A 43290-nucleotide genomic window follows, 5' to 3' on the forward strand; every position below is an offset into this window, starting at 1 on the left:
GGGCTCATGAAGCTCGTCGCGCTGCGTGGCGGTGCTGCCGACGAGGTGCTGAGGACTGCCCAGGATTCCGAGGACTTCGAACAGGAGATCGTTGACGAGCACGCGATCGCGATGGCTGCAGCCGGGCTCAGCGATGGCCATATCCGCGGAACCCGCAGGACGATCATCAAGTTCGCCCGGTCGCTGACCGGCCCGCTGGGGAAGCGACGTGCGCGGACGCGTTCCTGGCCGAGCAGCGGCGCAGGGGCCACACGGTGAGCACGCGGGCGGGTAAGGCTGGAGCGCTGGCTCAGTTCTACCTCTATCTCAGGATGCCGGTGTCGCGGGCGGTGGCGACGGCGGCGGTGCGGGAAGAGACGCCGAGCTTCGTGTAGATATGCACGAGATGCGATTTCACGGTCGCATCGCTGATGTGCAGGCGCGTGGCGATGTCGCTGTTCGTCGCGCCGTCAGCGACGAGACGCAGCACTTCAGTCTCGCGGGTGCTGAGGCTCGGCTGCGGGGAACGCATCCGGGCAAGCAGGCGACCCGCAATCGCGGGTGCGAGGGCGGTCTCGCCCGCGGCTGCGGCGCGGATCGCGGCGATCAGTTCCTCGGGTGGTGCGTCTTTGAGGAGGTAGCCGCTGGCTCCGGCCTCGACCGCGCCGAGGATATCGCCGTCGGTGTCGTAGTTGGTGAGCACCAGCACCGCCGGCGGTGCGGGGAGGGCACGGATGCGTCGGGTCGCGTCGGCCCCGGTCTGGTCGGTGCCGAACTGCAAATCCATGAGCATCACGTCCGGTCTCAGATCGGTGGCGAGGGCGAGGGCGTCGTTCGGAGTTGTGGCTTCGCCGATCACATCGAGATCGGGGTTACCGGCGAGCATGGCGCGCAAGCCTGTGCGGACGACGGGGTGGTCGTCGGCGAGCACGATCCGGATCATGATCCCGCCCCGCTTCCCGACGGCAGCGGTAGCCGGGCGGTGACCGTGGTGCCGTTGCCGGGTGTCGAGGTGATGGTGAGGGTGCCGTCGAGCTGTTCGACGCGCTCGCGCATGGCGTGCAGCCCGAACGAGTCGGCCTCGTGCGAGTCAGCGACTGCCGAAGACACGTCGAAGCCGTGCCCATCATCACGCGCCACCAGGGACACAGTGGCGTCGTCGCGAGCGAGCTCGATGACGATCCTGGTTGCGTTCGCGTGGCGGATCGCGTTGGAGAGCGCGCCCTGGGCGATGCGCAGTAAGGCGGTCTGAGTTCCCATCGGCAGGTCGAGATCCTCAGCGGCCACTTCGACGAGGACCGGCGCACGGTCGGATTGCTCCTGGCCGAGCCTGCGGAGCGCGGCGGCGAGGCCGTCGTCGAGGCGGGCCGGGGTGAGCTCGCGGATGATCTGCCGGGTGTCGGCGAGGCTGTCGGCCGCGGTCTCACGGGCAAGTTCCAGGTATCCGGCGCCGGGTTCGGGAGTGTCGCGTTCGGCGGCGCGCAGCAGCATCTGGATCGAGGAGAGCCCTTGGGCGACGGTGTCGTGGATCTCACGAGCCAGGCGTGCCCGCTCTGCGAGGGCGCCCTGTTCGCGTTCGGTATCCGCGAGCTGCTGCCGAGTACGGATCAGCTCCGCGAGGAGCCGTTCGCGTTCTTCGGCGTCACGGGTGAGGGCGCGATAGGCGAGCCCGATCAGTAGAGCGACACCGGCGCCGATCAGCGGGCCGATCACCCCGCCGACGCTGAAGCCGAGGTGTAGGCCGAGCGCGAGGATCGCGAACGCAGTGGTGACCACGATCGCCGCGACCCCACCGGGGCCGGGCAGGACGTGGAGGTAGAGGAAGAACAAGGGGAAAACGAGATAGGCCCCCTCGGGGCTCAGCCATGTCAGGACTGCCCACAGCAGTGTGAGCGCGATGACCCAGGCGAGTGCGAAGCCGCGCCGTGAGACCCCCGCTCCTGTATGTGCGCGGGCTGCCCATGCGCCGACGAGATAGACCGCGACGAACGCGACCCCGACAATCAGCGTCCATACCGCGGCCGGTGAGGAGACGACGAATGCGCGTGCGACTGCGAAGCCGGCGAGCCCGGTGAGGAGGGCGTGCAGGCCGAGGCGGAGTCCGGTGAACACCGGGGCGAGGGTCGAGTGCGGCATGACTCTCCCAGCCTATGCGCGCCGACTTTTCCGGCCATCAACCAAAAGTTTGACCGCGAATCCCGCGGTTTTGGCGATGCCCGCCCCTGCTTCCTAGAAGGAGGGTTAAAGGGTGGCTCGGGCAAAGTGTGCGAGCGGAAAGGCATTCATCATGTTCGTCGCGTGGAGAGAGCTGCGGTTCGCCCGCGGCCGGTTCCTGCTCATCGGGGCCGTCGTCGCTCTGATCACCCTGCTCGTCGGCTTTCTCTCCGGACTCACCGGAGGGCTCGCCGCCCAGAACATCTCCTCCGTGCTCCAGCTGCCCGGCGACCGCCTGGTGCTGCAGCAGTCCGAAGACAGCGACGCCAGTTTCGCGACCTCCTCCCTCGACGACGACACCCTCCAGGCGTGGGAACAGGCCGACGGTGTCGAGTCGGTGACGCCGGTCGGGATCGCCCAGTCACGCGCCGCAGCCAGCGGCACCGACGACCGCATCGGAGTCGCCCTGTACGGGCTGCCACAGGATGCTTCTGGCATCGGATCGAACCCGCTGTTCGACCTCACTCCAACACACGATGGCGAGGTCGGCCTCTCATCTGGCGCGGCCGAGGACCTCGGTGTCGCAGTCGGTGACACGATCTCGATCACGGGCAACGACTTCACCGTCACCATGGTCGGCGAGGACCTCTGGTACAGCCACACTCCGGTCATCGTCATGACCCCGGACGCCTGGAGCGAGGCGAGCACGCGTGTCGGCGGCACCGGCGAAGCCACCGTACTTGCCATCACCGGCGACGCAGACTGGGAAGCCATTGGCCCCGGTACAGGCACAGTCGCTGAGACACCGCTTTCGAGTCTGACCGCGCTGGAGGCGTTCCAGTCCGAGATCGGGTCGCTCGGGCTGATGATCGTCATGCTCTTCGGCATCTCCGCGCTCGTCGTGGGAGCGTTCTTCACCGTCTGGACGATGCAACGCGCAGGTGACATCGCCGTCCTCAAAGCCCTCGGCGCCACGACCGGGTCGCTCGTGCGCGACTCCCTCGGCCAAGCCCTCATTGTCCTCACCGCCGGGATCAGCGTCGGCCTCGCCGCCGTCGCCGGGCTGGGCTCGCTCGCGGGTCAGGCGCTGCCGTTCGTCGTGAGCCCTCTGACTACGCTCGCCCCGGCCGTCGTGATGGCGGTGCTGGGGCTTGCAGGAGCGGCATTCGCGCTGCGCTCCGTCACCAAAGCCGACCCCCTCACCGCCCTTGGGAGCAACCGATGATCGAACTACAGAACATCACCCTCACCTTCCCCGACGGGGACAATCGCATCACCGCCGTCGACCACATCACCCTCCGCGGCGGCAACGGCACCGTCACCGGCATCACCGGCCCCTCCGGGTCGGGCAAGTCCAGCATCCTCGCCGTCGCCGCGACCTTGATCCGTCCCGACTCCGGCGGCGTCCTCATCGGCAACGACTCGGACACGATCGATGCCGCCCAGTTATCGAAGTCCGACGCGACCGCCCTGCGCCGAGAGCGCATAGGCATCGTGTTCCAGCAGTCCAATCTGCTCCCCGCGCTCACGGCTCGTGAGCAGTTGCAGGTCATGGCCCGGCTCGGCGGCGGCACCAAACGAACCAGAAAGGCGAAGATCGATGCCCGTGTCGAGGAGCTGCTCGATGCGGTCGGCCTCACCGAGCACGCCGGCAAGCGCCCCCACCAGCTCTCCGGCGGGCAACGCCAGAGGATCGCGATCGCCCGCGGCCTCGTCCACGAACCCGAAGTCCTCCTCGTGGACGAACCCACCAGCGCTCTAGACCAGGAGCGCGGTGCCGAGATCATGCAGCTCATCGCCCGCCTCACCCGCGAACGCGGCACCGCCACCCTGCTCGTGACGCATGATCTCGTTCATCGTGACGTCCTGGATGACCTCGTCACCGTCATCGACGGCCGTATCACTGCCCCAGATGCCGCCGTACCCGCACACACGCACTGAGCCCAACAGTGGAGAGATGAGACATATAAGCGAACCGGGAAGTTGCGGGAACTTCAAGCACCAAGCGCCCCACAGAGCCCGCGCACCTTGAAGTTCCCGCCCAAACCGTCAATATTCACGCGAACATCTAGGTTTTGTAGGGCGCTCTCTGCGTTCGGCAGAAGAAGCAACCTCACAGCGGAGGTATGGCGATGCCGGGAAGTCTCGCGAGATCGGCGGAGCCGAGGATCGCATCAAGAGTGACAGGGTGTCTCGGGGGATTGTTCATGGCAGTCACTACGGCGAGTGCGGTGATGTGTCCTGTAGCCTCGGACTGGCCGGTGCCAGTGACTTGACGAGTCTCACCGGTACGCCTGTTGATGACGGTGACTGCCCAGTCCTGGTTCCCGATCGCAGGTACCTTGCTGACCAATCCCCGCAGTTGCGGAAGGCGGCTGATAAGCGAGAGCGCACGGGTGGCAGTCTGATCGCTCAATGTCAGCCAGCTGCGGATATGTAGTCCACGCCTCTGGCCGATAAGAGTCTGGTCGGGGAACCCGGCGCGCAGGTAGAGATGTCGTTTCCCTGAGGTTCCGGTGAACCAACGGTGTTCGCGGAAGTTGTACACGACGCCTTCGTCGACCGAGTCTGTGATCTCGCTCCCGATGAGTCCGGCTGTCCAGGCTATGGCCGCTCTACCGTGTTTTTCTCCTGAACCGAGCATGACTGCTACGTCGATAGCATCACCAACAGAGGAGCGCAGCTCCGAGGCCAGAACTGTGCTCAGACCCGGTGCTAATCCAGCACCGAGCACGATAGCGGCGTTGGGCGCGTTCTCGACCAGTCCGGCCAGATATGCACCAGAGGCACTAATATCGATCAGCACTGCTTCACCGATGGCCCGTGCCAGGAACTGGTTCTCAACGCCTGAGGCATTGATGATCACGTCATGGCGGTTCGCGGCGGTGGCAAGCGGTCGGAGATCACTTGCCGTCAGATCGAGGATGACACCACCATCGTGGGCTTGCCGCCGGCAGGCCGGGGTTACTTGGTGCCCCCAACCGCGCAATGTGGAAACGACAGTCGCGCCCACCGCACCCTGAGCACCGATCACCAAGACTTTCATAACACCCAATATATGGCTCTGACGCAGTGGAACAGTGAGCGTGGCGCGGTGAAGCTTCAGAGAAATCGTGCCTGGACCAGAGCGATAGTCGCTGAGCCTTGCTTTACGATCGAGGCATGACGTCTCCAGCTCCGGCCGAACAGTCCACGGTCCTCGTGGTCGACGATGCGAAACCTCTGGCGGATCTGGTGGGCAGTTATCTTGAACGAGATGGATTCTGCGTGGTCATCAGCGATAACGGCCAGGACGCGGTGTACCAGGCCAAGGAGCAGAACCCCGCGGTGGTGGTCCTTGATCTGGGGCTGCCCGGGATCGACGGCATTGAGGTCTGCCGGCAGATACGGACGTTCTCGGACTGCTATGTCGTGATGTTGACGGCGCGAGCGGAAGAGGTCGACAGGCTTATCGGGCTGGCAGTGGGGGCAGACGACTACGTGTCGAAACCGTTCAGCCCCAGGGAGCTGGTCGCGCGGATCCGGGCCATGCTTCGCAGGCCCCGGCAGTTGCCGATAAGCCATCCTGCTGTCATCACTGTGGGGGAGCTGAGGGTTGACGTTCCCGGCCGGGAGGCACATCTTGGTACCTCCCCTGTCGACCTGACCCCTATCGAGTTCTATCTGCTGACGGTGCTTGCCTCTGATGCTCACATGGCTTTCTCCCGACGTGAGCTGATCAACGAAGTGTGGGGTCAGGATTGGGTAGGCGACGAGCATCTGGTGGACGTGCACATCGGTCATCTCCGGCGAAAATTGCAGGATGACCCGGCCAGTCCCCGGTTCATCCGGACAGTGCGCGGCGTCGGGTACAAAATGGGGACCGGCTGATGCCAGCTGAGCTGAGATGGGGCTGGAAGCTGGGCACGCGTCTGCTAGCATCCAGTGTCCTGGTTCTTGCTGTGGGGACCGGCACAGCCTGGGTGGTCGCCTTCATCACCGGACAGGTCATCTTCCATGACCATATGATCATGGCAGAAGCCACAGACCCGCCTGTGGTGGCCCATGCACGGGAAGCGTTTGAAGCCGCGTGGACGTTGTCTCTTTCGTTGGCATTGCTCGCGGCGTTTCTCGCCTCGATCGTGATCAGCTTTTTTCTTTCCCGACGAATGGTCGGCGCGTTGAACAAGGTCCGGCAGGCCGCGGCGCACGTCGCACAAGGAGACTACAGTGCTCGCGTTCCCGAGGGCAGTATGGGCGCGGAGTTCGCCGAACTGACGTCTGCGTTCAACCGGATGGCAGGAGAGCTGGACCATGTTGAGCAGACCAGAAAACGCCTTCTCTCTGATCTTGCCCACGAGATGCGGACCCCTATCGCGACTGTGGACGGTTATCTCGAAGCGATCAGCGACGGAGTCGCTGAACCCGACGAGACCACCTTGGGGCTGCTTCGCGAGCAAGTACAGCGTCTAACCCGGCTGGCTCAGGATATTTCCCTGGTCAGTACCGCCGAGGAGGGCAGACTGAGTATGCGCCGATCGCTGGTGATGGTAGGTGAGATTCTGGACAACCCCATGACGCAAGCGCGCAACAAGTACGTTGTCCGCGGCGTCACCCTCCATTGCGAAGTGGATGAGTCCACCCGGTACGTGATGCTCAGCGGGGACTGGGACCGGATGGGTCAAGTGCTCACCAATCTGCTGGACAACGCACTCCGGCACACCCCAGCGGACGGGCAGGTGATACTGCGTGCAGCCCAAGCCGGCGCATGTGTGAGAATACAGGTCAGTGATACCGGCGATGGGATTGCCGCCGAACATCTTCCCCATATCTTCGAACGCTTCTACCGGGTCGACACAGCGCGCGACCGTGAACACGGCGGTTCGGGCATAGGTCTTGCCATTGTCCGCTCTATCGTCGAAGCCCACGGGGGAACCGTCACCGCACAGAGCGAGGGGCAAGGCAAGGGGACGCTGATGACCATCGAACTCCCCATCGCCAGGTGAAGCTCACAGGGCTCTGTGCTGATGCTTTCTCCTCTGGTCCAGCCGGGGTCCTCTGAAGACTCAGTGAACGGGGAGTCCGGCGGTGTGTCTGCTTGCGGCCTGTAGCAGAGGTTGAGTTTTGATGAAGGATCTCTGAAGATGCCTCGTTCTGGACCGCCGGAAGAAACGTTCTCGGGTTGACTGGTACTACGACACCGGAATGGAAGAACAGGAGGCCCTCAGGTGATGCGAATTTCCCAGGCTGCTCTGGCGGGGGCGATCGTCATGACGATCACCCTGACAGGCTGCGGCGGCGACTCCGATACTAGCCAGGAGCAGGATAACGACGCGTCGGCCACGCAGGCTGCCGACCAGACAGCATCCGATGATTTCAACGACGCCGACCTCGACTACGTGGCAGGGATGATCGTCCATCACGAACAGGCCGTGGAGATGGCTGACATCGTGCTCGCTACGCCCGACGTGGACCCCGAGGTGGCAGCGCTGGCTGAACAGATCCAACAGGCTCAAGGGCCGGAGATCGAGCGGATGAACGCTTGGCTCGAGGCGTGGGGCCAGGACGGGAACGGACACGGCGGCCATTCCGATATGGACCACGGTGGGATGGCTGATGAGGGAATGATGATGATGAGTGAGGAGCACCTCGCCGAGCTGGAGGCCGCCGAGGGGCCGGAGGCCTCCAGGCTGTTCTTAGAACAGATGGTGATGCACCACCAAGGCGCGGTGACCATGGCCGAGCAGCATCTCGAAGAGGGGGAGAACCCCGAGGCCCTGGAGCTCTCGGAAGAGGTCATCACCGACCAGAGTGCTGAAATCGACCACATGGAACAGATGCTCGACGAGCTCTGATGTCTGCTCCGGATGCGGTACAGCATGTGAGCTGGGTCTCTCGGCGGCCTCATGATCCAGTGGCTGTGCGATGGTACAGATAGTAAGCAGATATTCCAGGTCCTCCCGCAAACACGCTGACAGATAACGGCGCTTCCGGCCCTGGCAACAGAAGACGGCAACAGAGAAGACTAGGAATTGAACTATGCCTCGACCTGACGCAAATACGCACCCGACCGGCCACAATCCTCCCGTTCAGACGCACTCTCATTCCGAGCATCATCAGGACCACACCGTGGATGGAGACCATGTGGTGCACGGTCCAGAGGCCCATGCCGGTCATGACGCCGGCCAGGGGCATGGTGATCATGAGGGGCACAGCAATCATGGGGGACACGGCGGCCATGACCATGTGGGCCAGTTCCGGCGTTTGTTCTGGGTCATGCTGGTACTGGCTGTGCCGGTGGTGGGGTTCAATGAGATGTTCGCTGATGTCATCGGGTACTCCTTGCCGGAGGCCGCCTGGGTGTGGTGGGTCTCTCCGGTGCTGGGCACGGTGGTCTACGCCTGGGGCGGCTGGCCGTTTTTGACCGGTGCTGTCTCCGAGGTCCGCTCGCGTAAGCCGGGGATGATGCTGCTGATCGGACTGGCGATCACGGTGGCCTTCGTCGCTTCTTGGGGCGCGACTCTGGGCCTACTGGACCATGAGCTGAACTTCTGGTGGGAGATGGCGCTGCTGCTGGTGATTTTCCTCCTCGGTCACTGGATTGAGATGCGCTCGCTGGCCCAGACCACCTCGGCCCTGGACTCCCTTGCGGCGCTGCTGCCGGATGAGGCAGAGAAGGTCGACGGCGTTGAGGTGGTCACGGTGGCCCCGGCCGACCTGATGGTCGGCGATGTCGTCATCGTCCGGCCTGGCGCTTCGGTGCCGGCCGATGGGCGGATCGTCGATGGCAGCGCGAGTATGGACGAGTCCATGGTCACCGGTGAGTCCAAGACGGTGCGCCGCCAGCCCGGTGAGCAGGTCGTCGCAGGCACTGTCGCCACCGACTCCGGACTGCGGGTCGAGGTCACCGCGACCGGCGGGGACACGGCCCTGGCCGGTATTCAGAAGCTGGTGGCCGATGCCCAGGCCTCATCCTCGCGTGCCCAGCGGATCGCCGATACTGCCGCTGGCTGGCTGTTCTGGTTCGCCCTGGGCGCGGCGGCGATCACCGCCGTCGTCTGGTCCGTGCTGGGGCTGCCCGACAGTGCTGTGGTGCGGAGCATCACCGTGCTGGTCATCGCCTGCCCGCATGCCCTGGGTTTGGCGATTCCGCTGGTGGTCTCCATCGCGACCGAGCGGGCGGCCCAGGGCGGTGTGCTCATCAAGGACCGCCTCGCGCTGGAGTCGATGCGCACCGTGGACGCGGTGCTCTTCGATAAGACCGGGACGCTGACCAAGGGCGAGCCCACTGTCACCGGCGTCGTACCGGTCGGTGGCCGAACGGGCGACGAGGTGCTGAGCCTGGCCGCTGCCGCGGAGGCCGACAGCGAGCACCCCCTCGCGAAAGCCGTCGTCGGCGCATCCCGGACCCGCGAACTGGAGGTGCCGAAGGCCAGTGACTTCTCCTCCTCCCCAGCGGTCGGCGTCAAGGCCACCGTCGAGGGTGACACGGTGATTGAGGTCGGCGGCCCCTATCTGCTCGACCAGCACGAGGCCGCCGAGCTGTCTGTGGCTGATCAGTGGCGGGCTGAGGGTGCGATCATCCTCCATGTGCTGTCCGGCGGCGAGGTGATCGGGGCGCTGCGGCTGGCCGATGAGATCCGCCCGGAGTCCCGCCAGGCGGTGGAGGCTCTCCATGCGGTCGGTGCGCAGGTGGTGATGATCACCGGGGATGCCCAGGCGGTGGCCGAGACCGTGGGCAAGGAGCTTGGCATCGACCGGGTCTTCGCCGGGGTCCGGCCCGAGGACAAGTCCGCCAAGGTCGCCGAGCTCCAGGCGGAGGGCAGGAAGGTCGCGATGGTCGGAGACGGTGTCAACGACGCCCCCGCCCTGGCCCAGGCCGATGTCGGCATCGCCATCGGGGCTGGTACCGATGTGGCCATCGGCTCGGCCGGAGTGATCCTGGCCTCCTCGGACCCGCGCTCGGTGCTCTCGGTCATTGATCTCTCCCGTGCCAGTTATCGGAAGATGAAGCAGAACCTTGGCTGGGCCGCGGGGTATAACCTCTTCTCGGTGCCACTGGCCGCCGGTGTGCTGGCGCCGGTCGGGTTCGTGCTGCCGATGAGTGTGGGCGCGATTCTGATGTCGGTCTCCACCGTGGTGGTCGCTCTCAACGCCCAGCTGCTGCGCCGCCTCGACCTGGCCCCGGCCACCAGCGCAGCCAAGCTCGCCGGCCGCAGCACCAGCCGATGACCGCCGGCACCCGTATCAGCAGTACCCACACCTCAAGTCAGATCTGGTTCTGCCCACCGTCACGTAGAGGTTCGAGCCGGTGATCGCGCTGCTCTGGGACCTGGACAGGAAGAGGGCTGTGTCTGCGATCTCCGCAGCTTCGAGGATCCGTCCTATCGGGATGTTTGCGGATACAATGTCGATCACGTCTTAGGCCTGGGAATCATCCGGAATCGTCCTAGTCAGCCCAGGTGACCTAACGGTGCCCGGAGCTGCCGTCTTGGGTCACCTGAAAGACGAACCCACATCGGCTCTCGAAAATGCTGACCAGAGATACGCCGCTGCGTCAAGCTCTATCTCGCCCGATGGGTCTACCGAACACTTACCGCAGCAACTCCAGCCCCGAGCACCGCTTAACAACTTATAGAAGAGTCCCACGGGGTGCTCACTTCAGCCCCTCCGCATTGAAACCCGGTGGAATCCGCCGTAGAAGTGATGAGACTTGGTGTCCACGATGTCCCGAGATCACACACCCGAAACCCGGAGCACCGCTACCACCTACGCAGACTGACGCTTCCAACTAGGCTATCCGCCAGACCAGCCGAAGACTCTCAAGCTTCTGGCGCCCCGCCCTGTGATGGAGCAGACGATCCCAAGGCCACACCGATATCTCAGTCGAGTGCGAGTGATGAGCTGTCAGGCCCGTCCGACGAGGGAAGCGGGGATTCCGAGATCATCGTCCCCGATGAGCCTGTCCGCGACGGCGACCAGGTCACCATTCCCACCAGGACGGTGTCAACTGCACCGTGGACTGCCTGGCAGTGGTGGCCCACCCCGAAGAGTGCTGTGCCTTCACCGAGCACGCGGAGACATCGTGGTTCTTACACCTGGACGACGAGACAGAGGCATCCGCCGACGGAGCGCTGGCTCAGACCGGCTTCGGGCTGCTGATCCTCGTTGCGGTGGCACTGGCGATGCTGGGCGTGGGTGCCATAATCGCTGCTCGCCGTGAAGATCTAGTGAAGCCACTGATGCTTGGCGGTGGGGCTCCTTAGTCCAGGAATGAGTTCTTGGGGGAGGGGCGCCCTCCGGTGGCGAAGCTGATCCGAGGCACGCCCCCATCCTCTGAGGCGTAGCCTAGTCCGACTGCGAGGTCGCGTTTCAGCGCGCGTGAGAGCCCAACGATGTCATGGATCTGCATCCATGCCTCTCCGTGCAGAAGCCGGTAGAGCTGGCGGGGTTTAATGCCCGAGCTCTCGCTTAGCCCGGCCATCTTCATGTGCTTGGCCCTCATCGTGGTGAGCGCGGTGTGGGCCAATGAAGACTGAAGCCTGGCGGCGGAGGCTCTGGCGAACTCCGGGTCGCCGTAGTCATGGAGATCGTCGCGCAGTGGAGCATCAGGGGTTTCACCGAAGATCTGCGGGGTCTTCAGGTAGTCACGCGGCTTCAGAGGCTTCTCGCTCACTTCTCCGACTCTAGGCGTCGAAAGTACCTGCTCCCAGTAGCGGCTCGCACGCGATACCTCAAATGCACACTGAGACCGAAAAAGCGGACTCAGTTGACCGATTCAGTCATTCGAAAGTATATTCGACCGCGTGACGTCAGAACACAGGAAGCCCCGCCGCTCACTGATTATGCATGGATACGACCATGCCGATCAGGGAGCAAACCAAGCATCTTCGAGCGGGACTGCCCGGACCCTGGCGGGACCTGTTGCCCTCGATGTTGGGCGCAGTCGCCGAGCATTACGTCCAGACCACCGTGGGGCCGAAGCCTTCACCGCCCTATACCGGGCAGCCCTCGGGGCTTGCACCGCATCCCGGAGCACGTCGCGACACTGGGATTCGCCGGCGAGCGGCCACCACTATCAACCCTGCCTGGTCTACGCAGAAGAGGCGGGAGGCGCACTTCTACGCGAAGCCGCGCACCGTCCCGTACCGGCGCTATGGGTTGCCGATGTCTACGGATCGGTGGTCTGCGATGGGTGAGACACCACGGGCGCTCCCCGCTGCAGAGCGTCAGTCCATCCACAGCTACCAGCCCCGCACAGCGGTTGCTTCAGAACACTGGCTGGTCATCCGCGAGTTCGTCATCGAGGTGATGGAGGAGACTATCGTCGACTCGATCTCCACCCCGGATACTTATATGGCCTCGGTGGCCAGGTATGTGGACTGGTGCCACCGAGTGATGGGCCTGGAGCTGGACCGGCAGGAGATCTTCGATCGTGAGCTCATCGCCTATTACGCGATGAGCGCGACAGACCATCTCAACCGCAATGCGAAAGGTGCGGTGCGCTCACGTCTGCTGTGGGTCGGTGACCACCTCATCGAAGGCGGCATCCGTCCGCGCACCATGGAACGGTTGTGCCGGGTTCCGGCTACTGCGCCGTATCGTCCGGATGAGGTCTCGCGTCTGAAGATGTGGGCCTCATCCCAGAGCACTGTATATATGCGTCATGCCTGCTGGACGGCCCTGGCCTATGGCCTCGGGGCCGGCCTGACTGCTGCGGAACTTGCTCAGCTCCGGCGTGAGGATGTGCAGGAGACTGAGCACGGTGTCATCGTTACCGTCGCCGGGGGACGGATGCCTCGCGAAGTGGTCATGCTCGCCGAATGGGAAGACCACGCGCTGGTGCTGGCCGACTCCGTGGCCCCCGGTGCTTATATCTTTAAGCCCGATGCGAAGAATCGCCACGGTGGCATGGCCGGCTATGCCTTGCATAAGTCCAAGGCGCGCACCGAAGGGCTGAGCATCAACCTGGCGCGGATGCGGATCACCTGGATGGTCCGCGTGCTCGAAGCAGGTTGCCCGATGCCGGTCTTCCTCAACATCGCGGGGCTGAAGACGCTGACCGGGCTGGAGAAGATCATCCCTTATTTGGATGATGCCACCGCCGAAGAGTCGGCCGCGCTGCTGCGTGACTATGACGCCACGCGCAAGGCACGGTACCGGAAGGAGAACGCCGAGCACTGCAAGAGGATGCGCCGGGAGCGCAAGCAGGTCCGGGCCAGCTTCGCTGAGCAGGTGAGACAACGGTGAGTGGCCACGACTTCGAGGTTGAGAAACGCGGACGCTACGACGACCCAGCACATGTCACCTACGGCGATCTTCTCACCGTCCGCGAGATCACCCGGAACTCACTGGCTGCGGTGAAACTGGAACGGTGGGACGCCGCCGACCGTAGCCACAAACGGGGTGCGCGTGGACCTTTCGCAAGCTTCGAGCAGATGCTGACCATCTGGTTCCTGTTGGCGCGCAAGCGCAGGCCCCTGACGATGTTCGCCGCAGTCGCCTTGCTGGTCTACGGCATCGATGAACGCACCCGAGAGGAGCTGGGTCTCGACATCACCGGCCTGAGTCCCGACCAGCTCTGTCACCGGCTGCGCCGCTCCAACGCTCGGATGCTGGAGGTCATCGACCCCTACCCCTGCCGACGAAACCGGTTGATGACCAAGGAAGAGTTCATCGAACTGGAGGCCGCAGTGGACTGGGACGCTCGGATGATCAAGGAGGAGCGGCTGCGCACCGTGGTCAACGCTATGGTCCTGGCCACTATCCCCAAATGGGTGCGTGAGCGTCACAGCGGAGACATCGTCCAGGACGCCACACTGGTTGCCGCCTATGGCAAGCAGGGAACCAAGGACAGCTCCGAGTTCATGGCGATCGAGCCCTACGGCGGCAGTTACGCCCGTCACGGTGACCACGCGCCGGAGCGTGCCCCAGGCCCAGGGCAGCGCACCGCGGAGCTGAAAGGCTATGGATGGGAGGGCACTTTCTCCCTGTTGTCCAGTAACGATCCTGACCGTGAGCGGACCTTCCCCTCCCTGGTCGCTGGGGTCAACCTCTCCACCCCGGGAGGATCGCCGGGCCGCAGTGGAATCCATGCCCTGCGGCACATCCCTGAGGCCGGGTTCAACATCGGAAAGCTCATTGGTGATCGGGCCTACGGTAACTCCCCGAAGTCCCAGGACTACCAGGTGCCGGCCCGACGCATGGGTTATGAGTTGCTTTTCGATCACCGACTTGAGTTCTGGGGACAGACGTATACCTTCAACGGGGCGGTGATCCTGGAGGGCAATGTCTACTCACCGGCGATGCTGGCCATGTCCAAGCTCATCACCGCCACCGTGGACCGCTATAAGCGCGACATCGATGACCCCGAGCGTATTGACGAGACGACCTACCAGCAGCGACTGCAGCAGCGCGCCCGGTATCTGGTGCAGTTCCGCACCGGACTCGATGAACAGGGCCGCCGCCAAGGACGCTGCCCAGCATCCGGGCCGAACCCCACCCTGACGTGTCCTCTTCGACAGTTGGCGAACAATGCCGTGATTGAACAGGGCAAGACCCTGTTGCCGGTGCCGAAGTCCAAGGTCCCCGCCGATGAGACCAGGGGAGGGCTGTGCAACAACAAGGGTGGCTCTATGGTGCTCGAAGGAGAGCACTGGGACAAACACGCCATGGCCGGAGGATTCCAGTTCGGCACACCTGAATGGCAGGCCGCTTACAACGTGCCCCGACAGACCGTGGAGTCCTACAACCGCCTGATCAAGGACCACTCATCCTTCGCCCTGGCCGCACCTGATCGGCGCCGCATCCGCGGCTATGCGGCCGCCTTCCTGTTCATGGGCATTCTGGTGATGACCACCAATCTCTATCAGTTGGGCCGGTGGGAGGATCCGAAGATTGACGGCCGTGGCCGCGGTCCCTTCCGTGAACCCGTCAGACGCCGACGTGAGCACACCAATGGCCCTGAGCGGCCCCACCCGAAGGACAAGAAAAGACCCAGAGCCAGGCCCGCAGTGCATAGGCCCGCTCCTAAGGTTCTCGTCGGAGTCAACTGATAAAACCAAGCCAGAGTACCCACCGAGCCCCGCCCCGTCTGCAACAGGCGCGACGGGGCTTCTTCATGTCCAAAGTCCCGGAATAGGAGCCCGACAGGGCCTCGAACGGGGTGTCTGAGGCTCAGAATCCGTCGGCCGAGTGAGGTCTGAGTCGACCTGCCTACAAATCCTGCCCTTCGTAACAATCAACGCCGAGTTTCGCAATCGTTCTCAACGAGTTCCGCCAACACCCCGTGCTGCTGATGTCCTCCATCTTCAGGACACTCTTCGGCAAGAAACACTCCGAAGGCCTGGCCGGTCAACTCATCGACATCTTCGCGATCATCGCCACCCTGTTCGGTACTGCCGCAACGGTGGGCATCGCGGCCATGCAGGTGGGCCAAGGGGTGACGATCGTGGCCGGCTGGGACGACCTGGGCAATACCGCTCTGATCGTCATTATGGCGCTGCTGACAGTGGGATTCATCATCTCGGCAGTCTCCGGGGTTACGCGCGGCATTCGGTACCTGTCCAATGTCAACATCGTCATGACCCTAGGCATCGTAGGCATCATCTTCATCGCCGGGCCCACGCTCTTCCTCGCCAACCTTGTGCCTTCGGGGCTGATGCAGTACATAGGCAATATGTTCGACATGATGTCCCGCTCCGCATCCTGGGGTGAGGAGACCCAGGAGTTCCAATCCTGGTGGACGGTCTACTACTGGGCCTGGTGGATTTCCTGGTCGCCTTTCGTCGGGATCTTCATCGCCCGTATTTCCCGCGGCCGGACCATCCGCCAGTTCATCCTTGGGGTCACCATCATCCCCACTATCCTGCTGATCGTCTCCTACGGGGTGATGGGAGGCACCGCCATGTGGATGTACAGCGAAGGCTATGAGGGCTTCAGTGCAGACATGGCCGCACCTGAGGTGTTCTTCGCCATTGTGGAGAACATTCCGGCTCTGGCCACATGGGTGCCCTTCGCTGCGATCGCGGTTCTGGCAGTCTTCGCGATCACTGCTCTCGACTCAGCATCGACGGTGATGGGCATCCTGAGCTCGCGCGGCAGCCAGTCCCCCAAAGTCGGCGTCGTCGTCTTCTGGGGTCTGGTCATGACCGGAATCGCCGTGGTCATGCTCCTGCTGGGCGACGCGGTGGCACTTGAAGGGCTGCAGCAACTGGTGATCATCACCGCCGTTCCATTTGCGATCATCATGCTGCTGATCATCGTTGCGTGGTTCAAAGAACTGCGCACCGATCCGCTCACACTGAGGCACAAATATGCAGACACCGCGGTCAGCAATGCGGTACTGCGAGGTGTCGAGCAGTACGGCGATAACTTTGCTCTCGGCATTGTGGAGACCGAACCCGATGACGGCGCAGGCGCGGATGTCGATTCATCGCACTCTGATTACACCGAGTGGTACCAACGCACCAACGCCGACGGAGAACCCGTGGGCTACAACTTCGACACCGGGGAGTGGGAAGACCACTACAACCCGGAAACCGGGGAGATCGGCACTGTGGGTGAGGCAGAGAGAACAAGCGACTCCCCGGATGGCAAGCCGACCACCTGAACCGTTGTTACTCAGTGCTCAGCGCCAGGCGGAAACCCGTGTGACCCAGCGAGGTGTCGGCTGTTGCCGTGCTCCTCGCCGAGGTGCGGTAGCGGCGGCAGTAGGACTCGTGGCAGAGATAGGACCCGCCCCGCATCACAGGGCGATGGTCACCAGGTGCGAAGTTCCCGGTGGTCCACTCCCAGACGTTTCCGGTCATATTGTGCAGACCGTATCCATTGGGGGAGTGCGCATCCACTGCCTGTGGGCCCACTGGTCCACATGGTCGGTGAGGAAAATCCCCTTGGAACGTGTTCATTCGGGGTTTTCCGTCCGGTTCACGTATCCCGCCCCAGGGATAAGGCTGTTGATCCAGCCCACCCCGGGCGGCGAACTCCCATTCGGGTTCCTCCGGCAGTCGCGCACCAACCCAATCGGCATAGGCAACAGCGTCCTGGTGGGAGACGTGGGTGACAGGGTGGTTGGGCTCCAGCAGGTCATCGCTGTCCGGCCCCGCAGGGTTGAACCAGGACGCTCCGGTGACCTGGTGCCACCAGGGAGTGGCGGCAACGGACGGCGAGGACTTCCTTGTGTGCTCAGAAAGCAGACCGCTGAAGACCAGGGAGTTCCCGTGAACCTCAGCCTCGGTCCGGTATCCAGTCTCCAGGACGAACGCGGCGAACTCCGCGACCGTCACCGCCGTAGCGGAGATGGCGAACGGGGCCACTTCGACCCATCTGACCGGACCCTCGCCGTCGTCAGGATACGCCAGAGGGTCCTCACTGCCCATACGGAAACGTCCACCCGCCAGACCCACCAGCGCGAGCTCTGTGCTGGCAGCACTGGCCAAACGGCGCAGAACCTGACGCTCAACAGCTGACGCGTGGCCTCCCAATGGGCCGGAACCACGTGATGGCCCGCAGCACGACGACATTCCACAGCTCCTTCATCACTTCTCGAGAAAGGTACCCAACATCTCATGACTCGCCCCAATATTGTGGTGATCCAGGCAGATCAGATGGCCGCCCAGGCCCTCGGCGCCTACGGTGATACCGCAGCTGACACCCCCGAGATCGACCAACTCGCCGAGCGGGGAGCGCTCTTCGAGCGAGCGTACTGCAATACGCCCTTGTGCGCGCCCTCCCGCGCTTCTATGATGACCGGACGAATGCCCTCCGAGATCGACTGCTGCGACAACGGTGACGACTTCCCAGCCTCGGTCCCCACATTCGCTCATCGGCTTCGCCAAGAGGGGTATCACACCGCGCTGATAGGCCGGATGCACTTCATCGGACCCGATCAGCACCACGGCTTCGAGGAACGCCTCACGACAGACGTCTACCCGGCCGATTTGGATATGGTGCCCGACTGGGAGCGACCACTGGCTGAGCGCCTGCAGTGGTATCACGATGCAGAGGCCGTCTTTGCTGCTGGTGTCTCACAGGCCTCTGTGCAGCAGGACTTCGACGATGAAGTGAGTTGGCGCAGCCTCCGGCATCTCAATGACAGGGTTCGCGCGAACCAGGCGGCAGGCCAGCAGATCCCCTTCCTGATGGTGAGCAGCTTCATCCATCCTCACGATCCCTATGAGCCGCCCCGCCAACACTGGGATCGCTTTGAGAATGTGGACATCCCTGGCCCTGAGCACCCTGACCCGCCGCACCCCGATCAAGACCCGCACACGCACCGGCTGCGGACCATGAGCGGATTCGACCAGCGCACGCCCGACGCCGCACAGATCAACCGCACTCGGCGCGCCTACTACGCCGCAGTCAGCTACATCGACGATTGCATTGGGCGCATTCGTCGGCGCCTGGAAGAGCTTGACCTCATGGAGAACACCATCATCATCGTCACCAGCGATCACGGTGACATGCTCGGGGAGAAGGGACTCTGGTACAAGATGTCCCCCTATGAGCAGTCCTCCCGAGTCCCGCTCATCATCACGGGACCACCGGAGTCGGTCCCACGCGGGCGCTTCTCCAACCCGGTCTCGCTCATCGACCTGATGCCGACTCTGCTGGAGATCTCGGGCGCTGCCAAACCCGGAGAACCTGTGGAGGACGCTTCGGGGGTATCTCTGCTGGAATCAATCCGCAGGGAACAGTCAGGCCAAGTCGAGCCCGAGGACCGCGATGTGTTCATCGAATATTTGGCCGAGGGGACCTACGCTCCCCAACTGACACTGGTGCGCGGCCGGTACAAGCTCGTCATCTGTCCAGGGGATCCCGATCAGCTCTTCGACCTTGGGGCCGATCCGCAGGAACTGGAAAACCTCGCAGCGGTACCCGCGCAGTCACAGCTGGTGGAGGGCCTACGTGCAGCGCTGCTATCGCGCTACGACATGAATGAATTGGACGAACAAATCAGGACCAGCCAACGACGCCGCCAGCTCGTCAGCAGCGCCCTGGCCCGGGGCAAGACCCGGCATTGGGACCTGACCCCGGACCCGGAACACCGCTATGTCCGCGGGGACTTCTGGAGCGCTCTGAAATACGGCACGATCCCCGACCGCTTCCGCTGATCAGAAGGGCCTCAGGCGCTGCCCTCGCGAATGAGCTGGGCACACCGCTCACCGATCATCATGGTGGTGATGTTCGGATTGACCGTGGTCAACTCGGGCATCACGGAGGCGTCGGCCACCCGCAGTCCTTTCACCCCTTTGACGCGCAGCTGCGCATCCAAGGGTGACATCTCATCATCATCGGCTCCCATCCGCACCGAGCCGGCCGGGTGGTAGACGGTGTTGTGAGTTCGGGTGACGTAGTCGGCCAGATCCTCATCTGATTGGACGTCTTTACCGGGGAAAAGCTCCTCGCCAGCCCATTCAGCCATGGCTGGTTGAGCCACGATCTGCCGGGCCAACTTTATGCCTTCCACCGCGACGCGCATATCGTGACCCTCCGGATCCGTGAAGTACCGAGGATCAAGGCGGGGCTTGTCCCGGTAGTCCCTGGAACGCAGCCGGACGGTGCCACGGGACTTAGCGTGCGTCACGTTCGGGGTCAGACAGAAGGTGTTGTCTGAGGTCGGGTAGCCGTGGCGCAGCGTATGCATGTCAAAGGGCACGGAACCGTAGTGCATCATCAGGTCTGGACGGTCTAGTCCCTCTTTGGTCGGAGCGAAGATACCGATCTCCCACCACTGGTAGGAGTCTTCGACCATCGGCTTCTTAGCGTCCCAGGCGATGACTGCTTCAGGGTGGTCCTGCAGATGCTCACCTACCCCGGGAGAGTCCACACGGACATCGATGCCATGCTCGGCCAGATGGGCTGCCGGCCCGATCCCGGAGAGCATGAGCAGCTTGGGGGAGTCGACAGCTCCAGCGGAGAGGATGATCTCCCGATCGGCACGGATGCGGCGCGCACGGCCGAACGCATTGTCCACCACGTCTACGCCGACGGCGCTATCACCTTCGAACACGATTTCACGGACCCATGTGTCGGTCAGAATCGTGAGGTTCTCACGGTCAAGAATCGGGTGCAGATAGGCCACCGAGGACGAGGACCTGGTGCCGTCCTCCTTCCGGTTGATCTGGAAGAAGTTTGCACCCTGTAGGACGGTCTCGCCGGTGTTGAACTGAACCCTGGGGATGCCCTGTTGTTCGCAGGCATCCAGCAGCGCCACCCCGCAGGGGTCGTGGGGCGGGATGGTCATCAGATGCACCGGGCCGCTGCGTCCGTGATGATCACCGGGGGCGTCGTTCGTCTCCAGCTGTTTGAACAAGGGATAGGTGCTCTGGGCATTCCACCCGGTCGCGCCCATAGCTTCCCACTCGTCCATATCCTCGCGCAGTGCCCAGAAAGCAATGCAGGAATTATGTGAGGAACAGCCCCCGAGCACTTTGGCCCGGGCCTGACGCATAAACGAGTTGCCTTTCTCCTGCGGCTCAATCGGGTAGTCCCAGTCATAGCCAGACTCCAGCAGTTCCATCCACCGGTTCAGCTGCAGGATTTCGTCCTTGTCAGCATCCGTTGGCCCTGCTTCAAGCAGGGCGACGCTGACGTTGGGGTCTTCTGAGAGGCGTGCAGCCACGGCGGCCCCACCGGAGCCGCCGCCGATGACGAGGTAGTCGAAAGTGCTGTTCTGCAAGGGATCTCCTTATTTCTCAGGCATGCTGAACCAGCCGGTGACGGCGGGTTCGGTGTTTTCGTAGATGTGTTTCGCCTCGCGATACTCCTCGAAGCCCATGATTCCCAGCTCACGGCCGATGCCGGACTGCTTGAAACCGCCCCACTCGGCCTGAGGCAGGTAAGGGTGGTAGTCATTGATCCAAATTGTGCCGTGGCGCAGGCGAGAGGAGACCCTGTGCGCTGTGCCCGCGTCGGAGGTCCAGACAGCTCCTGCCAAACCGTAGATGGTGTCGTTGGCTGTTTCGATGGCTTCTTTCTCCGTCGTGAAAGTCTCGACCGTAATCACTGGGCCGAAAGACTCTTCAGTGACGGCGTGCATACCGCGTGAGACGTCGTCGAGCACGGTAGGTGCGTAGAAGTACCCCTTCTCATGCTCGGGTCCACCGAAGTGACCACCGGTGCGCAGGGTGCAGCCTTCGCTGATGCTTTTCTCCACATAGGCGTGGACCTTGTCGCGGTGTTCAGCGGAGATCAGCGGACCGGTTTCTGCGCTCTCGTCAAAGGGTCCACCCATGCGGATGTGTTCTGCCCTGCGGACCAGTTCGTCGACGAACCGAGTCTTGATGGATTCCTCCACAATGAGCCTCACACCAGCAGAACAAACCTGCCCTGAGTCAGTGAATCCGGCATTGAGCGCATTGTCGACGGCGGCATCGAAGTCCGCGTCGGCGAACACCACATTCGGGTTTTTTCCGCCGAGCTCCAAAGCGATCTTCTTCACGGTTTCCGAGGCTGCGGCCGCGATTTTGCGGCCAGTGACCACTCCGCCGGTGAAGGAGATCAGATCCACATCAGGGTGTGAAGACAGTGGCGCGCCCGCAGTCGCTCCCGCGCCGGTGACCAGATTTGCCACACCGGGTGGCAGCCCCAAGGAGTCAAAGACGTCCATGATGAGGATCCCGGTGTGCGGAGTCAGCTCCGCCGGCTTCAGGACCAGAGAGTTGCCGGCCGCGAGAGCGGGAGCCAGCTTCCAGGCGGCCTGCAGCAGGGGGAAGTTCCAGGGCGTGATCATCCCGCAGACCCCCACGGGTTCGTAGACCACTTGGGAACGCACAGTCGGGTCTCCGGCGTCGACTTTTCGGCCGGCATCGGCGTCAGCGAGCTTCGCGAAGTGTGTGAAGCAGGCGATGATGTCGTCCATGTCGATCTCGGCTTCGACGAGCCGCTTACCAGTGTCGAGANGATGATGTCGTCCATGTCGATCTCGGCTTCGACGAGCCGCTTACCAGTGTCGAGAGCTTCAGCGCGGGCGAACTCAGCTTTGCGTTCGGTGAGCTGTGCCGCGACCTTCAGCAGGAAGTCGCCCCGCTCGCCGGCCGGAGTGTCAGCCCACACTCGGGATTCGAATGCCTCCCTGGCGGCAGCGATCGCTGCCAAGGTGTCCTCTTCCCCAGCTTCGGAGACAACGCCGACCTCGCTGCCGTCAGCTGGACAGCTGGTCAGCCTAGTCTCTCCGCTCTGGCTGGGAACCCAAGCGCCGTTGATGAACAGCGTGGACGCCTGTTGTGTGGTCGTGTGATGGGTCATGAGTCTCCTTCAGTGGGCCTGGTGATCTCTCCAGCGCGGGTGCGGTCGTGATCCCAATCGTCGGGAACTTGTCCCACCTCCATAGTGACAGGGCTGCCGGCCTCTTCATTCATCGTGAGCACCGCCAGATGCCGCTCATAGGAGTCGATGACATCGGTGATGATCTGTTCCTGGGAGTATCCGAACACATCGTGTCCCAACGATCCGGTCGCTGAGAAGATTTCCACCTGGTAGTAAGTTTCGTCACGAGTCCTGAGCCTTGGAGCAAAGCTGGGCACCGAGTAGGCGATCGGGTACACCTGATATTTGAACTCAGCTCTGTCTCCGAAGAACACATGAAGATCCGTATGTGGAATATCGGTCCCTGGAACAGTTCCCCGGCTGCAACTGACTTGGGCGCCCTGCTTCTCCAGCTCGGCGGCCACCTCTTCAACGGCAGGCGTGGCAACACTGTTCATGAACTTGGTGACTTCAGCCTCGTCCGGATAGTGCATGTGCCGGGCCAGGCGGCGGCGCCACTGACCACGGGCACCTTCTCCACCTTCCACAATGCGTTCGGAGAGCGCGGAGGACAGTGTGGACTCGCGTGATTCGGCCGCATAGCTCTCCATGCGCAAGGCTCTCCACACGCCCGCCATCAGGAGGTAGAGGATGATCGACAGCGGCAGTCCGACGATCACGGTGGCCATCTGCAAGGTGTAAATGCCGTCCAGCAGCAGCATCACCAGGGTGAGCCCGCCGATGATGAAGCTCCAGACGATGCGCAGCCACGGGGGCCCGTCTGAGGTGGTGTCCTGGGTTTTGGAGGTGAAATTCGCTAGCACCAGGGCACCTGAATCGGCGCTGGTGACGTAGAAGAGCAGCCCGACCAGCACGGAGACTCCGATGATGAAGGACGCACCGGGGTATTCAGCCATCAGTGCGAAGTAGCCTGAGCCCTCAAAGTCTTCAGCTTGTTCTGCGAACTCTGTGTCCCCGCCCATAATCCGGGAGACTGTGGCATTGCCGAAGATTGAGATCCACACGGCGATGAAGGCGAACGGAACGACCAGCACCCCAACAATGAACTGCCGGAGGGTGCGTCCCCTGGAGATGCGCGCCAGGAACAGTCCGACGAACGGCGCCCAGGCCATCCACCATGCCCAGAAGAATATGGTCCACCATTCGACCCAGCCTTCGTCGAGCCAGGCCTCTGATGTGTCATAGGCGAAGGTCTCGGTGAGCATCCCCGGGAACAGAGCGACGAAGTCTCCGAAGTTCTTCACCAGAGCGTTGAGCAACTGGACCGTCTCACCGGAGACCAAAACGTAGATCATGAGCAGAATGGCCACGAGTACATTGAGCTCAGCGAGGCGGCGAATGCCTTTGTCCACACCGGAGACAGTGGAGAAGGTCACCACCACAGCGGCAAGAATGATCAGCGCTGCCTGTATGCCCGTGCCGGCCTCAATGTCGAAAATCCAACCGATACCGAAGCTGAGGAAGACCACGCCGATTCCCAGGCTGGTGGCGATGCCGAAGACCGTTCCGATCACAGCCCCAGTTTCGACGATGTCCCCTGTCCTGCCGCGGGCCCTGCGCCCGATGATCGGCAGCAGGGCGCTGCGGATGCTCAGTGGAAGGTGGTAACGGTAGGCGAAGAGTCCGAAAGCCATTCCCATCAGGGCGTACATGGCCCATCCGGGAATCCCGTAGTGGAACATGGTCCACAGCGCGGCCTCTTCTGCGGCCTGCAGCGTGCCATCCGCAGCCCCCGGGCCCACGCGGAGGTTGGTGGCCGGTCCGACCACGGCGAAGAACATCAGGTCCACCCCGATGCCCGCCGCAAAGAGCATGGCGGTCCAGGTAAAGAGGTTGAACCGCGGCTTGGAATGATCGGGCCCCAACTTGATTCGCCCCGACCGGGTGAAAGCGATCACAAGCACAAAGACGACGACGATTGCGGCGGTGAGGATGAAATACCACCCCAAACTGCCGCTGATCCAGGTGAAGGCGCCCTCTAATACTTCGTAGGCGGAGTCCGGAGCTGCGGCCGCCCAGGCCGTGAACGCCACGATGATTGCTGCGGAGATGGTGAAAACATGCCAATTGACCTTGGAGGCTTCGGAAGCGGCGGGTGCTGCGGCCATCGGGTTCCTCACTCAGTAGATAAATGCGGTGACAGGTGATTCACGCACAACGCCACGAGACCTCAGCGTTGGACGCTTTACTGTGACATAAAGGGACACCTTTTGTCTGGTCCTCAGGGCCTGGAAAAAGAAATCCGAAATTCTTCCCATCCGATACGTCCGCGGCGCCGAACTGATAGTACGCAGGTCGATCACACCAAAGAGATCGGATCCTGTCCCACAACACAGTTCGATAGGAGATTTCAGTCATGAAGACCGAAATGCGCACAGCAAGCAAATTCCTTGGCATCGGCACTATCGCATTGCTGGGCTTAACAGCCTGCGGCGGCGCCGACGATGAGGCACCTGAGACCGATCAGGATGCCATGACCGAAGAAGACATGGCCCAGGATGACGCCATGGATGACGATGCTGAAGACATGGACGAGTCCGACGACATGGATGAGGACATGGACGAAGACTCCGACGAGGACATGGATCCCGCCGCGAACCTAGTGGGTGCAGCCTGTGAGGACTACGCAGAACAGGTTCCTGAGGGTGACGGCTCTGTCGACGGCATGGCCCAGGATCCAGTAGCTACCGCTGCTTCCAACAACCCAATGCTCACCACACTGACCAGCGCGGTCTCCGGAGAGCTGAACCCTGATGTTGACCTGGTGGACACCCTCAACAGCGACGAGTTCACTGTTCTGGCGCCGACAGATGATGCCTTCGGTGAGGTCCCAGAAGAGGACCTGAACGCCTTGGCCGAGGACGCCGACGCCCTCGCTGATGTTCTGACCTACCACGTGATCCCGGGACAGCTGAGCCCTGACGAGATCGAAGGCGAGCATGAGACAGTCAACGGCGCTACTGTGACGATCACCGGAGAAGGTGAAGATCTGATGTTTGACGAGGCAGGTCTCGTCTGCGGTGGCGTTCAGACCGACAACGCCGTGGTCTACATGATCGACGGTGTCCTGATGCCAGCGGCCGCCGAGGAGTAAAAACCCCCTCCCACTCTGTAGGTGGAGCCGCAACGCGCCCATGCCCATGGCGCGCACACGATGGCGGCGCCTCGACAGCCCATTGAGGCCCGTCGGGCGCCGCCATCGTCCTTTTCCCCCATCGATGACGACACTAGGCTCGCGGGGTCAGCGCAACTCGTGATTAGACCAAGTCCATGGCAAGCTGGAGTAGTGTCCAGATTCAAACCGGCTGAGGAGCGCCTCGGCGATTCCCCGCAGCCGGGTACAGCAATGGATGCCTGCGGCGCATTGCTTGTAAGGATTCAGCACCATGACGAACAGGCTTTCGAAACCCTGTACCGGCAGCACGGCAGCATTCTGCTGGCGACAATCTTCCGTCTTGTCCGGAACAGGTCCCTTGCAGAAGAGGTCTTGCAGGACGTCTTTTTCGAAGTCTGGACCAGGGCCGATTCGTTCCGGCCCGATGCAGGATCCGGTCGAGCGTGGTTGACCACTATGTGCCGTCGCAGAGCCATTGACCGGGTTCGGTCCGTCCAAGCCCAGCAGGATCGGGACTTCACCGAAGGTGTCAAGCAGGTCCATGAGGTCGAGCCAGACATTCAGACCGAGGCTCTGAATCACGTGGAGTCCATCCGACTCAATACGGCACTGCGGCAGCTACCCGCCGAGCAAGCCACGGCCATTGCGATGGCCTACTATCAGGACTTATCCCACAGCCAGATAGCCACTGCGTTGGACACCCCGCTGGGAACCATCAAATCCAGAATACGCGACGGTATGAAACGTCTCAGAGCGCAGTTGGAGGTGAATGATGCACGCTGATCACGAGTATCTCGCGGCCGGCTATGTGCTCGGTGGCCTCGCCCCAGAAGAGCTTGAGCTTGCACACTCCCTCAACGAGTCTGACCCAGAGTTCCGTAAAGAAGTCGCAGCATTTTCAGACACGATCGCGCTGATTTCGGAATCAGATGAGCCCATCGAGCCCAGCCCCGACGTCGAAGCAGCGATCCTGAATATTCCGAGTAAGGCAGCTAACCCCGAAGGCGAACCGGACCCGCCGGAAGCCGAACCATCTCCATCAACACCCGATGCAGCACCATCACGTCGTGCGCGGATGACTCAGGCGGTGTTCGCTTTGGCGGCCTCAACGCTGGTGATCGTCGCCGCCGTTCTGGGCACCATGCTCTTCAACCAGATGCAGCAGGCTCAGGAGGTCGAACAGTCCCTGACCGCAGCTGAGCAGGAGCGCGAGAAGATGGAGCTACTGCTCGGAGCGCCCGATCTTTCGGCAGCCCACGTCGAATCCGCAGCCGGGGGCAGCGTCACGGTCACGTATTCGATGGATGCGAGGATGATCCACATCGTGCCTCACGACGTCCCGTCACCTTCTGCAGATGAGTCGATGCAGATGTGGCTCATCGATGAAGAGGGACCACAAAGCCTCGGCCTGATGAGCGGTGAAAGCTCTGAAATGTTGGACTCCGTTGACCTAGTGGAGGGCGTCGCCTTCGGTGTGACGATCGAGCCTTCGGGCGGTTCTCCCCAGCCAACAGATGACCCCATTATCGTCGCCGAACTCTAATGTCCCATCCACCGCGCGGCATGGCTCCGAACACTGATCATGAGCCCCACTGACCTGACACCTCACCGACTGCCCACCATTATCCGATGCGCGGTGGCCGGTATCGTCGCCACTGCGGTGTTTCTTGGTCTTGCGGACATTTTGGCAAGGTTTTTTGCTCCCTCAGCTTCCCCTCTCGTGGCGTTGGGGAACACCATCATTGAGCTCTCGCCTCCTGCGCTGCAGGATTTCGCCATCTCCACATTCGGGAACAACAACAAGCTTGTGCTGTTTATCAGCATGGCGGTTGGTGGAGCGCTACTTGCCGGGCTGCTTGGCATTCTGGCAGGTCGCCGACTCAAGACCGCTGGCGCGGTGTTCAGCGTCATCGGGCTGGTATTCATCAGCGTGGTGCTTCGCCGCCCGGACACGGGGTGGGTGGATGTTGTGCCCACCGTGGTCGGCTTGGGTATGGGACTTGCGGCGCTGACTGCCTTGGTGATCACGGCCCGCCCCCGCGCATCCGCTGCCCCCGAGGATGAGCGCCCACCGGCTGCCTCGCGCCGAGCTTTTCTTGGCTTGGCCGCAGCGGGCACTGCCGTGGCGGCCGTCTCATTGACTCTGGGACGCTCAGTTCAGACCTTCACCCAAGATGTGGCGACATCGGTCGGCCGACTGGTCCTGCCCTCGCCCGCGGTACGCGCGGCCATTATTCCTGATTCGGCGTCTGTGGGAGTCGACGGAGTCGCTTCGTTCATCACCGACAACTCCGAGTTCTACCGCATTGACACCGCCTTGGTGGTCCCAGAGCTGAACCCCGAGGAGTGGACTCTGCGAATCCACGGTCTCGTGGAGAATGAGGTGCTCATCGATATGTCTGAGCTGCTGTCCCTGCCCTTGGAGGAACACCACATCACTCTGGCATGCGTGTCTAATCCAGTGGGCGGGGACCTCCTAGGAAACGCCACGTGGCTCGGCTACCCAGTACGGGAGCTGCTGGCGCGCGCCAACCCGTTACCGGAGGCGGATATGGTGCTGTCTCGATCATCCGACGGGTTCACAGCATCGACTCCCTTGGAAGCTCTGACAGATTCCCGTGATTCGCTCTTGGCCGTGGGTATGAACGGCGAACCTCTGCCCGCGCAGCATGGGTATCCCGCGCGCCTGGTGGTCCCCGGCCTTTACGGCTACGTTTCAGCGACCAAATGGGTAGTCGAGCTAGAAGTCACACGGTTCGACCAGGACACTGCGTACTGGACTGAACGAGGCTGGGACGAGCGTGGACCGATCCTCGTCTCATCCCGGATCGACGTACCCCGTGCCTTGGAGACCTTGCCCTCGGGGGATGTGGTGATCGCAGGAGTGGCGTGGGCGCAGCATGTGGGAATCGATGCTGTGGAAGTGCAAGTCGATGATGGCCAATGGGAATCAGCTGACCTCGCATCCGAAGTCTCCGTCGACACGTGGCGGCAGTGGCGTTACGTCTTTCCTGATGCGGAACCGGGAAGGCACTGGGTATCGGTGCGGGCAGTCACCGCTGATGGTGAAGTTCAGACGGGCGAACGCCAGGACCCCATCCCGAATGCAGCGACTGGTCGGCACCGAATCGACTTCGAAGTCGAATAATTCGGTGACCAGGCTCGCTCTTCAGCGCTGCGAGTCGGACCGGCTCGGTGCAGAATTGCTCGCTGTCGCGAGGGCCGCGCTCCAGCTGCCGTAGAAGTTTCGGATAGCGGGACCGGAGGGGATGTCGGTGCGTCCCTGGTTCACCAGCTCTTTCCTCCACTCCACATAGTGTTGGAGTTTGGTGGAGTAATTGCCCGTGGTGGCGTCGTGTCTGAAAGCCCGTATGGCGGCGTCGAACTGGTCTGGGGTGAATCTGGCGGAGCCGAAGCCCTGAGGTGTCTGCTGTGTGGATGTCGCGAACCCTGCCGCGCGGAGCGCCTCGTTCCACGATCCTCCTGAGCGTTTGAGTATGGTCGTGGCGCCGACCGGCCACACCTGCTTCCCTTTGCTGGATTGAATCCCGTGAGTGGCGATGAACTCGCTCCGAATCTCCGCGTATCTCTTAGCGGAAATTGTCAGCGCAGGGTTTTGGTCAAGGCTCTGTTGCCCGGCTCGCACTGTGTCCTTGACCAGTGGAATCAGATGAGTTGTGTCCTGGTTGTCGAGCATCGCTCCGACACTTTCTGCCATGTCGGAGGAGAGCCCCGGCGCTTGCGTGTCAGGGGTCTGGCCGTATCCCACCGCGAACAGCAGGCTGGCATGAAGTGCGCTGTCAGGGACAAGTGGAGCAACCATGGCGACTAACTAGTCCTTGACTTCCCCGTGCGTGCTGGACCGTAGACCTTCTCGTTTCTGTCCAGTTCCCCAATGGAGGCCATCTCAGTATCGGAGAGGTGAAGTCCTTCGAGGTCAAGGTTCTCGCTCATCCGCTGCGGTGTATCTGTTTTGGGGATGACGATATCTCCGCGCTGCAGGTGCCAGCGCAGCAGCACCTGGGCCGGAGTTTTGCCGTACCTCTCGGCGAGCTCAGCGATGACCGGGTCGCTGAGCTCAGCGCCTTTGCCAAGTGGGCTCCACGCTTCGATTGCGATCCCTTGGGACTTGGTGAACTCGCGCAAGTCGTTATTGGCGAAATAGGGGTGAATCTCGATCTGGTTGACTGCCGGAACCACGTCGGTCGCGTCGATAATCCGCTCAAGGTGCTCCTCCTGGAAATTCGATACTCCGATGGAGGAGACGCGTCCTGAATCGCGCAGCTCGATCATGGCTTTCCAGGTGTCGACGTAGTCCACGTCGAGCTCAGGCATCGGCCAGTGGATGAGGAACAGATCCACCCTGTCGAGGCCTAACCGGTCCAAGGACGCTGCGAAGGTGCGGTGGACATCGGCGGGTTCGTGGAACTGGTTGTTCAGTTTGGTGGTGATGAACACCTCCTCACGGGGATTCCCAGATGCCCGGAGACCCTGCCCCACGCCCTCTTCATTCTGGTACATCTGCGCGGTGTCGACGTGGCGGTATCCGGCCCTGAGCGCTGCTTCGACTGACGCCGCAGGAGTTGCCAGAGCGGATGTGCCGAAACCGACGACGGGAATGCGATGACCTGAGTTGAGTTCGAGAGTGGAAGTCATGCTGTCCACTCTACGGTGCGCTTCCCGAGAATTCGCTGGATCAGCTCATGCAATGTGCTGATCGTGGACAGGTCCCTTTTCTCTGCTGATGAGGCTCGGGAACGGTCAAGCAGAACCGCGTGCATACCAGCTGCGCGAGCGCCGGCTACGTCAGCATCAGGGTTGTCTCCTACCATGAGGCAGGTGTGAACGGGGTGGCCTACAGCCTCACTGGCTGCTGTGAAAAGTACGCAGTGCCGCCACGGTGGGATCTACGTCGTCGTCGCTATTAATACCTAGGTCGAGGATCTCGGTTGAGAATTGCGTCATGCGATGGAGCCGCTGCTCAGCGAAGGTCAGTTCGCCGGTCAGGTAGCGCTCGTAGACCAGATCTGAAATCTCCTGCCACTGCCTCACCAGATCATTCACTTCAGTGTTGGTGAGCTGGTGATGGGTGCGCAGAAGGGAGCTTATCGCCGCATCGCGGGCCGAGTCGTGATCCAGCAGTGTCGCGTCGAGGTCGAATAGCACAGCCCGAATGCCCGGGACCAGGGGAGTGATGGTTAGGCCTCCATATTCATGGGTGTCTGGTCTGGAAGGGGATCTGTGTTGAGCCGACCGTAGGTGAGGACGTCCACTCGGTGACCATCGATGAGAAACTTGCGCCGTTCCGTGCCTTCGTGGAGAAAGCCAGCGGAAAGAGCAATGGCTCCGGAGGCGGGATTGTTGACCCGATGGCCAAGCTCTAAACGTTCGAAACCCCCACCTCACGATTCCTCGTCGGTGAGCGCCCAATTCGCTACCGCTGAAGCAGCAGCTGAACCGAGCCGGAGTCTGCGGAAGTCGGGATGCATCCAGTAGAAGAACCACCCAAGCCGGTGCTGAGTAGCGCCGTTGATGCCGACCACCCCTACGCAGTGATCGTCGCTGACTACCGCGAAGCCGTGGTTACCCTCAGAGATGCTGGTGACGAAACCTATGTACTTCCGCGCAGAATCAAGATCGGTCACTTCTCCTTGCCTGCTCATCTCCTCGGGATCAGCGCGAAAACCGGCGAGGACAGCGGCGGCGTCGTTCATTCTCAGGCGCCGCAAAAATGGAGAGCTCACGGATCTAGACTATCGGCCGGAATGTTGGTCCCGCTTGGGACGTTGCCCCAGGTATGCGTGCAATGACTTACCAAGAATATGGCGACCCGAACACTCTGAAGCTCACGGATGTGGACACACCAAAGGTTGGCCCCGGCGAGGTGCTGATCCGAGCGGAGCGGGCCTCGGTCAACCCCGTGGACTGGAAACTGATGAGCGGCGCCCTGGATCCTATGATGAACACCTTCTTCCCGGTGATCCCAGGGTGGGACGTGTTTGGGGTAGTGGAGCAGGTAGGCCCTGATGTGCCCGAGTTTTCACCCGGGGACCGGGTGGCCAGCTACGCCCGGAAAGACTTCGTTCAGGGTGGCACCTACGCCGAGTACGTGTCCGTGCCGGCCACCTCGGTGGCGCATGTTCCGGAGGCAGTGGGTTCCGACGCCGCAGCAGGGCTTCCGCTGACCGGCCTCACCGCGTTGCGCTGCCTCCAAACACTGAGCGTGACGGACAAAGACACGGTGCTGATCCACGCGGCCTCAGGGGGAGTTGGACACCTGGCCTCCCAGCTGGCCCTCGAGATGGGCGCCAGAGTCATCGGTACTGCATCTGAAGCCAACCACCAGCGACTGCGTGATATTGGAGTGGAGCCGGTGATCTACGGCGACGGCCTTGCTGACCGTGTCCTCGAGCTCGCCCCAGACGGAGTGGACGCTGTGGTGGACTGTGTTGGTGGCGTCCTGGAGCAGACACTAGCTGTGTTGACCGATGGTGGACGTCACGTGTCGATCGCTGATCCCACCGTTCTGGAGCAGCAGGGCCGGTGGGTCTGGGTCCGGCCCGACGGCGCCCGCCTGGAGAGTCTGCTGGAAAGAGTCGCTGATGGCCGACTCACCGTGGATATCGACTCCATCTACCCCCTGGAGAAAGCCCCGGAGGCCATGGAACACAACCAACGCGGAGCCCGGGGAAAGATCCTCATCGATCTCATGCGCTGAGCCCTGGCCCCTGATTGGGAAGGCTCAACACTCCACGACGTTGACCGCGAGGCCGCCGAGGGCTGTCTCCTTGTACTTGTGCGACATGTCCTTGCCGGTCTCGCGCATCGTGTTGATGACGTCGTCGAGCGTGACGCGGTGATCACCGTCACCCATGAGAGCCATGCGGGCGGCGTTGACTGCTTTGGTCGCGCCGATCGCGTTGCGCTCGATGCAGGGAACTTGGACGAGGCCCGAGATGGGGTCGCAGGTCAGCCCGAGGTTGTGTTCCATTGCGATTTCAGCGGCGTTCTCCACCTGCGTGGGGGTTCCACCTAAGACTTCGCACAGCCCGGCGGCAGCCATTGAGGAGGCTGACCCGACCTCTCCCTGACAGCCGACCTCCGCACCGGAGATGGAGGCCTGCTCCTTGTACAGCACCCCCACCGCGGCCGCGGTGAGCATGTAGGTGGTTACAATTTCTCGACGGTTGGCCTGATCGGCAAATGTAGAGCCGGGCCCGTAGTGGGTGGCGTAGAAGCCGACCGCCGGAATGATGCCCGCCGCTCCATTGGTCGGCGCTGTCACCACTCGGCCACCTGAAGCGTTCTCCTCATTGACGGCCAGCGCTACGAGGTTCACCCACTCCTGCCAGTAGGCGTAGGAACGTTCGGGATCATCCCGCCAGAGTTTGGCGTGCCAAGCTGGTGAACGGCGCCGTACTTTCAGCCCTCCGGGTAGAGGGCCCTCCCTGGCAAGTGCGGAATCTTTGCAGGCCTCCATGACTTCCCAGAGGTGCCAGATCCCATCGATGATCTCGGCCTCGGTGCGGTGGGCCCGTTCGTTTGCCATCATGATCTTGGAGATGGGCAGTCCTGTATCTCGGCAGTGCGCCATCAGCTGCGCGGAGGTACGGAACGGGTAGGGAACTGAAGCGTCGGCTTCGGCAAGCTCGGCAGCTGGAGAGTCAGATTCAGCGACGACGAACCCGCCACCGACTGAGTAGTAGGTCTCTTCAGCGAGCAGTTCGTCCTGGGAATCGACCGCGCGCAGGATCATGGCGTTGGAGTGCCGCTCCAGATGCGTGAGCGGGCGTTGAATGAAGTCCTCGACTCGCAAGGTCACATCCACACGATGGCCGAGTTGGGCAGCCACCTGGACGGTCCCAGATGCCTCAATGGCGGCCTTGCGCTCATCAACCTGCTCCGGGAGTATTTCATCAGCAGACCAGCCCTCCAGTCCGAGCAGGACAGCGTCGAAGGTTCCGTGGCCTGCCCCTGTGGCGGAGAGGGATCCCAGCAGCTCTACCTGGATCCCGGCCAGTTGATCGGCCTTCGGCGCCACCTGCTCGTCGACGAACCGGCGCGCTGCGCGCATCGGACCCACCGTATGAGAAGACGAAGGGCCCACCCCGACACTGAAAAGATCGAAAACACTGATCATGTGGCTTAGCTTACGCTTTGCTACTCAGGCTCTGTAGCGGCCGGGTCTGTGGTTGAAAGCCAAAATAACGTTCATCACCACAGCGCCTGCGGTGGAGAGCAAAACGTTTTCAGGGGCGAGGACAGTGAAGGCGAGCAGAATGACGGTGATGTCGAGCCCCATCTGCACATAGCCGCCCCGGAGGTTGAACTGCTCTTGAGCGATGATCGCCAATATGTTGAACCCGCCCAGTGAGCTTCCGTGGCGGAAGACGATGAGGAGGGCGACACCGAGCAGGGTGTTGCCAGCGAAAACTCCGAAGACAGGGTTGATATCTGGTACTGGCAAGTACATCTCGCAGACGGCGGCGAAGGCAGAGACAACGCCTACGGAGAGAGCGGTTCGGAGAGTAAATCTCCACCCCTTCCGCCATAGCGCCAGTGCGAAGAAGGGAACGTTGACCAGGAAGAACAAACACGCTAGACCGAGTGGTGTCCCAAAGGTGAGCAGCAGTGCGAGGCCGGCGGTGCCCCCGCTGACAGCTTGTGACTGTTCCAGCAGGTAGAGGCCCAGCGCCGCCATGAAGGTGCCGGTCAGCACTCCCAAAACGTCTTCTGCTGCGGAGTGGGGAATCACACGCCCGGCTAGTGGCTGGATATTGGCGTCGCGTTCGTCGAGGTCATCTGAATCACCGTTGCCGCGGGATGTTGCGGAGTCCGGCTCGGAGTCTGGTGTGGACATGCGCAACAGCGTACTTCGAGTGTGTTTCCTGCAGGTTGACCGCACCTCAGGGCGTCCAGTTGGGGGCGGAGTGCTCTCGGAGGATCACCGCTCAGAATGGAAGACGCGTGCAGAAGCAGTGAGGAGGGCTTCTGCTGTCTGAAGTTATCCTCAGAAGCCCGGAGATAAGCCTCTTCGCCCGCCAGTTCGCTCTCCTGACTGAGTTTATGAGATCCCCCAGATTCCCGCAATGCCCCTCCAAATCATGGTGAAAAGTGGGAGAAAAGTGGGACCACCGTGTCCGGGCCGCCCTCGGTCAATCAGGACTAGCTGTTGCCCATTGCCGAAACATCTCCACCTGAACCACAGCCCTTGATCTTGCAAACGCGCATGTTGACCAGGTGGAGCACGTTGAGGATTTCTAGGAGAGACAGTGACCAAAGCAGCAAGCATGGGGATCGAACGCATCCGCGTCAACGTCGGATCCAAGTTCCGACCCGACAAGCCCGCCCACGTGGACAAGGTGCTGACCAAGATCGCGACGGAACACGGGGAAGGCTTCGAGCTCGACGGCTATGAGCCCTCCGAGGGTGTGGCGATCTTCAAACGCGAGTCCAACACCCTGGTCGCCTCCCACGCCGGCAACGACTCCATGGAGATCCGACTGCCCCAGGACACCAAGCAGTCCGACGGCAAGAAACGGGCAGTCTCGCTGGCCGACACCTACCCCGGCTATCAGATGACCACCTTCGAGCCGCACCGTCGCCGGGCGATCATCTCCAAGCTCACAGACGAGGTCATCCGTGCCCGTGATGCGATCTCCAACGCACTCAGCGTGGACCCGTGGAACATCCAGGTCGCCGAGCGCACTGACGGCGGGTTCGACTTCTCGCTGCCGCCGACCTACCGGCCCTCCAAGCATGACGGGGCTCTGGAGGAGGTCGCGAGCGTCATCATCGGTGAGCCCGGCTGGTACGTCGAAACCGACACCCACGGGCGCAGGGGCTCAATCATTCCCGCCGAGCTGGCCACCTTCGATGCCGTCTATAAGACTCCGATGCCCAAGAAGATGGAGTCCTTCGATCACACCAATAAGGATCACTTCAAAGTCCCGATGGGTGTGGCCCTGCCCGAACCCGGCCAGCGGCATCAGACGATGAACCTCGACCTCGATGCCCACAACCATTCACAGATAGGTGGCACGTCGGGATCGGGAAAAACAGTCACGATCAATGCCTACATCGCATACCTGCTGGCCCGTGGGGCGGACATGTGTGTCATCGACACCCCGGCCAAGTCCGCGGACTTCATGTGGTGCAAAGAGTTCCTCACCCCCGGCGGGTGGGGGTGTGACTCGATCCGGCATTCGGCGGCCACCGCAGAGATGGTCCGCCAAGAAGGTCAGCGCCGCGGCAAAGAGCTCAAACGCGCAGGCGAGGTCAACTTCAAAGACCTGCCAAAAGGCAAGGGCTTCAAGCCCCTGGTCGTGGTCGTCGATGAGCTGACCGCGCTCTACGCCATGGACTCAGTGCCCAAAATCCCCAAAGACGCGCCGCAGAAGCAGATCGAACTCAAAGAGAAGGCTGAAGCGACGAACTTCGCCAAGTCACTGCTGAAAGACGCGATCAAGAACATCGCCGCCGAGCTGCGCTTCGTGGGAATCTTCCTGATGATCTCGACCCAGATCGCCTCGACCAACACCGGCATCGACACCGCGCTTAGGACCAACCTGGGACACAAGGCGCTGCTGGGAGCCAAACCCACCGAGAACAACCGCAAGCTGGTCTTCTCCGACCACGAAGCAGTGCCGATGATCCCGCCCCATGTGCGCGAAGACACAGCCGCGGCCAAAGGCGTTGGTGCCATCGAACCTGAAGGGGCCACGCCGGTGGTGTTCAAATCGTTCTTCCGGACCACTCACGAGTACCGCGACTGGCTGATCAGCTTGGGTGTCGCCCAGCGCACCGACGCGGCAGTGACTCCTACCCCAGCGTGGGTCGCGGAGGTCTTCGGCGAAGACGACCTCGACGACGGCGCCGACGAACCCGCCCCATCCGCTCCCAATCACCAGCCGGGGCCAGCCGGTTCCAAGGCCGCCGAACAGTGGGACGCCCTAGCCCTCTGATGTCGGCAAATTCAGCAGTCTACGGCGAGACATAGGACGCCGTCTCAGGCCCGATTAGGAATCCGATCACTATGCTGGTCGCATGGATTCAACCGCGCTCATGGTCATCATCATCAGTGTCGTGGGAATGTTCGTTGTGATCGCCTCCATGTCACACCAGCGGCGGAAATAAGGTCACGTTGACATCACCTAGGTTGATCTGCGCCGGACGGCTATTCCGGCGCGGGTGTAATCCCAGCGCAGCAGAACTTGTACTTGAGGGTACTGCCGCATGTGCAGGCTGAGTAGACACCTTTGTGGTAATTGCCACCCTCTACAGGGCCTTCGGGACGAACAGCGTCCCAGCGAAGAATAGTCCCTGGTGTCACCTGGACCCGGTGGTCGGGTTTTGGTTCGATTCCCCAGGGATTGATCGATTCACTGGGTTTAGTACTTCCAGGCGTATCTTCTGACCGCGGTATTTCATCGCGGTGTGTTTGTCCGTGTTGCACGAGCGAGGACCAGATTTTCGTCGTACCTTGGGAGCCGCTTGCCGCTGCGTCGAAGAGGTTTCCTCCTACCGGCAATAGACCAGCGAGAACCCCTGCCGGGCCCGCTGCTGCCACACCTAACCCACTCGAAATCAAACCCGCGATCAAGGAGAAGCGGACCCGACCTGCACCTACGCCGAGGCGAGATAACCAGCCGCGCTCCAGGTCTTTGCTCAATTGGGCAAGCTTGGGTTCGAGTAATGTCTTCTCTTTATCGCGCATGTATGCGTCGACTTCTGATCTGGATCCGAGCGGACAATGTCCATAAATATTCTCAAGCTCGACTCGAAAATCTCCGAAGGCTTCGTCGTCGTGAATGGTCTGTATGATATCTGGATTCAAGCCAGTCAACGCCGGTATTCGTGATGAGAGCATTACCTGAGTGGTAGGAGTCAGCGGGCTGAGGGCTTTACTGACTCCGTTTTTCAGGAGGTATGATTCCCAGTCGAAGACCGAAGTGTAAGTGGCCCGCGTCGTTTGACTGAGCACGTACTCTGCGGCGAAATATTCCACGGCCCGTTTCAGGTACTTCGTGGTCTGCTCCTCGACGGCACCTCCAGCCAAGGAGAAGAAGCCCCTGACGTCGTCGTCCCAGGCAAGGTTCTGTGGTTGAAACCGCTGGGCCAAGCTCGGCGCGTCCTCCAGAAGACGGTCACTGATGCCCTGTGCGAGGTCGCGGATTGTTCGTCGGTTCTCTTCCTGGATGATCTCGGATGGAGCAAGGATAACGATCCCGGCGTCCAAGAGGGGGAGCAGCGCCCGGATTGCTGGGAGTTGCACGGCGAGGAAACGGCGTGTGGAAGGTATGTCTGGTATGGCGGTGTGTGACTTGGAATCTGCTGGTCTCCAGCCGAGGCGAGCGGCAAGGGGATGTGGCCGGTTATATCGTTCGTCACAGAACCAATCACTGATTCGTGGCCTCGCCGTGGCGGGTATGGTGGTCGTCAATGTCGGGCCTCGCGGTGGCGACAGCCTGGTCGAGATGCTCTACCGCCTTCCTTACGGACGGGCGTCGTTATTGTTCATGCTCTTAGGCGGGATCGGATTCTCCCTCCTGTCCCGGCGGGCCCGGAGCGGTGAAAGTCCTATACCCGTGGGCTCTATCCTCTGGCGGGCATTGGTGCTGTTCGTGGGCGGACTGCTCCTTCAAGCAGTGGACCACGGCGTCTCAGTGATTTTGGTGACCTACGCCGTCCTGTTCACAGCGGCGCTGCCGCTCACCAGAGCTCCCGCACAGGCCCTGCTTGTCCTTGCCGGGCTCAGCGCCTCGCTGGGGCCCATATTGTGGCTCGCGGTTCAGGAAGGCACGGACAAGGCTTTTGACCGGGATCCACTCTCAGCCACTGATTCTCCTGGGGAACTCCTGGCCGGCACTTTCGTCACGGGTCCCTATCCAGTCGCAGTATGGGTGGCCCCGTTCCTCCTCGGGATGTGGCTTGGACGGCAGGACCTGACCCGTCGATTCCTTAGCACCCGACTCATCCTGTGGGGCGCGGTCAGCGCCATCGGAGCACGGACCATCTCCTTAACACTCATCGCCTACATGGGTGAGCCCACCAGTCATCTGGTGTGGCAACGACTGATCAGCTCCGTGGCTCATTCTCAGATGCCGCTATGGCTGGTCGAAGGCACCGGCGCGGCCATCTTCGTGCTGGGACTATGTCTGAAGATTGCTGACCGCGGCACCCAAGGCTCGTTGGATCCCCTGGTGAAGCTGGGGCAGTTGGCATTCACCGCCTACGTGGGTCATCTCTTGATTCTCGCCGTCGCGGTCCGGCCAGGGCCCGCGGACGTTCCAGAAGGGCTTGTGGCCAGCATCCTGATCATTGTCCTGCTGACAGCCTTTTCGCTCATCTGGCGTCGGCTGGTTAGCCGCGGGCCGCTGGAGATGCTTCTGAGGCCGCCACGGGTGCGAAGGTCAGGCCAGTGAGCACCGACACAACCGCATCAAGCGAGAGTTTAAGTTTTCTAAAGATCCTCTGAAGAACCCACTTCTGGCACGACTGGCCGCCTCCACCTCATGTCTACTTGAGGCGAACCAACTTTAAGGAGATCAAGACATGAAGACGAAACTCAGTGCTGTAGCAGCCAGCGTGTTTGCCGCATCTGTCGCACTCACCGCGTGCGGAGAGCCAAATCAGGACACCGAGGAACCTGCCGACGATCCCGCTGCACAGGACGAACAAACTGAGACTGCGAATGGCGATTTCAACGATGCCGACGTCGAGTACGCCTCCGGGATGATCGTTCATCACGAGCAGGCGGTGGAAATGTCGGACATCTTGCTGCAGACCGATGACGCCGATCCTGAGGTCTCGGCTTTAGCGGAAGACATCCGAGCCGCTCAGCAGCCCGAGATTGAACAGATGGAATCATGGCTGGAAGCCTGGGGTCACGAGCCCGACGAGGACGGCGACCACGGTGGCATGATGGAGGACGACGATCATGGCATGATGGGCGATGGTGGGCACGACGGCATGATGAGCGAGGAAGACCTCGCCAACCTGGAGTCAGCCGAGGGAGAGGAAGCCTCCCGCCTGTTCCTAGACCAAATGATCATCCACCACGAAGGTGCCGTGACTATGGCAGAGGACCACCTCGACGCGGGACAGAACCCGGAGGCCCTTGAACTCTCAGAGAACGTCATCGCTGATCAGAATGCAGAGATCGAAGAGATGGAAGAAATGCGCGATAGCCTCTAAACCATCAGTCCATCCCAAGAACTCGTCACACCACTCAGCACCTAGGAGAACCCCCACCATGACTCGGGCCAGCCACACCAGACGATTCAGCACGACTGCTGCGGCGCTGGCAGCGATGGTGTCTGTTGCAGCATGTTCATCTGAAGACCCCTCAGTCCCTTCTGGGGGCAGTGACACTGCGCTGTCAGCCCCCCGGGCTGCAGGATGCCTCCGGACGCGAGCTTGTCGAGGAGCTGGAAAGGCTGCCGCTGGCGGAGCGGCCCACCGATTTTGTCGCATCCGTAGAAACAGAAGCAGTTGTGATGATCGATGAGGATGGCAACGAATCATCGGTGCCCCTGCCCGAGGATGAGTTCTACCTCTCGGTTGCACCCTACGTTGACCAGACCCACGCCTGGCTGTCGATCATAGGTTTTGTGTGCATCATCATCAACTACGCCGTCGTCAACGTTTTCTTCCCCGGCCTGCACTCCTACGCAGGTCTTCCAGAATGATCCCTCGACGAGGAGAACAGGCTCTGGCAGACATGCGAAGTCGTATCACGAGCAAGAAGACGCTCTTGCTGCGCCATCTGGGCATGGCGAGCGTTTCGGGGCTGTTGGTCTATCTGTTCTATCTGTCGTATTCGGCTTGGGGGGTCCAGCCAGCACTGTGGCCGGACTGGGGAGAGGACCATCCCTTCTGGCGAGCATGGGCACATGCTGCGTTCGTCCTGTTGTTCCTGACGTTGAGTCTCTCGCCCGCGTCGGCCTTCTGGAAGCCCGTCCAACGGTTGTTGCCGTGGCGGCGGGAACTCGGAATATGGTTCGCGGTACTGGCAGTAGGGCACGCCTACACCATATGGGACCGTTGGGCGCGCGGGGACTTCGCAACGCTCTTCGGCTTCCAGTACGTGGAGGAGTTGGACAGATTCGTCCTGGCACGCGCCGAAGTCGGCATCATGAACATGATGGGGATGGTAATGCTGCCCATGATCATCTTGCTGGCGGTGACCTCCTCCGACCGAGCTGTGAACTTCCTCGGAGCGTCGTCGTGGAAATGGATCCACCGGAGCCTGGTGCACGTCATCTTCTACCTCGCCATGCTGCGTGGGACCCTATACTTCTTCTACTTCTTCCAGACGACCCCGCCCCAGTGGCAGGTCTACCCCTCGATCTGGTTCATGTACGTCTTCCTCGGCATGGGGGTCTTCGCGGTCTCGCTTCAAGCAGCCGCGTTCGCCAAGACCGTGCTCGGGCGGAAGCGCCAGCGGCGCGAGAGCGGGGTGCTGACCGTTGCCGCAATCTCGGGTGTGGTCGCATTGATGGTCGCGCCTCTAGTGCTCATGCTGGGGACCGTAGCGTACTTCGACAGTCGCCTCCTCAAGGAGAACCCGCAGCTCACCGGCCAGGCGCAGACCCCAGGAGAGGATGCCCAAACCCAAGTCCCTGACGAGTACGCACAGAGCTTCGAGATGGTCATCGAGGTTGATGACCAGCAGGACCGCCTCTGGGTGAGGGACCTGGACGATGCGCCCTCGTTCCGGCTCACCACCCAGATCGAAGGAACACCGGTCGCGGACCAGATCTACCGGTTCGAGGAGCGAACCTTGTATGTCGCTGACCAGGGCCCGGACTCGGAACTGACCTGGTCACGGACCGAGAACGTGGAGCCAGAAGACATCGACCTCCCAGAGATGGTCTTGGAGCCACGCGCGTGGGCCGCACAGTTCGGCCCGGGGGAACACCGGGTCCCGGGGCCGGAAGGTGAGCTGCAGGTCACCATCCACAGCGTGGATGAGCCCATCGCCGAGGAGGTCTTCGAGATCCCCGAGGACGCAGACCCGGTATTGAGGTGATTCATCGATGACTACCGCAGCGATTGTGATGATGATCGTGGCTCTGGTGACGGTGTGGGGCGGCACGGTCGCCTCGATCATCCACCTCTCCCGGAACCCCGAAGAATCCTAAGCAAGGAGACGCACCTGATATGTTTGCCGCCATGATTTCTGCGGGCTTCCCCGCCCCGCCGATGAACCACATCGACCTACCCGGGCCCTTATCCATCGCCTTCTACTCCCTGGCAATCCTGCTGGGCATCGCTCTGGCAGTGGTGGTCGCCACCCGCCTGTGGAAGTCACGCGGAGGCGACGGCGACGACATTCTCTCCGCCGCACTCTGGGCAGTGGTCTTCGGTATCATTGGCGCCCGGATCTACCACGTCATCAGCTCTCCCGACGCCTACTTCGGCGAAGGCGGAGACCTGCTGCGCACCGTCCAGATCTGGCAGGGCGGCCTCAGCATCATCGGTGCCGTGGCCGCCGGCTCGGTGGCCGTGTGGATCTTCTGCCGGCGCAACGGCATCAAATTCGGCGCCTTCGCTGACGCGATCGTGCCCGGAGTCATCCTGGCTCAGGCGATCGGCCGCTGGGGCAACTGGTTCAACCAGGAGCTCTACGGCGGCCCCACCACCCTGCCCTGGGGCCTGCAGATCGACACCGACCAGCCGCACCAAGCGCTGCCTCCCGGCGCCAGCGAATTCACCACATTCCACCCCACCTTCCTCTACGAATCACTGTGGAACCTGCTGGGATTCATTGCACTGGTCTGGCTCTATAAGCGCTTCCAGTTCAAACAGGGCCTGCTGGCCTGGACCTATGTGGCCTACTACATGATGGGTCGTTTCTGGATCGAATCGATGCGCCGCGACGAGCCCGATAAGAGCACCCAGTTCCCCTTGGAGTTCATCGGCCTGGACTGGAGGCTGAACCAGATCGTCGCCTTCGTCGTCTTCCTGATCGCCATCGCCGCTCTGATCTGGCTCTTCAGCCGCCGCCCGCGGACTGATGAGGCGTTGGCCGAGGAGCTGGAGATCCACACCCCGGCCTCTGAGCAGCGCAACCCTGTTGCGGGGCACAAAGTCGACCAGGACGCCCTGAAGGGGACGCCCGAAACCGACCCCAGTGGATCAGATTCTGAGACGGGGCGCGGTCAATTCCGGTCCAAGAAATGAGACGTGAACCGACGAAATCTGCACCCGGTTCGCCGCGTTCCCGGAGAAGGCTGGTCTCTACGACCCGCTCAATGAGTAGGCACACCCGCCCGTCGCCGCAGCCCGGATAGACTGTGGGAAGTCTCTTCCAGGCTCCCCAGCACGAGGAAACTGAGCAGGACACCGTACAACGGCAGGTGTCCCAGAAACTCGGTCGCCCCAAAGAGCGCCAGCGTCGCGGTGAACGGCACGGCCGTCAGGATCGCAACCACCTGCGGCAGAGCGCCGGAGATGACGAGCAGCCCCAACAAAAGCTCGACGGACCCGGCAACCACCGCGAAGGCGTCGGCGCTTACCCCGAACGGGGCAAGGAGATTGAGGAGCGGTTCCTGCTCGAGCATAGCCCGCGCCATCTCTGGATTCGCCAGCTTCTCCACGATGGCCAGGGAGATGAGGGTTACGCCCGCGCCAAGCTTGAGACCGAACGTCGCCCGGCGCAGCGTCGCCAGGTCAAGGTCCGTGCGACCTCCATCGTTCAGACGTGGAGGCAACACGAACAGAAACCTGACTTGGCTCACGCTCCGCGATTAGGTGGGGGCGCGTTTGGCTGACCTGGGGGTTTGTAT

General features: G+C 62.0%; 41 protein-coding genes and 2 pseudogenes. 24 read left to right on the plus strand and 19 right to left on the minus strand.

Features of this window, described 5'->3' with window-relative positions; all coding sequences use genetic code 11:
* The first annotated feature begins 6 nt into the window (after nt 1-6).
* Nucleotides 7-258, plus strand: a complete 252-nt coding sequence (locus FEF26_RS04360) for a hypothetical protein (protein WP_208012840.1) — start codon at nt 7-9, stop codon at nt 256-258.
* A gap of 43 nt (nt 259-301) precedes the next feature.
* Here FEF26_RS04360 and FEF26_RS04365 read toward each other — a convergent pair whose 3' ends face one another.
* The gene (locus FEF26_RS04365) at nt 302-922 is read right to left on the minus strand and encodes a response regulator (protein WP_138252323.1); all 621 of its coding nucleotides are present in this window, start codon (nt 920-922) and stop codon (nt 302-304) included.
* A complete protein-coding gene (locus tag FEF26_RS04370; RefSeq protein WP_138252324.1) occupies nt 919-2115 on the minus strand; it encodes a sensor histidine kinase in 1197 nt (398 codons plus the stop codon). Before FEF26_RS04370 ends, FEF26_RS04365 begins: the two co-directional genes overlap by 4 nt.
* Before the next feature lie 151 nt (nt 2116-2266).
* Here FEF26_RS04370 and FEF26_RS04375 point away from each other — a divergent pair, with 151 nt between their 5' ends.
* Nucleotides 2267-3358 (plus strand): ABC transporter permease, encoded by a 1092-nt coding sequence (locus FEF26_RS04375; protein ID WP_138252363.1) that lies wholly within the window; start codon nt 2267-2269, stop codon nt 3356-3358.
* Nucleotides 3355-4074, plus strand: a complete 720-nt coding sequence (locus FEF26_RS04380) for an ABC transporter ATP-binding protein (protein ID WP_138252325.1) — start codon at nt 3355-3357, stop codon at nt 4072-4074. Before FEF26_RS04375 ends, FEF26_RS04380 begins: the two co-directional genes overlap by 4 nt.
* A gap of 172 nt (nt 4075-4246) precedes the next feature.
* Here the strand turns inward: FEF26_RS04380 and FEF26_RS04385 are convergent, their stop codons facing one another.
* Nucleotides 4247-5179: a saccharopine dehydrogenase family protein gene (locus FEF26_RS04385; protein WP_138252326.1), complete on the minus strand. Its 933-nt coding sequence runs from the start codon at nt 5177-5179 to the stop codon at nt 4247-4249.
* A gap of 116 nt (nt 5180-5295) precedes the next feature.
* Here FEF26_RS04385 and FEF26_RS04390 point away from each other — a divergent pair, with 116 nt between their 5' ends.
* The 4 genes from FEF26_RS04390 (at nt 5296) to FEF26_RS04405 (ending at nt 10344) form a co-directional block, all read left to right on the plus strand.
* Nucleotides 5296-6003 (plus strand): response regulator transcription factor, encoded by a 708-nt coding sequence (locus tag FEF26_RS04390; RefSeq protein ID WP_138252327.1) that lies wholly within the window; start codon nt 5296-5298, stop codon nt 6001-6003.
* On the plus strand, nt 6003-7118 hold the full coding sequence (locus tag FEF26_RS04395; RefSeq protein ID WP_138252328.1) for a sensor histidine kinase: 1116 nt from the start codon (nt 6003-6005) through the stop codon (nt 7116-7118). Before FEF26_RS04390 ends, FEF26_RS04395 begins: the two co-directional genes overlap by 1 nt.
* A gap of 225 nt (nt 7119-7343) precedes the next feature.
* Entirely contained in the window at nt 7344-7967 is a 624-nt protein-coding gene (locus tag FEF26_RS04400; protein WP_138252329.1) for a DUF305 domain-containing protein, read from the plus strand.
* Between the two features lie 184 nt (nt 7968-8151).
* Nucleotides 8152-10344: a heavy metal translocating P-type ATPase gene (locus FEF26_RS04405; protein WP_208012841.1), complete on the plus strand. Its 2193-nt coding sequence runs from the start codon at nt 8152-8154 to the stop codon at nt 10342-10344.
* A gap of 15 nt (nt 10345-10359) precedes the next feature.
* Here the strand turns inward: FEF26_RS04405 and FEF26_RS16365 are convergent, their stop codons facing one another.
* On the minus strand, nt 10360-10530 hold the full coding sequence (locus tag FEF26_RS16365; RefSeq protein WP_138252330.1) for an SDR family oxidoreductase: 171 nt from the start codon (nt 10528-10530) through the stop codon (nt 10360-10362).
* 599 nt (nt 10531-11129) lie between these two features.
* Here FEF26_RS16365 and FEF26_RS04415 point away from each other — a divergent pair.
* Nucleotides 11130-11378, plus strand: coding sequence for a hypothetical protein (locus tag FEF26_RS04415; protein WP_138252331.1), 249 nt, complete (start codon nt 11130-11132; stop codon nt 11376-11378).
* Here FEF26_RS04415 and FEF26_RS04420 read toward each other — a convergent pair.
* Nucleotides 11375-11788 carry a hypothetical protein gene (locus FEF26_RS04420; RefSeq protein ID WP_138252332.1) on the minus strand — a complete coding sequence of 138 codons (414 nt, stop codon included), beginning with the start codon at nt 11786-11788 and terminating at the stop codon, nt 11375-11377. The two genes, FEF26_RS04415 and FEF26_RS04420, sit on opposite strands and share 4 nt — an antisense overlap.
* Before the next feature lie 185 nt (nt 11789-11973).
* Here FEF26_RS04420 and FEF26_RS04425 point away from each other — a divergent pair, with 185 nt between their 5' ends.
* The 3 genes from FEF26_RS04425 (at nt 11974) to FEF26_RS04435 (ending at nt 16723) form a co-directional block, all read left to right on the plus strand.
* The gene (locus FEF26_RS04425; RefSeq protein WP_138252333.1) at nt 11974-13362 is read left to right on the plus strand and encodes a hypothetical protein; all 1389 of its coding nucleotides are present in this window, start codon (nt 11974-11976) and stop codon (nt 13360-13362) included.
* A complete protein-coding gene (locus FEF26_RS04430; RefSeq protein ID WP_138252334.1) occupies nt 13359-15167 on the plus strand; it encodes a hypothetical protein in 1809 nt (602 codons plus the stop codon). The genes FEF26_RS04425 and FEF26_RS04430 overlap by 4 nt, the downstream gene beginning before the upstream one ends.
* A 203-nt stretch (nt 15168-15370) precedes the next feature.
* Nucleotides 15371-16723, plus strand: a complete 1353-nt coding sequence (locus FEF26_RS04435; RefSeq protein WP_279536474.1) for a BCCT family transporter — start codon at nt 15371-15373, stop codon at nt 16721-16723.
* A 7-nt stretch (nt 16724-16730) separates the two neighbouring features.
* Here the strand turns inward: FEF26_RS04435 and FEF26_RS04440 are convergent, their stop codons facing one another.
* Complete coding sequence (locus FEF26_RS04440) at nt 16731-17636, minus strand: formylglycine-generating enzyme family protein (protein ID WP_138252336.1); 906 nt, start codon at nt 17634-17636, stop codon at nt 16731-16733.
* Nucleotides 17637-17681: 45 nt separating this feature from the next.
* Here FEF26_RS04440 and betC point away from each other — a divergent pair, with 45 nt between their 5' ends.
* Nucleotides 17682-19226: a choline-sulfatase gene (gene betC, locus FEF26_RS04445; protein WP_138252337.1), complete on the plus strand. Its 1545-nt coding sequence runs from the start codon at nt 17682-17684 to the stop codon at nt 19224-19226.
* Between the two features lie 11 nt (nt 19227-19237).
* Here the strand turns inward: betC and FEF26_RS04450 are convergent, their stop codons facing one another.
* From FEF26_RS04450 to betT, 4 genes and pseudogenes are all read right to left on the minus strand, one after another.
* Nucleotides 19238-20794, minus strand: coding sequence for a GMC family oxidoreductase (locus tag FEF26_RS04450; protein WP_138252338.1), 1557 nt, complete (start codon nt 20792-20794; stop codon nt 19238-19240).
* A gap of 9 nt (nt 20795-20803) precedes the next feature.
* Nucleotides 20804-21976, minus strand: a complete 1173-nt coding sequence (locus FEF26_RS04455) for an aldehyde dehydrogenase family protein (RefSeq protein ID WP_424991723.1) — start codon at nt 21974-21976, stop codon at nt 20804-20806.
* Nucleotides 21977-22068: 92 nt separating this feature from the next.
* A pseudogene (locus tag FEF26_RS16370) lies at nt 22069-22362 on the minus strand (aldehyde dehydrogenase family protein); the annotation flags it as partial.
* The gene (gene betT / locus FEF26_RS04460) at nt 22359-24491 is read right to left on the minus strand and encodes a choline BCCT transporter BetT (protein WP_138252339.1); all 2133 of its coding nucleotides are present in this window, start codon (nt 24489-24491) and stop codon (nt 22359-22361) included. The gene betT and the pseudogene FEF26_RS16370, both read right to left, overlap by 4 nt.
* Nucleotides 24492-24739: 248 nt before the next feature.
* Between betT and FEF26_RS04465 the strand changes: the two genes are divergently transcribed.
* The 4 genes from FEF26_RS04465 to FEF26_RS04480 all read left to right on the plus strand — a co-directional run bounded on the left by FEF26_RS04465 (nt 24740) and on the right by FEF26_RS04480 (nt 28646).
* Nucleotides 24740-25477, plus strand: coding sequence for a fasciclin domain-containing protein (locus tag FEF26_RS04465; protein ID WP_208012842.1), 738 nt, complete (start codon nt 24740-24742; stop codon nt 25475-25477).
* Nucleotides 25478-25669: 192 nt separating this feature from the next.
* Entirely contained in the window at nt 25670-26281 is a 612-nt protein-coding gene (locus FEF26_RS04470; protein WP_243730409.1) for a sigma-70 family RNA polymerase sigma factor, read from the plus strand.
* Nucleotides 26268-27041: an anti-sigma factor gene (locus FEF26_RS04475; protein ID WP_138252340.1), complete on the plus strand. Its 774-nt coding sequence runs from the start codon at nt 26268-26270 to the stop codon at nt 27039-27041. The genes FEF26_RS04470 and FEF26_RS04475 overlap by 14 nt, the downstream gene beginning before the upstream one ends.
* A 39-nt stretch (nt 27042-27080) precedes the next feature.
* On the plus strand, nt 27081-28646 hold the full coding sequence (locus FEF26_RS04480) for a molybdopterin-dependent oxidoreductase (RefSeq protein WP_138252341.1): 1566 nt from the start codon (nt 27081-27083) through the stop codon (nt 28644-28646).
* A gap of 21 nt (nt 28647-28667) precedes the next feature.
* Here the strand turns inward: FEF26_RS04480 and FEF26_RS04485 are convergent, their stop codons facing one another.
* From FEF26_RS04485 to FEF26_RS15890, 5 genes are all read right to left on the minus strand, one after another.
* A complete protein-coding gene (locus FEF26_RS04485; protein ID WP_138252342.1) occupies nt 28668-29321 on the minus strand; it encodes a hypothetical protein in 654 nt (217 codons plus the stop codon).
* 5 nt (nt 29322-29326) lie between these two features.
* Nucleotides 29327-30154 (minus strand): aldo/keto reductase, encoded by an 828-nt coding sequence (locus FEF26_RS04490; protein ID WP_138252343.1) that lies wholly within the window; start codon nt 30152-30154, stop codon nt 29327-29329.
* A complete protein-coding gene (locus FEF26_RS16375; RefSeq protein WP_424991724.1) occupies nt 30151-30330 on the minus strand; it encodes an HAD hydrolase-like protein in 180 nt (59 codons plus the stop codon). The genes FEF26_RS04490 and FEF26_RS16375 overlap by 4 nt, the downstream gene beginning before the upstream one ends.
* A 31-nt stretch (nt 30331-30361) precedes the next feature.
* Nucleotides 30362-30664: an HAD family hydrolase gene (locus tag FEF26_RS04500; protein ID WP_138252344.1), complete on the minus strand. Its 303-nt coding sequence runs from the start codon at nt 30662-30664 to the stop codon at nt 30362-30364.
* Nucleotides 30665-30900: 236 nt separating this feature from the next.
* Nucleotides 30901-31242 (minus strand): GNAT family N-acetyltransferase, encoded by a 342-nt coding sequence (locus tag FEF26_RS15890; RefSeq protein ID WP_208012843.1) that lies wholly within the window; start codon nt 31240-31242, stop codon nt 30901-30903.
* A 62-nt stretch (nt 31243-31304) separates the two neighbouring features.
* Between FEF26_RS15890 and FEF26_RS04510 the strand changes: the two genes are divergently transcribed.
* The gene (locus FEF26_RS04510; RefSeq protein WP_138252345.1) at nt 31305-32216 is read left to right on the plus strand and encodes an NADP-dependent oxidoreductase; all 912 of its coding nucleotides are present in this window, start codon (nt 31305-31307) and stop codon (nt 32214-32216) included.
* 24 nt (nt 32217-32240) lie between these two features.
* Here FEF26_RS04510 and FEF26_RS04515 read toward each other — a convergent pair whose 3' ends face one another.
* The gene (locus FEF26_RS04515; RefSeq protein WP_138252346.1) at nt 32241-33638 is read right to left on the minus strand and encodes an L-serine ammonia-lyase; all 1398 of its coding nucleotides are present in this window, start codon (nt 33636-33638) and stop codon (nt 32241-32243) included.
* Between the two features lie 24 nt (nt 33639-33662).
* The gene (locus FEF26_RS04520; RefSeq protein WP_138252347.1) at nt 33663-34358 is read right to left on the minus strand and encodes a YitT family protein; all 696 of its coding nucleotides are present in this window, start codon (nt 34356-34358) and stop codon (nt 33663-33665) included.
* A 412-nt stretch (nt 34359-34770) separates the two neighbouring features.
* Here FEF26_RS04520 and FEF26_RS04525 point away from each other — a divergent pair, with 412 nt between their 5' ends.
* Nucleotides 34771-36462, plus strand: a complete 1692-nt coding sequence (locus FEF26_RS04525; RefSeq protein ID WP_138252348.1) for a P-loop NTPase family protein — start codon at nt 34771-34773, stop codon at nt 36460-36462.
* A gap of 212 nt (nt 36463-36674) precedes the next feature.
* Here the strand turns inward: FEF26_RS04525 and FEF26_RS04530 are convergent, their stop codons facing one another.
* Nucleotides 36675-37736, minus strand: coding sequence for a hypothetical protein (locus tag FEF26_RS04530; RefSeq protein ID WP_166432913.1), 1062 nt, complete (start codon nt 37734-37736; stop codon nt 36675-36677).
* Nucleotides 37737-37926: 190 nt separating this feature from the next.
* Between FEF26_RS04530 and FEF26_RS04535 the strand changes: the two genes are divergently transcribed.
* The 6 genes and pseudogenes from FEF26_RS04535 (at nt 37927) to lgt (ending at nt 42685) form a co-directional block, all read left to right on the plus strand.
* Nucleotides 37927-38922 (plus strand): DUF418 domain-containing protein, encoded by a 996-nt coding sequence (locus tag FEF26_RS04535; protein WP_166432914.1) that lies wholly within the window; start codon nt 37927-37929, stop codon nt 38920-38922.
* Between the two features lie 130 nt (nt 38923-39052).
* Complete coding sequence (locus FEF26_RS04540; protein ID WP_138252351.1) at nt 39053-39694, plus strand: DUF305 domain-containing protein; 642 nt, start codon at nt 39053-39055, stop codon at nt 39692-39694.
* Nucleotides 39695-39864: 170 nt separating this feature from the next.
* Nucleotides 39865-40077: pseudogene (locus FEF26_RS04545) on the plus strand (CueP family metal-binding protein); the annotation flags it as partial.
* 143 nt (nt 40078-40220) lie between these two features.
* Nucleotides 40221-41531 carry a ferric reductase-like transmembrane domain-containing protein gene (locus FEF26_RS04550; RefSeq protein ID WP_138252353.1) on the plus strand — a complete coding sequence of 437 codons (1311 nt, stop codon included), beginning with the start codon at nt 40221-40223 and terminating at the stop codon, nt 41529-41531.
* A 7-nt stretch (nt 41532-41538) separates the two neighbouring features.
* Nucleotides 41539-41643, plus strand: a complete 105-nt coding sequence (locus tag FEF26_RS04555) for a methionine/alanine import family NSS transporter small subunit (RefSeq protein WP_138252354.1) — start codon at nt 41539-41541, stop codon at nt 41641-41643.
* 19 nt (nt 41644-41662) lie between these two features.
* On the plus strand, nt 41663-42685 hold the full coding sequence (gene lgt, locus FEF26_RS04560; RefSeq protein ID WP_138252355.1) for a prolipoprotein diacylglyceryl transferase: 1023 nt from the start codon (nt 41663-41665) through the stop codon (nt 42683-42685).
* 68 nt (nt 42686-42753) lie between these two features.
* On the opposite strand, the gene FEF26_RS04565 is transcribed toward lgt, so the two are convergent.
* A complete protein-coding gene (locus tag FEF26_RS04565; protein WP_138252356.1) occupies nt 42754-43218 on the minus strand; it encodes a hypothetical protein in 465 nt (154 codons plus the stop codon).
* Nucleotides 43219-43290: the final 72 nt, after the last annotated feature.

The sequence above is a fragment of the Nesterenkonia salmonea genome (assembly GCF_005771525.1).
GTDB lineage: Bacteria > Actinomycetota > Actinomycetes > Actinomycetales > Micrococcaceae > Nesterenkonia > Nesterenkonia salmonea.

What these genes read in the sequence shown, in the direction of transcription:
- FEF26_RS04360 (WP_208012840.1), top strand. Translation starts at nt 7, where the DNA reads ATGAAGCTCGTCGCGCTGCGTGGCGGTGCTGCCGACGAGGTGCTGAGG.
- FEF26_RS04480 (WP_138252341.1), top strand. Translation starts at nt 27,081, where the DNA reads ATGAGCCCCACTGACCTGACACCTCACCGACTGCCCACCATTATCCGA.
- FEF26_RS04455 (WP_424991723.1), bottom strand. Translation starts at nt 21,976, where the DNA reads ATGGACGACATCATCGCCTGCTTCACACACTTCGCGAAGCTCGCTGAC.
- FEF26_RS04370 (WP_138252324.1), bottom strand. Translation starts at nt 2,115, where the DNA reads ATGCCGCACTCGACCCTCGCCCCGGTGTTCACCGGACTCCGCCTCGGC.
- betC (WP_138252337.1), top strand. Translation starts at nt 17,682, where the DNA reads ATGACTCGCCCCAATATTGTGGTGATCCAGGCAGATCAGATGGCCGCC.
- FEF26_RS04400 (WP_138252329.1), top strand. Translation starts at nt 7,344, where the DNA reads ATGCGAATTTCCCAGGCTGCTCTGGCGGGGGCGATCGTCATGACGATC.
- FEF26_RS04365 (WP_138252323.1), bottom strand. Translation starts at nt 922, where the DNA reads ATGATCCGGATCGTGCTCGCCGACGACCACCCCGTCGTCCGCACAGGC.
- FEF26_RS04440 (WP_138252336.1), bottom strand. Translation starts at nt 17,636, where the DNA reads ATGTCGTCGTGCTGCGGGCCATCACGTGGTTCCGGCCCATTGGGAGGC.
- FEF26_RS04555 (WP_138252354.1), top strand. Translation starts at nt 41,539, where the DNA reads ATGACTACCGCAGCGATTGTGATGATGATCGTGGCTCTGGTGACGGTG.
- FEF26_RS04395 (WP_138252328.1), top strand. Translation starts at nt 6,003, where the DNA reads ATGCCAGCTGAGCTGAGATGGGGCTGGAAGCTGGGCACGCGTCTGCTA.
- FEF26_RS04510 (WP_138252345.1), top strand. Translation starts at nt 31,305, where the DNA reads ATGACTTACCAAGAATATGGCGACCCGAACACTCTGAAGCTCACGGAT.
- FEF26_RS04390 (WP_138252327.1), top strand. Translation starts at nt 5,296, where the DNA reads ATGACGTCTCCAGCTCCGGCCGAACAGTCCACGGTCCTCGTGGTCGAC.
- FEF26_RS04475 (WP_138252340.1), top strand. Translation starts at nt 26,268, where the DNA reads ATGATGCACGCTGATCACGAGTATCTCGCGGCCGGCTATGTGCTCGGT.
- FEF26_RS16375 (WP_424991724.1), bottom strand. Translation starts at nt 30,330, where the DNA reads ATGGTAGGAGACAACCCTGATGCTGACGTAGCCGGCGCTCGCGCAGCT.
- FEF26_RS04485 (WP_138252342.1), bottom strand. Translation starts at nt 29,321, where the DNA reads ATGGTTGCTCCACTTGTCCCTGACAGCGCACTTCATGCCAGCCTGCTG.
- FEF26_RS04425 (WP_138252333.1), top strand. Translation starts at nt 11,974, where the DNA reads ATGCCGATCAGGGAGCAAACCAAGCATCTTCGAGCGGGACTGCCCGGA.
- FEF26_RS04380 (WP_138252325.1), top strand. Translation starts at nt 3,355, where the DNA reads ATGATCGAACTACAGAACATCACCCTCACCTTCCCCGACGGGGACAAT.
- FEF26_RS04375 (WP_138252363.1), top strand. Translation starts at nt 2,267, where the DNA reads ATGTTCGTCGCGTGGAGAGAGCTGCGGTTCGCCCGCGGCCGGTTCCTG.
- FEF26_RS04490 (WP_138252343.1), bottom strand. Translation starts at nt 30,154, where the DNA reads ATGACTTCCACTCTCGAACTCAACTCAGGTCATCGCATTCCCGTCGTC.
- lgt (WP_138252355.1), top strand. Translation starts at nt 41,663, where the DNA reads ATGTTTGCCGCCATGATTTCTGCGGGCTTCCCCGCCCCGCCGATGAAC.
- FEF26_RS04385 (WP_138252326.1), bottom strand. Translation starts at nt 5,179, where the DNA reads ATGAAAGTCTTGGTGATCGGTGCTCAGGGTGCGGTGGGCGCGACTGTC.
- FEF26_RS04405 (WP_208012841.1), top strand. Translation starts at nt 8,152, where the DNA reads ATGCCTCGACCTGACGCAAATACGCACCCGACCGGCCACAATCCTCCC.
- FEF26_RS04550 (WP_138252353.1), top strand. Translation starts at nt 40,221, where the DNA reads ATGCGAAGTCGTATCACGAGCAAGAAGACGCTCTTGCTGCGCCATCTG.
- FEF26_RS04535 (WP_166432914.1), top strand. Translation starts at nt 37,927, where the DNA reads ATGGTGGTCGTCAATGTCGGGCCTCGCGGTGGCGACAGCCTGGTCGAG.
- FEF26_RS04540 (WP_138252351.1), top strand. Translation starts at nt 39,053, where the DNA reads ATGAAGACGAAACTCAGTGCTGTAGCAGCCAGCGTGTTTGCCGCATCT.
- FEF26_RS04520 (WP_138252347.1), bottom strand. Translation starts at nt 34,358, where the DNA reads ATGTCCACACCAGACTCCGAGCCGGACTCCGCAACATCCCGCGGCAAC.
- betT (WP_138252339.1), bottom strand. Translation starts at nt 24,491, where the DNA reads ATGGCCGCAGCACCCGCCGCTTCCGAAGCCTCCAAGGTCAATTGGCAT.
- FEF26_RS04465 (WP_208012842.1), top strand. Translation starts at nt 24,740, where the DNA reads ATGAAGACCGAAATGCGCACAGCAAGCAAATTCCTTGGCATCGGCACT.
- FEF26_RS04515 (WP_138252346.1), bottom strand. Translation starts at nt 33,638, where the DNA reads ATGATCAGTGTTTTCGATCTTTTCAGTGTCGGGGTGGGCCCTTCGTCT.